General features: G+C 67.2%; 46 protein-coding genes and 3 tRNA genes (1 of these 49 running past the window's edge). 19 read left to right on the top strand and 30 right to left on the bottom strand.

Features of this window, described 5'->3' with window-relative positions:
* From J2W36_RS13510 to J2W36_RS13450, 13 genes are all read right to left on the bottom strand, one after another.
* On the bottom strand, positions 1–91 hold a 91-nt coding region (locus J2W36_RS13510), incomplete at its 3' end, for a GTP-binding protein (RefSeq protein ID WP_038111923.1).
* Positions 92–165: 74 nt separating this feature from the next.
* A tRNA-Thr gene (locus tag J2W36_RS13505) sits at positions 166–240 on the bottom strand.
* Positions 241–290: 50 nt separating this feature from the next.
* A tRNA-Gly gene (locus tag J2W36_RS13500) sits at positions 291–364 on the bottom strand.
* A gap of 76 nt (positions 365–440) precedes the next feature.
* Positions 441–526: transfer RNA gene (locus J2W36_RS13495), tRNA-Tyr, on the bottom strand.
* A gap of 101 nt (positions 527–627) precedes the next feature.
* On the bottom strand, positions 628–1,323 hold the full coding sequence (locus J2W36_RS13490) for a uracil-DNA glycosylase (protein ID WP_307690245.1): 696 nt from the start codon (positions 1,321–1,323) through the stop codon (positions 628–630).
* 15 nt (positions 1,324–1,338) lie between these two features.
* Positions 1,339–2,139: an indole-3-glycerol phosphate synthase TrpC gene (gene trpC / locus J2W36_RS13485; protein WP_307690243.1), complete on the bottom strand. Its 801-nt coding sequence runs from the start codon at positions 2,137–2,139 to the stop codon at positions 1,339–1,341.
* Positions 2,140–2,161: 22 nt separating this feature from the next.
* Positions 2,162–3,187, bottom strand: coding sequence for an anthranilate phosphoribosyltransferase (gene trpD / locus J2W36_RS13480; RefSeq protein ID WP_307690242.1), 1,026 nt, complete (start codon positions 3,185–3,187; stop codon positions 2,162–2,164).
* Between the two features lie 13 nt (positions 3,188–3,200).
* Positions 3,201–3,860 (bottom strand): LysE family translocator, encoded by a 660-nt coding sequence (locus tag J2W36_RS13475; RefSeq protein WP_307690241.1) that lies wholly within the window; start codon positions 3,858–3,860, stop codon positions 3,201–3,203.
* An 11-nt stretch (positions 3,861–3,871) separates the two neighbouring features.
* A complete protein-coding gene (ltaE, locus tag J2W36_RS13470; RefSeq protein WP_307690240.1) occupies positions 3,872–4,924 on the bottom strand; it encodes a low-specificity L-threonine aldolase in 1,053 nt (350 codons plus the stop codon).
* A gap of 4 nt (positions 4,925–4,928) precedes the next feature.
* Positions 4,929–5,513, bottom strand: a complete 585-nt coding sequence (locus tag J2W36_RS13465) for an aminodeoxychorismate/anthranilate synthase component II (protein WP_307690239.1) — start codon at positions 5,511–5,513, stop codon at positions 4,929–4,931.
* Positions 5,510–5,899 (bottom strand): GxxExxY protein, encoded by a 390-nt coding sequence (locus tag J2W36_RS13460; protein WP_307690238.1) that lies wholly within the window; start codon positions 5,897–5,899, stop codon positions 5,510–5,512. The genes J2W36_RS13465 and J2W36_RS13460 overlap by 4 nt, the downstream gene beginning before the upstream one ends.
* Complete coding sequence (gene trpE / locus J2W36_RS13455; protein ID WP_307690237.1) at positions 5,896–7,398, bottom strand: anthranilate synthase component I; 1,503 nt, start codon at positions 7,396–7,398, stop codon at positions 5,896–5,898. Before trpE ends, J2W36_RS13460 begins: the two co-directional genes overlap by 4 nt.
* Before the next feature lie 205 nt (positions 7,399–7,603).
* Complete coding sequence (locus tag J2W36_RS13450; protein WP_307690236.1) at positions 7,604–8,302, bottom strand: phosphoglycolate phosphatase; 699 nt, start codon at positions 8,300–8,302, stop codon at positions 7,604–7,606.
* Positions 8,303–8,444: 142 nt separating this feature from the next.
* Between J2W36_RS13450 and J2W36_RS13445 the strand changes: the two genes are divergently transcribed.
* Positions 8,445–8,729: a hypothetical protein gene (locus J2W36_RS13445; protein ID WP_307690235.1), complete on the top strand. Its 285-nt coding sequence runs from the start codon at positions 8,445–8,447 to the stop codon at positions 8,727–8,729.
* 26 nt (positions 8,730–8,755) lie between these two features.
* On the opposite strand, the gene J2W36_RS13440 is transcribed toward J2W36_RS13445, so the two are convergent.
* From J2W36_RS13440 to J2W36_RS13430, 3 genes are all read right to left on the bottom strand, one after another.
* Positions 8,756–10,546 (bottom strand): PAS-domain containing protein, encoded by a 1,791-nt coding sequence (locus J2W36_RS13440; RefSeq protein ID WP_307690234.1) that lies wholly within the window; start codon positions 10,544–10,546, stop codon positions 8,756–8,758.
* Positions 10,547–10,667: 121 nt separating this feature from the next.
* Positions 10,668–12,845 (bottom strand): catalase HPII, encoded by a 2,178-nt coding sequence (katE, locus tag J2W36_RS13435; RefSeq protein WP_307690233.1) that lies wholly within the window; start codon positions 12,843–12,845, stop codon positions 10,668–10,670.
* 81 nt (positions 12,846–12,926) lie between these two features.
* Complete coding sequence (locus J2W36_RS13430; protein ID WP_307690232.1) at positions 12,927–13,073, bottom strand: hypothetical protein; 147 nt, start codon at positions 13,071–13,073, stop codon at positions 12,927–12,929.
* A gap of 330 nt (positions 13,074–13,403) precedes the next feature.
* Between J2W36_RS13430 and J2W36_RS13425 the strand changes: the two genes are divergently transcribed.
* Complete coding sequence (locus J2W36_RS13425; RefSeq protein WP_307690231.1) at positions 13,404–14,222, top strand: transglutaminase-like domain-containing protein; 819 nt, start codon at positions 13,404–13,406, stop codon at positions 14,220–14,222.
* 28 nt (positions 14,223–14,250) lie between these two features.
* Here J2W36_RS13425 and J2W36_RS13420 read toward each other — a convergent pair whose 3' ends face one another.
* Positions 14,251–15,231 carry a succinylglutamate desuccinylase/aspartoacylase family protein gene (locus J2W36_RS13420; RefSeq protein ID WP_307690230.1) on the bottom strand — a complete coding sequence of 327 codons (981 nt, stop codon included), beginning with the start codon at positions 15,229–15,231 and terminating at the stop codon, positions 14,251–14,253.
* A gap of 104 nt (positions 15,232–15,335) precedes the next feature.
* On the opposite strand from J2W36_RS13420, the gene J2W36_RS13415 reads away from it, so the two are divergent.
* Positions 15,336–15,587: a hypothetical protein gene (locus J2W36_RS13415; protein WP_307690229.1), complete on the top strand. Its 252-nt coding sequence runs from the start codon at positions 15,336–15,338 to the stop codon at positions 15,585–15,587.
* Between the two features lie 3 nt (positions 15,588–15,590).
* Here J2W36_RS13415 and rpe read toward each other — a convergent pair whose 3' ends face one another.
* Positions 15,591–16,289, bottom strand: a complete 699-nt coding sequence (gene rpe / locus J2W36_RS13410; protein WP_307690228.1) for a ribulose-phosphate 3-epimerase — start codon at positions 16,287–16,289, stop codon at positions 15,591–15,593.
* A gap of 43 nt (positions 16,290–16,332) precedes the next feature.
* Between rpe and apaG the strand changes: the two genes are divergently transcribed.
* From apaG to J2W36_RS13360, 10 genes are read left to right on the top strand one after another with little or no spacing between them, the layout of a single operon-like run.
* On the top strand, positions 16,333–16,722 hold the full coding sequence (apaG, locus tag J2W36_RS13405) for a Co2+/Mg2+ efflux facilitator ApaG/CorD (protein ID WP_307690227.1): 390 nt from the start codon (positions 16,333–16,335) through the stop codon (positions 16,720–16,722).
* 24 nt (positions 16,723–16,746) lie between these two features.
* Positions 16,747–18,711 carry a transporter-like protein TlpB gene (tlpB, locus tag J2W36_RS13400; RefSeq protein WP_307690226.1) on the top strand — a complete coding sequence of 655 codons (1,965 nt, stop codon included), beginning with the start codon at positions 16,747–16,749 and terminating at the stop codon, positions 18,709–18,711.
* A gap of 16 nt (positions 18,712–18,727) precedes the next feature.
* On the top strand, positions 18,728–19,993 hold the full coding sequence (locus J2W36_RS13395; protein ID WP_307690225.1) for a cation:proton antiporter: 1,266 nt from the start codon (positions 18,728–18,730) through the stop codon (positions 19,991–19,993).
* Positions 19,994–20,052: 59 nt separating this feature from the next.
* Positions 20,053–21,174 (top strand): YbdK family carboxylate-amine ligase, encoded by a 1,122-nt coding sequence (locus tag J2W36_RS13390; protein ID WP_307690262.1) that lies wholly within the window; start codon positions 20,053–20,055, stop codon positions 21,172–21,174.
* 22 nt (positions 21,175–21,196) lie between these two features.
* The gene (gene thiL, locus J2W36_RS13385; protein WP_307690224.1) at positions 21,197–22,174 is read left to right on the top strand and encodes a thiamine-phosphate kinase; all 978 of its coding nucleotides are present in this window, start codon (positions 21,197–21,199) and stop codon (positions 22,172–22,174) included.
* A 58-nt stretch (positions 22,175–22,232) separates the two neighbouring features.
* Positions 22,233–22,727: a phosphatidylglycerophosphatase A family protein gene (locus tag J2W36_RS13380; protein WP_307690223.1), complete on the top strand. Its 495-nt coding sequence runs from the start codon at positions 22,233–22,235 to the stop codon at positions 22,725–22,727.
* A gap of 5 nt (positions 22,728–22,732) precedes the next feature.
* Positions 22,733–23,251: a CinA family protein gene (locus tag J2W36_RS13375; protein ID WP_370869316.1), complete on the top strand. Its 519-nt coding sequence runs from the start codon at positions 22,733–22,735 to the stop codon at positions 23,249–23,251.
* 28 nt (positions 23,252–23,279) lie between these two features.
* Positions 23,280–23,768, top strand: a complete 489-nt coding sequence (locus J2W36_RS13370) for a nuclear transport factor 2 family protein (protein WP_307690222.1) — start codon at positions 23,280–23,282, stop codon at positions 23,766–23,768.
* Between the two features lie 16 nt (positions 23,769–23,784).
* Positions 23,785–24,093: a GNAT family N-acetyltransferase gene (locus tag J2W36_RS13365; protein WP_307690221.1), complete on the top strand. Its 309-nt coding sequence runs from the start codon at positions 23,785–23,787 to the stop codon at positions 24,091–24,093.
* 37 nt (positions 24,094–24,130) lie between these two features.
* The gene (locus tag J2W36_RS13360; protein WP_307690220.1) at positions 24,131–24,808 is read left to right on the top strand and encodes a type 1 glutamine amidotransferase domain-containing protein; all 678 of its coding nucleotides are present in this window, start codon (positions 24,131–24,133) and stop codon (positions 24,806–24,808) included.
* Positions 24,809–24,835: 27 nt separating this feature from the next.
* Here J2W36_RS13360 and J2W36_RS13355 read toward each other — a convergent pair whose 3' ends face one another.
* Both J2W36_RS13355 and J2W36_RS13350 read right to left on the bottom strand, forming a co-directional pair.
* Positions 24,836–25,426, bottom strand: coding sequence for an NADPH-dependent FMN reductase (locus J2W36_RS13355; RefSeq protein ID WP_307690219.1), 591 nt, complete (start codon positions 25,424–25,426; stop codon positions 24,836–24,838).
* A gap of 2 nt (positions 25,427–25,428) precedes the next feature.
* Entirely contained in the window at positions 25,429–26,253 is an 825-nt protein-coding gene (locus J2W36_RS13350; RefSeq protein WP_307690218.1) for a UPF0149 family protein, read from the bottom strand.
* 24 nt (positions 26,254–26,277) lie between these two features.
* On the opposite strand from J2W36_RS13350, the gene J2W36_RS13345 reads away from it, so the two are divergent.
* Both J2W36_RS13345 and J2W36_RS13340 read left to right on the top strand, forming a co-directional pair.
* A complete protein-coding gene (locus J2W36_RS13345) occupies positions 26,278–27,969 on the top strand; it encodes an FMN-binding glutamate synthase family protein (protein WP_307690217.1) in 1,692 nt (563 codons plus the stop codon).
* Positions 27,966–28,847 carry a BUD32 family EKC/KEOPS complex subunit gene (locus J2W36_RS13340; RefSeq protein WP_307690216.1) on the top strand — a complete coding sequence of 294 codons (882 nt, stop codon included), beginning with the start codon at positions 27,966–27,968 and terminating at the stop codon, positions 28,845–28,847. Before J2W36_RS13345 ends, J2W36_RS13340 begins: the two co-directional genes overlap by 4 nt.
* Positions 28,848–28,891: 44 nt before the next feature.
* Here J2W36_RS13340 and J2W36_RS13335 read toward each other — a convergent pair whose 3' ends face one another.
* The 8 genes from J2W36_RS13335 to argS all read right to left on the bottom strand — a co-directional run bounded on the left by J2W36_RS13335 (position 28,892) and on the right by argS (position 36,997).
* The gene (locus J2W36_RS13335; protein WP_307690215.1) at positions 28,892–29,290 is read right to left on the bottom strand and encodes a putative toxin-antitoxin system toxin component, PIN family; all 399 of its coding nucleotides are present in this window, start codon (positions 29,288–29,290) and stop codon (positions 28,892–28,894) included.
* Positions 29,291–29,310: 20 nt separating this feature from the next.
* A complete protein-coding gene (locus J2W36_RS13330; RefSeq protein ID WP_307690214.1) occupies positions 29,311–30,561 on the bottom strand; it encodes a THUMP domain-containing class I SAM-dependent RNA methyltransferase in 1,251 nt (416 codons plus the stop codon).
* 38 nt (positions 30,562–30,599) lie between these two features.
* Positions 30,600–32,171, bottom strand: a complete 1,572-nt coding sequence (locus J2W36_RS13325) for an RNA polymerase factor sigma-54 (RefSeq protein WP_307690213.1) — start codon at positions 32,169–32,171, stop codon at positions 30,600–30,602.
* A gap of 91 nt (positions 32,172–32,262) precedes the next feature.
* Positions 32,263–33,069 (bottom strand): LPS export ABC transporter ATP-binding protein, encoded by an 807-nt coding sequence (gene lptB, locus J2W36_RS13320; protein WP_370869322.1) that lies wholly within the window; start codon positions 33,067–33,069, stop codon positions 32,263–32,265.
* 5 nt (positions 33,070–33,074) lie between these two features.
* Positions 33,075–33,764, bottom strand: a complete 690-nt coding sequence (lptA, locus tag J2W36_RS13315; RefSeq protein WP_307690212.1) for a lipopolysaccharide transport periplasmic protein LptA — start codon at positions 33,762–33,764, stop codon at positions 33,075–33,077.
* 120 nt (positions 33,765–33,884) lie between these two features.
* Positions 33,885–34,532, bottom strand: coding sequence for a thiol:disulfide interchange protein DsbA/DsbL (locus J2W36_RS13310; RefSeq protein ID WP_307690211.1), 648 nt, complete (start codon positions 34,530–34,532; stop codon positions 33,885–33,887).
* A 63-nt stretch (positions 34,533–34,595) separates the two neighbouring features.
* Positions 34,596–35,297, bottom strand: a complete 702-nt coding sequence (locus tag J2W36_RS13305) for an SPOR domain-containing protein (protein ID WP_307690210.1) — start codon at positions 35,295–35,297, stop codon at positions 34,596–34,598.
* A gap of 14 nt (positions 35,298–35,311) precedes the next feature.
* On the bottom strand, positions 35,312–36,997 hold the full coding sequence (gene argS, locus J2W36_RS13300; protein ID WP_307690209.1) for an arginine--tRNA ligase: 1,686 nt from the start codon (positions 36,995–36,997) through the stop codon (positions 35,312–35,314).
* Positions 36,998–37,141: 144 nt separating this feature from the next.
* On the opposite strand from argS, the gene J2W36_RS13295 reads away from it, so the two are divergent.
* Positions 37,142–37,456 (top strand): PsiF family protein, encoded by a 315-nt coding sequence (locus J2W36_RS13295; RefSeq protein ID WP_307690208.1) that lies wholly within the window; start codon positions 37,142–37,144, stop codon positions 37,454–37,456.
* Positions 37,457–37,477: 21 nt separating this feature from the next.
* Here J2W36_RS13295 and J2W36_RS13290 read toward each other — a convergent pair whose 3' ends face one another.
* Together J2W36_RS13290 and J2W36_RS13285 are read right to left on the bottom strand one after the other, a co-directional pair.
* On the bottom strand, positions 37,478–37,930 hold the full coding sequence (locus J2W36_RS13290) for a DUF2214 family protein (protein WP_307690207.1): 453 nt from the start codon (positions 37,928–37,930) through the stop codon (positions 37,478–37,480).
* The gene (locus tag J2W36_RS13285) at positions 37,927–38,892 is read right to left on the bottom strand and encodes a LysR family transcriptional regulator (RefSeq protein ID WP_307690206.1); all 966 of its coding nucleotides are present in this window, start codon (positions 38,890–38,892) and stop codon (positions 37,927–37,929) included. The genes J2W36_RS13290 and J2W36_RS13285 overlap by 4 nt, the downstream gene beginning before the upstream one ends.
* Positions 38,893–39,012: 120 nt before the next feature.
* On the opposite strand from J2W36_RS13285, the gene J2W36_RS13280 reads away from it, so the two are divergent.
* The 3 genes in view from J2W36_RS13280 to J2W36_RS13270 are tightly spaced (at most 31 nt apart) and all read left to right on the top strand, a layout consistent with a single transcriptional unit that may run on beyond the window.
* Complete coding sequence (locus J2W36_RS13280) at positions 39,013–39,624, top strand: TetR/AcrR family transcriptional regulator (protein ID WP_307690205.1); 612 nt, start codon at positions 39,013–39,015, stop codon at positions 39,622–39,624.
* Positions 39,621–41,309 (top strand): MFS transporter, encoded by a 1,689-nt coding sequence (locus J2W36_RS13275; protein ID WP_307690204.1) that lies wholly within the window; start codon positions 39,621–39,623, stop codon positions 41,307–41,309. Before J2W36_RS13280 ends, J2W36_RS13275 begins: the two co-directional genes overlap by 4 nt.
* Before the next feature lie 31 nt (positions 41,310–41,340).
* Positions 41,341–41,854, top strand: the beginning of a protein-coding gene (locus J2W36_RS13270; protein WP_307690203.1) for an HlyD family secretion protein. Its footprint extends 596 nt past the window's final position; only the first 514 of its 1,110 coding nucleotides appear in the window; the start codon lies at positions 41,341–41,343; its stop codon lies off the right edge, out of view.

Below are 41,854 nucleotides of genomic sequence, written 5' to 3'. Positions count from 1 at the left end.
CAGCGGTCAGCGTGGTCTTGCCATGGTCGACGTGACCGATCGTGCCCACGTTCACGTGGGGCTTGGTGCGGGTGAACTTACCTTTTGCCATTTTTTCGACTCCGAAAAATAACTAGATCAACATTCTCAAATGGGGTTGCACGCGAACGCGTGCAACCCCAAAACTGGTGCCCTTTGCGGGAATCGGACCCGCGACCTCTCCCTTACCAAGGGAGTGCTCTACCACTGAGCCAAAAGGGCGTTGTTCTCAACGTACCTGCATAACCTGCAACCAACACAAAACGAACAGCTGGAGCGGGAGACGGGAATCGAACCCGCGTCATTAGCTTGGAAGGCTAGGGTTCTACCATTGAACTACTCCCGCATCGTGACATTCCGCCACACGGCGAAACACCTCTAGCGTGCGCATTCAGGCGCTCTGCAACTCACTCGTTCTTCGCTGGTGGAGAGGGCTGGATTCGAACCAGCGTACTCGTAAGAGGGCAGATTTACAGTCTGCTGCCATTAACCACTCGGCCACCTCTCCGGCGAACCGCGGAATATAGCACGTTTCAAATCGTTCGTCGAACGCTTCATCTCGCACACATTTCAGCGGAGACTGCGAATATACCAGATTGCAAAGCCGTTTCAGGCGGATTCCTGCGTTTCCCGCCAACGTTTTGCTTCGCCGAAGTGCCCGCACCCGATGAACGGCAGCGGTGGACGCAACGCCGACAGAGGCGAAGGATGGTTGGCCACCAGCACCTTGTGACGGTTCATGTCGATGAGCGCGCGCTTGCTCTGCGCGTGCGCACCCCAGAGCATGAACAACACCGGCCGCTCGCCGTCGGCGACGTGGCGGATCACCGCGTCGGTGAGCACTTCCCAGCCGCGACCGGCGTGGCTGGCGGCCTGCCCCTCCTCCACGGTCAGGCAGGTGTTGAGCAGGAGCACGCCATGCGTCGCCCATTTCGCAAGACTGCCGCCCGGGTTGGGAAATGCGGGCGGCGGCACGCCCAGATCGCGCTGCAGTTCCTTGAAGATGTTGCGCAGCGATGGCGGCAAGGCCACGCCCGGCGCCACCGAAAACGCCAAACCCTCTGCCTGGCCGCGACCATGGTAGGGGTCCTGGCCCAGGATCACCACGCGCACCGACGCAGGCGGCGTGAGTTCGAGCGCGCGCAACGGCTGCGGCGGAAAGATCACCGCACCCGCTTCGAGCCGCTCGCGCAGAAAGGCCTGCAGCTTGCGGCCGGTCGGCCCCTCGAAGAACGCATCCACCAGCGGTTGCCATCCTGGCGCCACCGGCCAGTCGGCAGGATGGCTGCTCGTCAGTTGGGTCATGGCAGGCGCCCTCGCTCAGCGGAACAGGTCCGCCAGCGCCTCGCCGGGTTCGTCGGCACGCATGAAGGCTTCGCCCACCAGAAAGGCCTGCACGCCCGCCGCACGCAAACGCGCCACGTCGTCGCGCGTCGCGATGCCCGACTCGGTCACCAGCAAGCGGTCGGCCGGCAGGCCGGGCAACAGGTCGATGGTGGTCTGCACCGACACCTCGAAGGTACGCAGGTTGCGGTTGTTGACACCCACCAGCGGCGTCCTGAGCTTGAGTGCACGATCGAGTTCGCCAGCGTCATGCACTTCGACCAGCACAGCCATGCCCAGGTCCAGCGCAATCGCTTCGAAGTCCTTCATCTGTGCATCGTCGAGACAGGCCGCAATCAGCAGCACAGCGTCGGCACCCATCGCGCGCGCCTCGTAGACCTGGTAGGGATCGACCAGGAAGTCCTTGCGCAGCACCGGCAGGTCGCAGGAGGCGCGCGCCTGCTTGAGCGCATCGACGCTGCCCTGGAAGAACTGCCTGTCCGTGAGCACCGACAGGCAGGCGGCATTCACCGTGCCATCACCCTCGGCATAACTCTGCGCGATGTCCGCGGGAATGAAGTCGGCACGCAGCACGCCCTTGCTCGGGCTGGCCTTTTTGACCTCGGCGATCACCGCCGCCTGGCCTGCAGCGGCCTTGGCACGCAGTGCGCCCACGAAATCGCGGGTGAGCACACGGCTCTCGGCGTCGAAGCGCACCGATTCCAGTGAACTCTTTCGGCGCGCAGCTGCCACTTCTTCGTGCTTGACGGCAACGATCTTCTTGAGGATGTCTGACATGTCGGATCTCTGGGTCTGTGCTTCAGGCGGCTGCGGTGGCAGCGACGAATTCGTTGAGCTTGGCCTTGGCCGCGCCATCGACAATAGCCTGGCGTGCGCGCGCCACGCCCGTGGCGATCGAGTCGACCACATTGGCAGCATAAAGCGCCGCGGCGGCGTTGAGCACCACGATGTCGGTGGGCGCGCCGCCCTGGCCGTCCAGCACGCCCAGGAGCATTGCCTTCGACGCCTCGGGCGTCTCCACGCGCAGCGCGCGGTTGCTCGACATCGCGAAGCCGAAATCCTCTGGATGCAGTTCGTACTCGCGGATCTCGCCGTTTCGCAGTTCGCCCACCATGGTGGATGCGCCCAGCGAAATCTCGTCCATGCCGTCGCGGCCGTACACCACCACCGCATGTTCGGCGCCCAGACGCTGCAGCGCGCGCACCTGGATGCCCACGAGGTCGGGATGGAACACGCCCATCAGGATGTTCGGCGCCCCGGCCGGGTTCGTCAGCGGCCCGAGGATGTTGAAGATGGTCTTGATGCCCAGTTCCTTGCGCACCGGGGCGACGTTCTTCATCGCCGGATGGTGGTTGGGCGCGAACATGAAGCCGATGCCGACATCGGCGATGCACTTGGCGATCTGCTCGGGCGTCAGGTTGATGTTGACGCCCAGGGACTCCAACACGTCGGCGCTGCCCGACTTGCTGCTCACGCTGCGTCCGCCATGCTTGCTGACCTTGGCGCCGGCCGCGGCCGCGACGAACATCGAGCACGTCGAGATGTTGAAGGTGTGCGAGCCGTCTCCGCCGGTGCCCACGATGTCGACCAGGTGCGTGGTGTCGGCCACCTGCACCTTGGTGGACACCTCGCGCATCACCTGCGCGGCGGCGGTGATCTCGCCGATGGTCTCCTTCTTCACGCGCAGGCCGGTGATCAGCGCGGCCATCATCACCGGAGAGCACTCGCCGCTCATGATGAGCCGCACGATGTGCAGCATCTCGTCGTGGAACACTTCGCGGTGCTCGATGGTGCGCTGAAGCGCTTCCTGGGGGGTGATGGGCATGGTGTCTCCCGTGTCAGTGTGTGGGCGAAGAAAGCGGGTTGTCGGACAGCGCGAGCTTGATGCCGAAGCCGATGAACATGGCGCCGGCCACGCGGTCGAGCATGCGCATCCACTGGCGCACGGTCCCGCGGCGTGCCAGCCAGCCGGCCGCCACGGCCCAGCCGGTGTTGACCGGGATCGCGTTGAGGTTGAACAGCAGGCCCAGCAGCACGAAGGCCAGCGCCTTGTTGCCGGAGTCCGGCGCAATGAACTGCGGCACGAAGGCCAGGAAGAACAGCGCGACCTTGGGGTTGAGCACGTTCGTCCAGAAGCCGCCCATGAAGACCGCCTTCAGCCCGCGCGGTACGTGGGCCGCCGCGGCGGCATCGGTCGCCACCGCGGGCGTTGACTTGGCGAACAGCATGCGCGCGCCCAGGTACAGCAGGTAGCCCGCGCCGAGGTATTTGAGGACCGTGAAGGCTTGCGTCGAGGCGGCCAGCAAGGTGCCCACGCCCACCGCGGCCGCCACGATGTGCACGAAGCAGCCGGCGGTGATGCCCAAACCCGCCACGATGCCCGCGCGCACGCCCGAGCGCAGCGCGTTGCTCACGATGTAGAGCACGTCGGGGCCGGGCGTCAGGTTGAGCAGCCAGCCGGCGAGGATGAAGGCCAGGAGGTGCGCGGTGTCCGGCATGCGCGAGGCCCTCAGTGCGCGAAGAACTCGCGGATGGCAACCAGCGCGCGATCGATGCCGCCCGCGTCCACGTCGAGGTGCGTGACGAAGCGCAGCCGGTACAGGCCCGTCGCCAGGATGCCGCGTGCGTTCAGGTGCGCCAGCAGCTCGGTGGCGCGCGATGCCGCAGCGCCTTCGAGGTCGACGAAGACGATGTTGGTGTGCGGCGCCTCGACGCGCAGGCCCTCGATGCCGGACAGGCCGGCCGCGAGGCGCTGCGCCAGCGCATGATCGCTGGCGAGCCGGTCGATGTGGTGGTCGAGCGCATGCGACGCGGCCGCGGCCAACAGCCCGGCCTGGCGCATGCCGCCGCCCGCCATCTTGCGGATGCGGTGCGCCCGTGCGATCAGCTCGCGCGAGCCGCACAGCGCCGAGCCGACCGGCGCGCCCAGGCCCTTGCTGAAACACACCGATGCGCTGTCGAAGCACTGCGCGATGTGGCGCGCCTCGGTGCGCACGTCAGTGCCCAGCGCCGCGGCCTGGGCCGTGGCCGCGTTGAAGAGGCGCGCGCCGTCGAGATGCCGCTGCAGCCCGCGCGACTTGGCCAGGTCGGTGGCCGCCTGCACGTAACCGAAGGGCAGCAGCTTGCCACCCAGCGTGTTCTCCAGCGCCAGCAGCCGGGTGCGCGCGAAGTGCGCATCATCGGGCTTGATGGACGCTTCGATCTGGGCGAGCGGCAGCGTGCCGTCCGGCGCGTGGTCGAGCGGCTGCGGCTGCACGCTGCCGAAGACCGCGGCGCCGCCGCCTTCCCAGCGGTAGCAGTGCGCCTGCTGGCCGACGATGTACTCGTCGCCGCGACCGCAATGCGCGAGGATTGCGCAAAGGTTGCTCTGCGTGCCGGTAGGCATGAAGAGCGCGGCCTCGAAGCCGAGCATCGCGGCGATCTTCTCCTGCAGCGCGTTGACGCTCGGGTCGGTGCCGAACACGTCGTCACCCAGGGGCGCTTCGGCCATGGCGGCACGCATGGCGGGCGTGGGCTGGGTGACGGTATCACTGCGCAGGTCGACGGGGCGGGTGTGAGGCATGGCGTCAGTCCAGGAAGTTCTTGAGCATGGCGTGGCCGTGTTCGGTGAGGATCGACTCGGGGTGGAACTGCACGCCCTCGATGCGAACGTCGTGCGCGAAGCCGGTGTGGCGCACGCCCATGATCTCGCGGTCGTAGGTCCAGGCCGTCACGGCCAGTTCCTCGGGGCAACTCTCGCGCTCGATCGCCAGCGAGTGGTAGCGATTGACGTTGAACTTCTCGGGCAGGCCTGCGAACACGCCTTCGCGCGTCGTGGTGATCTCGCTCACCTTGCCATGCATGAGTTGCTGCGCACGAATGATCCTGCCGCCGAAGGCCGCACCGATCGCCTGGTGGCCCAGGCACACGCCCAGGATGGGCAGCCGGCCAGCGAACTCGCGGATCGCGTCGACCGAAACGCCCGCCTCGGCAGGCGAACACGGGCCCGGCGAGATCACCAGCCGCGCGGTGCCCGCCGCAATGCGCTCGCCGATCTGCGCAAGCGTGATCTCGTCGTTGCGCTGCACCTCGACCTCGGCACCCAGCTCGCCGAAGTACTGGACGATGTTGTAGGTGAAGCTGTCGTAGTTGTCGATCATCAGAAGTTTCATGGCTTGCTCACGATCCGGTGCACGCCCTTGACGACAGGGAACACGTTGAAGTTGATGAGGAGCCCCAGCTTGAGGCCCGACACGCGCAGCGCGGCCATCACCTGGGCGCGGTGCAGGTCGTTCAGCACGTCGACCGCACGCAGCTCGACGATGACCGACTGTTCCACGATGAAGCCGGCGCGGTAGACCTCGCCGAGGGGTCGGCTCTTGTAGCTCGCGCCCAACGACACGTCGCGCGCAAAGCCGATCTCGCGCTCGGCGAGCTCGATGGCCAGGGCCGATGCATAGGCGCCTTCCAGCAGCCCCGTGCCCAGCACGCGCTGCACCTCGACCGCCGCACCGATGATCTCGTGCGAGAAGTCGTTCACGCTTTCGTGGACGCTCATTCCAGCCCCTCCTCGACCAGTTCGGCCGCGCGCAGCAACGCACGCGCCTTGGCCTCGGTTTCCTTCCATTCCAGCTCGGGTACCGAATCGGCCACCACGCCGGCGGCGGCCTGCACATGCAGCATCTGGTCCTTGATGACACCGGTTCGAATGGTGATGGCCACGTCCATGTCGCCCGCGTAGCTGATGTAGCCGCAGGCGCCGCCGTACAGGCCGCGCTTGGTCGGCTCCAGCTGGTCGATGAGTTCCATGGCGTGCACCTTGGGCGCCCCGGTCAGCGTGCCGGCCGGGAAGGTGGCCTTGAGCACGTCGATGGCGGTCATGCCGTCCTTGAGCGTGCCCTCGACGTTGCTCACGATGTGCATCACGTGGCTGTAGCGCTCCACCGCAAAGGCCTCGGTCACCTTCACCGTGCCGGTCTTGGCGATGCGGCCGATGTCGTTGCGCGCCAGGTCGATCAGCATCACGTGCTCGGCTCGCTCCTTCGGATCGTTGATGAGCTCGACTTCGGCCGCCTTGTCGAGATCGGGCGATGCACCGCGCGGACGCGTGCCCGCCAGCGGGCGGATGGTCACCTTCTGCTCGCCATCGGCCATGCTTTCCTGGCGCACCAGGATCTCGGGCGAGGCCGCCACCACGTGGAAGTCGCCCAGGTGGTAATAGAACATGTAGGGTGACGGGTTGAGCGAGCGCAGCGCCCGGTACAGCGACAGCGGCGACTCGGTGTAGCGCTTGCTGATGCGCTGGCCAATCTGCACCTGCATGAAGTCGCCGCCGGCGATCAGCTCCTTGGCGCGCTCGACGGCCGCCAGGTAGTCGGCCTTGGCGAAGGACCGCTCGGCCGGATGCGGCTGCGAGGGCTTGACCTGCGGCGCGCTCACCGAGTACTTCAACTGGTCGCGCAGCTCACGCAGCCGGCGCTTGGCGTTCGTGTAAGCCTCGGGCTGCGCCTGATCGGCATAGACGATCAGGTACAGCTTGCCCGACAGGTTGTCAATGACCGCGAGTTCCTCGCACTGCAGCAGCATGATGTCGGGGCAGCCGAGCGTGTCGGGCGGGCAGCTGTTCTCCAGTTTCTTCTCGATGTAGCGGACTGCGTCGTAGCCGAAGTAGCCCGCCAGGCCGCCGCAAAAGCGCGGCAGGCCGGGCCGCAGCGCCACCTTGAAGCGCTTTTGGTAGGCCGCGATGAAGTCCAGCGGATTGCCCTCGGCCGTTTCCACCACGCGGCCGTCGGTCACCACCTCGGTGCGGGCGGCTGCGCCGAAGCCACTTGCACGTATCAACGTGCGTGCGGGCAGTCCGATGAAGCTGTAGCGGCCGAAGCGCTCGCCGCCAACGACGGATTCGAGCAGGAAGCTGTACTTGCCGCCGTCCTTGGTGTGCGCCAGCTTGAGGTACAGCGACAACGGGGTCTCGAGGTCGGCGAAGGCCTCGACCATCAGCGGAATGCGGTTGTAGCCCTGGGCGCTGAGGCTCTTGAATTCGAGTTCGGTGATCACGGGATTCTCTCCGTCTGCCGGCCGGCGCGGAGCGGCCGGGCGGCGGGTTCATTCAGGGTGGTCCGAGAGGACCGCGGGCGCACGGCGGCGCCGTGCTGTCAAACAGGCTGCGACGATGAGCGACGCCAGAGCCAGGCTCCCCGACGGCCTTGCCCTGTCTGAATGATGTAGTGAACGAACATGTGTCCGCGAGTGTAGCAGCGGCTCAGCGGGATGCTGCAATCTCGGCCAGCGAATCGACCACGCCATCGGCGTCCACACCGTGCACCGGCTCGCCGTGGTTGTAGCCATAGCTCACGAGCAGCACTGGGCAGCCGGCCGCCCGGGCAGCGCGCGCGTCGTTGCTGGAGTCGCCGATCATCAGCGTGCGTGCAGGCGCCGTCCCCAACGCCTCGCAGGTCTTGTGCAGCGGCAGCGGATCGGGCTTCTTGCGCTCGAATGAATCACCGCCGAAGACCTGGGTGAAAAAACCGTCCAACCCCTTGGACGCGAGCAACGGGCGGGCAAAGCCGATCGGCTTGTTCGTCAGGCAGGCCAGATGCAGGCCCGCGGCGCGCAGTGCCTGCAGTCCGTCGTGCACTCCCGGGTACACGGCGGCGTACTGGCCGTTCACCGCCAGGTAATGGTGCTGGTAGCGCGACCAGGCCCTTGCGTACAGCGCGTCGGCCTGCGTGAGCGGTGCCGCATCGACGGGCCGCACATGGTGCAGCACCGACAGGATCAGGTGCTCGGAGCCCTTGCCCACCATCGTCTCGATCTGCCGCGCATCGATGGCAGGCAGCGCGAGGTCGACCAGCATGCGGTTGAGCGCCACCGCGAAATCGCCGAGCGTGTCGACCAGGGTACCGTCGAGGTCGACGATCGCAGCGTCGAAGGAAGATGGGTTGAAAACGAAGGAGTTCACGGCGCGCGCGGAGGTCAATGAGGGCCTCGATTCTGCCGCGCGGCGAAAAAACCACGCTGCACGGCAGTCCGGCGCAAATGCTGGTGACCGGCGCGCGAAGGGCGCTAGAGTGGATTCATTCCCCAATGCGCCAAGGTGCAGCATGCCGAACGTCTTTCGCTGGTGGCTGGTTCCGAGTCTTGCAAGCGCGCTCGCCGCGCTCCTGCTCGTCAACGCGGTGCGGACGCCGCAGCACGAGGGGCCGCTGCTCGTGCTGGGCATCCTGGCGTCACTGCCGTGGTCGCTCGCGCTCATGGCGCTCGACCTGGCGCCCGGCTTTGCCGAACGTGCAGGTATCGTGGTCGGCGCCGGGCTGCTGATCAACACCGGCCTGCTCTGGGCCCTGTGCGCCCTGTGGCGCGCGCGCCGGCGCAAACGGGCTGGCTGACCAGCCTAGGGTGGAAACGGCTGGCGTCAGGTCGGAGAGACCCGCACGCGGTCACCGCCAGCGGCCTTCGCCACGTACATGGCAGCGTCCGCGCTGCGCAGCAACTGATCGGCCTCCTGGCCGGAGGTGGGGTACAGCGCAACGCCAATGGAGGCGCCCAGCTGCAGTCCATGGCCTTCGATCCGCATGGGCTCGCGCACGGCGGCGAGAAAGCGCTGTGCCAGCGCCACCGCCTGGGTGACGTCGGCCATGCCAGACTGGAGCACGGCGAATTCATCGCCGCCCATCCGCCCGATCACGTCGCGCGCGCCCGCGGCCTGGCGCATGCGCAGCGCAATCAGCGCCAGCACCTGGTCGCCGATGGCGTGGCCCAGGCGGTCGTTGATCGGCTTGAAGTTGTCGAGGTCGATGAAATGCACGGCAAAGGCGTCGCCAGAGCGCGCCTGGGTCGCCTGCGTCAGTTGCTCGACGAAGAACGACCGGTTGGCCAGACCGGTGAGCCCGTCGTGGCGCGCAAGATGGCGGATGCGTTCCTCGTTGCGGCGCCGCTCGCTGATGTCCTGGTACGTGCGCACCATGCCCCCGCCCTGAATGGGCACGCTCTGGATCTCGATGATCCGTCCATCGGCGCGGCGACGGTCGTAGAGCTGTGGCTCGCTCATGCTGCCGGTCCGCATCATCTGGAGCAGGTCCGGCGGCACCTCGTCGAACTCGCCCTGCGCGCACTGGTAGGCAAACACCTCGCTCACATGCGGCCGCGAGGCCATCAGGGCCTTGGGCAGTCCGAGCAACTCCATCGCGCGGCGGTTGCACACTTCGACGATGCCGTCGGCGTTGACCATCGCCAAGCCTTGCTCCATGCGGTCGAGCGTGGCTTCGAGCAGCGCCGACTTCTGCTGCAATTGCCTCTCGCTTTCGCGCGCGCGCTGCTCGGCTTCGCGCAGATGGTGCTGCTGGCGCTTGAGCATCGTGATGTCGACGTGCGCAAAGAAACCCTGGCCGTCGGGGCTGTGCTGGGCGATGACGCGCACCCAGCGGTCGTCGGGCAAGGGCAGCTCGAAGGGTGCTCCCGCAAAGCGCAGGTGTTCGGCAAAGAGGTCCAGGCCACGCTCGAAGAGCGCCTGCGCTTCGTTCTGTCCAGCGGTGTGGCTGGCTGTGGTCTGCGCCCACGCCTGCCGGTACACATCCTCGAAACGCAGGCCCGTAGCAGCCGCTTCGCTGTCGAAACCGTACATCGCGACGAAGGGCTGGTTGGCCCAGACGATGCGGTCACGCAGGTCCGTCATCATGATGCCATCGGCCACATGCTCGAACAGCCTCAGGCCGGACAGAGCGCCTTCACTGGAGCCGGGCAGCCGCAGGGTGTCCTCCTCCGAGCCCGCCAGCTGCACATCGCCGGACCGCCACAGCCGCACGCTCCCGATGCCAGGCAAGCGCGCAGCCGATACCCGAACCCGCATGCCGCGGTGATCGAAGCTGTAAGGATGCTGCTGCTCGGCATGCCGCCGCAAGCCTTCTTCGATGTAACGGTCGATCGAGCCCAGTTCTTCGGCATCGAGCCGCGCAAGATAGAAACGGCGCAGGTTGGCCGCGTAGGGCTCACCCACATGGATATGCCCTGCGTGCTCAGGAAAGAAATGCAGGAAGGTGCGGTTCCACAGCAGCGCCGCGGCATCGTCGTTGAAGACGCACACCCCCACGCCCAGTGAGTCCAGCGCCTGGGACATCGTGCGCATTGCGCACAGGTCGGGCGTTGCCATCAACGCTTTCACTGCCTGTGGCGGCGCCGTGGTCGGCAAAACGGGGTTGGATGTCATGGCGATGGCGTTCGTGCGCGCTCCTGTGCCGATTCTGCCGCGAGTCCCAGGCGTACGTAAAAATTTGTTCCCCCCTTTTCGGCCCGGTGTCCTGCCCGCGCTGCACGCGCAAGGCAAGTATTTAGGCCGCAACCGCGTCGACGTTGGGGCGCTCCCAATGCCGGTGCTTCGCGATGGCCCCGACGAACTGCTGCGCGATCTGTTGCGCCGCAGTCGCATCGCCCATGTTGGTCACCGGCGTGGGGGCCATCACCACACCCACCGGCGGGCTGCTCTCAGGATCGATTCCCAGACCCTTGAGCAATTGCACGCCCTCACCGACCACACAGATCGCCTTGCAGTGCTTGAACGCCTCGTGCACGAAATGCACCGCATCGCCCATTTGGAGCATCGCCTCCACCCCATCCTTGCCGGCAGGCACCAGCACGGCGTCGAACATCACCGACGGCGTGTTGTTGAAGGTAACGTCAACTTCGATCTGGCGCTTGGAGGCGCTTGCGACGGCACCCAGGCGCGGACCCACCACCTTGCACTGGGCGCCCGCCGCCTCGATGGCTTCGCGAATTGGCTTGAGCGACGCGGAGTCGACGCCATCGGCCACCAGGATCGCCACCTTGCGGGTCTTGACCGAGCCGTCACCGGAATCCACCATGCGCAGTGCGGGCGATTCTTCTACCTCCACCGCCATGCGGTGATCCCGAAAGCCAGGGCGTCCGGCCGCCGCCTTGGCGTCCGGCGCGCCGATGCCCAGCGGCTCGGCCACACGCCGCGCAAGCTTCTCGTCGACGTGCGCCAGGTTGTCGACCATGCGCTGGCGGATGGCCGGCACTTCGAGCTTGGACAGCTCAAAGCGGAAGGCGGCGATGATGTGCTCCTTTTCCGGCGCACTCTGGCTGTTGTAGAACAGACGGGCCTGCGTGAAATGATCATCGAACGACGGGCTGCGCCGGCGCACCTTGGGCGGTGACAGGTCTTCGGGATACGACTGAAAGCCGCCGCTTGCACCGTCGACCCGGTATTCGGTGCCGTTGCCCAGCGTGTTGGGCTCATAGGCCACTTGCCCGCGCGAGATGGTCTGGCGGTGCATGCCGTCGCGCTGGAAGTTGTGGAAGGGACACACCGCCTTGTTGATCGGCAGCTCATGAAAATTGGCGCCACCCAATCGTGAAATTTGCGTGTCCGTATAGGAAAACAGACGGCCCTGGAGCAGCGGATCGTTCGAGAAATCGATGCCCGGCACCACGTGGCCGGGGTGGAAGGCCACCTGCTCGGTTTCAGCAAAGAAATTATCGGGATTGCGGTCGAGCACCAGCTTGCCGATCTTCTGCACCGGCACCAGCTCCTCAGGAATCAATTTGGTCGGGTCGAGCAGGTCGAACCCGTAGGCATGTTCCTTGTCCTGCGGAATCATCTGGACGCCCAGCTCCCATTCAGGAAAGTCGCCGGCCTCAATGGCTTCCCACAGATCGCGACGGTGGAAATCAGGGTCCTTGCCCGCGATTTTCTGCGCCTCGTCCCACGCCAGGCCATGCACGCCCAGCTTGGGTTTCCAGTGGAACTTGACGAAATGGCTCTCGCCCCGACTGTTGACGAAACGGAACGTGTGGACGCCGAATCCTTCCATCATGCGCAGGCTGCGCGGAATGCCGCGGTCGCTCATGGCCCACATCAGCATGTGGGTAGTCTCGGGCATCAGCGAAGCGAAGTCCCAAAACGTGTCGTGCGCGCTCGCGGCCTGCGGCATTTCGTGGTGCGGCTCGGGTTTGACGGCATGGATGAGGTCGGGGAACTTCATCGCGTCCTGGATGAAGAACACCGGAATGTTGTTGCCGACAAGGTCATAGTTGCCCTCGCGCGTGTAGAACTTGACCGCGAAGCCGCGTGCATCGCGCACCGTATCGGCCGATCCGCGCGAACCAGCAACGGTCGAAAAGCGCACGAAAACGGGCGTCTTGACCGTCGGATCCTGAAGAAAGTCGGCGCAGGTGAACTGCGACATCGACTTGTACACCTGGAAGTAGCCATGGGCGGCCGAACCGCGGGCGTGCACCGCACGCTCCGGAATGCGCTCGTGGTCGAAATGGGTGATCTTCTCGCGAAGAATGAAGTCCTCGAGGAGCGTGGGTCCACGCACACCCGCCTTCAGCGAGTTGTGGTTGTCCGGTATCTGAAGGCCCTGGTTGGTGGTCAGCTGCGTGGACGCATCTTCGGCGTAGAGCGCCAATTGCGCCTGTTTGGGACTGGCACCATCGGCTGCCTTGGGGCGACGGCCTGCGGCGGCCTTGTTACGTGGCGTCATGACTGTCTTTCATTGGGAAGCGAGCGAAACGAAGCGAACGGCGCCACGCGACGCCAGGAAGGCACGATGGCCAGTGAGGCGTCAATGCATCTCGGCGTCGAGAAACATATCGAGCGCATTGACGAGTGCGACCAGCCCGATGGAGCCCGCTACCGCGGCCACCACCCAGATGAGCGCATCGTTCATCCACGCTCCATTGAGCGAGCCAAACAGAGAAGACAGTTCCATGAGAGTGATTGCGTCCTTGGCGCGACAGTTCGACTGAGAAACCCCATCGCTGCAGCACATGCAGCCTGATGGATTGCTGACCAGCGTAAACAGCAAAGGCCGGGCGCACCGTAGTGGCCGCTCGCTGCACGCCGTCGGCGCAGCGAGGGCACTTCGGTAGGACCGCGCCGACGCATCTGCCTTGACCTACGCGGATTTGCGCGCAACGGATGATCCGGGTGGGCAAGGACCTCGATAGGATGGGTCAACCCGAGCCGGCACTGAAACTGCTTTGCATTCTTTGCCTTCGTTTGCCCATCGTCTTCCATCTCTCTTCTGCAAAGCGCCCTCATGCTCATCAAAATCGGTTTCGACATCGAACTGGGCGTGACTGCGCCCACGGCCCTGGTGTACATGCTCCAGGTCCATCCTTCGCGTGCTGGCGACATCGTCCAGGGTGAGAACATCACCATCAGCCCGCCGCTCGTGACGCACCATTACCAGGACGCGTTCGACAATCACTGCGCGCGGGTGCAGGTACCTTACGGTGTGAGCAGCGTGCGCTTGCGCAATGAGGCGGTGGTCTACGACAGCGGCTGGCAGGACCCGATCGACTATGGCGCCATCGCCCACGCACCGGCCGACCTGCCGGTCGCCACGCTGCCCTTCTTGCTACCCAGCCGCTACTGCGAAGTCGACAGCGAATTGCTCGCCTTTGCCTGGAACCAGTTTGGCAACGTGGCGCCGGGCTGGCACCGTGTGCAGGCGATCTGCGACTGGGTCCACAACCATCTGCGCTTCGATTACCAGCGCGCGCGTGCCACCCGCACCGCGCTGGAAGGCTATCGCGAAGGCGTGGGCGTCTGCCGCGACTTCACCCACCTGGCCGTCACCCTGTGCCGGTGCATGAACATCCCGGCCCGGTATGTGACTGGCTATCTCGGCGACATTGGCATTCCGCCCGTGCCTTATCCGATGGATTTCAGCGCCTGGTTCGAGGTCTACCTGGGCGACCGCTGGCACACCTTTGATGCGCGCCACAACACGCCACGCATCGGCCGCATCGTCATCGCGCGCGGTCGCGATGCCGCTGACGTGCCGATCACCATGGTGTTCGGCCCCAACACGCTGCAGCGCTTCGAGGTGACGACCGACGAGGTCTTCGCCTGACCTTGCGTCGCTGCACCACGGGGTGCAGCTACAGGACGCGGTCGCTTTCCACGGCGAAATAAAACCATTCGGTGCCGACGAGCGCCTGCGCATTCGGGAACACGATGAAGCCGTCGCGCTCGGCGCGCAGCAGGGTCCCGTCGTTGCGCAGGCCGATGGGTTCGCCCTGCGCGACCGCATCGAAGGTGGCCCAGTCGCGCACGAACTGGTCGCCCTCGTCGAGCCGGTCCGTCACGCTCACCAGCCGCAACAGGGTGGGCTGAACCGGTGGCCGGGCTCCCACCGGCACCTCCACCAGGCCCAGCAGACGCAGTGCCGACAGGATGGCCTGCTCGGCCACGGCGGGTGCTGCCGGGTCCTGATGCTGGCCGCATTCGAGCGTGACGCCATAACCGCCGCAGCTGCGCATGTACTCGTTGGTCCCCCAGCCGAATGCCAGCGCCGCGTCGTCGGGCGGGGCACCACCCGCGCGTTGCGCAAGGCCGGCGGCGTAAATGTCAAGCCAGCCCTCGACCACGCGCGGTGTCCCGATGTGCAGCGCGAGCCGGCCCTCTTCGGCACCCCTTGAAAAAGGTTCGAGCAGGCCGCTGTTGTCACGCGGACCGATCATCGAAAAGGCCTCACCCGCACTCTGGAACGAATGCAGGTCGAGCAATACATCGTGCGCCGCGAGCAACGGGCACAGCAGGTTGGTCAGGCGTGCCTCGTAGTCGGCCGGGTGGTCCGAGGGCTGGAACAGCCGGTTGAGGTTGCGCTCTCCCTCCCGGCTGCCGCGCCGGCGGGCCAGCGGATTGGCCACGGGCACCAGTGTGAGGCGGCCGCGCAGCAATTGCAGCCCGCCGGTATCCAATTGCGCGCGCACGCGTTCGATGCCCTCGGTACCGCAAGTCTCGTCGCCATGCACTCCACCGAGGACAATCAGCCGCGGCCCAGGCACGGTGGAGGCGAACGCGTGGACACGCAGGGTTTCGTCGCAAGGCAGCGGGATCAGGTCAGGGAAAGTGGGCATCGCTGCGCATCCTACAGCCGTCGGCTGGCTGCGCCTACCGAGCCCGCGCCGTCGTGGTGGCACAAGGGTTGGACAAAACTCCAAGCCATTGAAGGATCACGCCCATGACCGCACCATCGACCCCCGCCACGCCCCAGAACGATGGCGACGACGGAAAAACCGCCGTGCAGCAAGGCCGCGACACGGCACCCCGCCTGCCCCATGAACACGACCAGTCCTCGGAGAGCCAGGACACGACCGACGGCAAGCCGACACGGGAAGGCAAGCAGGCGCTCAAGGACCTGCAAAGCGGTCAAGTCGACACCGACCGCGGCCCGGTGACCGACCGCGTCTACAACGACAAGGTGAAGAAGTAAGCCTCAGGCCGGCCCAACGCCTGCGATCTGGCTGCGCATCTGGCTGATCACACCGGCATAGTCCGGCGCGTTGAAGATCGCGCTGCCCGCCACGAACGTGTCGGCGCCAGCGGCGGCCACGCGTGCGATGTTGTCGATCTTGATTCCGCCGTCGACCTCCAGACGGATGTCGCGGCCAGACTGCTCGATGCGCTTGCGTGCCTGCTCGATCTTGCGCAGTGCGGAATCTATGAAGCTCTGGCCACCGAAGCCCGGGTTCACGCTCATGATCAGGATCAGGTCGATGTCGTCGATGGCCCAGTCCAGCGCCTCCAGGCCCAGGCCCGGATTGAACACCAGCCCAGCCTTGCAACCCGCGGCCTTGATGGCCTGAATGCTGCGGTTGACGTGCGGCGACGCGTCCGGATGGAAGCTGATGAAGTCGGCGCCCGCTTCGGCAAACGATGCCGCCAGCGCGTCGACCGGCTGCACCATCAGGTGCACGTCGATCGGCACCGCCACGCCCGCCGCCGTCTTGGCATGCGGCTTGAGGGCCTTGCAGATCATCGGACCGAAGGTCAGGTTGGGCACGTAATGGTTGTCCATCACGTCGAAATGGATCCAGTCGGCGCCGGCGGCGATCACGTCGGCCACTTCATCGCCGAGGCGCGCGAAGTCGGCGGAAAGAATCGAGGGCGCAATGCGGTAGGTGGGGCTCGTCATGGAAAGCAATTGTCGCAGCGCAGGGCGAGGTACCATCACGGCCATGTCCGTCAGCCCCATGAGCGTGCAGGTCGAACCGCGCTACCTCCCCGACCAGTCCTCACCCGAGGACCGGATATTCACCTTCGCCTACACCATCACGGTGACCAACACCGGTGCCACGAGCGCCCAGTTGATCGCGCGCCACTGGCTGATCAACGACGCCTCCGGTCACGCGCAGGAGGTCAAGGGCCTGGGCGTGATCGGCCAGCAGCCGCTGCTCGCCCCCGGTGAATCGTTCCGTTACACCAGCGGTTGCCGGCTCCAGGCGCCCAGTGGCACCATGCACGGCAGTTTTTTCGTGGTGGACGAGCACGGTGCGCGTTTTGACGTTCCCGTGCCCATGTTCGTGCTGGAAGCCGATGGTGACGGCGCCCGTCGCGTCCTTCACTGAGTCTTTTCTTTTTTTTCCCCTCTCATGGCCGCTGCGCGCGATCTGTCGAGTCTGCTCGCCCGCCTCGACCCGACGGCGGATGCGGCGCTGCGCCACATCTGGCTGATCGATCTGTTCGACTGGATTCGTGGCGACCGCAAGTCACCTCACGCAGCCGCCGGCCGCGTGGGGCTGCTGCTCGACGCCATCGAGGCGCGCCCGGAGCTGCGCGAACGTCTGCGCGTCTGGTGGATCGTCTCCACGCGCGAGGTCGACCTGACCACGTTGCTGGCGGACTACGGCTTCGCACCCGACAACGCCTTTCTGAGCGAACTGTCCGACCGCATCCGCAGGAAACTGCTGCCCGGCACGCCCGAGACCACCGACGCGTCCGAGTTGTTTCGCATGGCCCTGCCCAGCAGCTTCGACGCGCGCTGGATCACGCTGCTCGAGGCGCCCACGCTGGAGCGTATCGGCAGCCTGCTGGCCGACGAAACGGTGGCCGGCGTCCCGCGCTGGCGCCACACCGTGATGGACGCCGTGACCTATTGCAGCAGCCAGATCGTGGCCGCCGGTTTTTCCCCGGAGTTGCGCCTGCGCATGAGCGACCCGCTGCGCCAGACGCGCCCGTTCCACCCGCTGATGACCGAGCTGGACCAGTTGCGCGAAGAGGTGTTGCGCGTGCCGTGCGACGAAGCCGCGCTGCAGGCCGCCTTCGTGGTCTTCCGCGACCGGCTCGACGCCTGCCGGGTGGCGGCCTCGTCGGTGTATACCCATCTGGAAGACCACGGCATTTCGGTGGGCCTGGTGTTCCGGCTGCGCCAGCTGCGCGAGCGCGTGCTGCGCATCCGTGAACTGCTGGACTGCCTTCTGTCGCCCAGCCCGGCACCGAGCGTCGGGCGTTTGATCGGGCGCCTGGTGACGGCGGGCAGCGAGCGCGGCAGCATCCGCGCGCTGATCGCCTCCAACTCGTCGATGGTCGCGGCCAAGGTGACCGAACGCAGTGCCGAGGCAGGCGAGCACTACATCACGCGCGACCGACGCGCGTATGGCCGCATGGTCAAGAAGGCCGCAGGCGGTGGCGCGCTCACGGCCCTCACCGTGCTCAGCAAGTTCGCCATCCTGGCGATCGGGCTGTCGGCCTTCTGGAGTGGGCTGGCCGCCGGCCTCATGTATGCGGTGAGCTTCCTGGCGATCCAGCTGCTGCACCTCACACTGGCCACCAAGCAGCCGGCGATGACCGCGCCGGCCATGGCCGCCAAGCTGCGCGACCTGAAGGAAGACGACGCAATCGACGCCTTCGTCGACGAAGTCACGCACCTGGTGCGCTCGCAGGTGGCTGCGGTGATGGGCAACGTGCTGGTGGTGGTGCCGGTGGTGATCGCGCTGAGCCTGCTGATCGGGCGCGCCTTCGGCCACCCGGCCATCGACCGCATCCATGCCCTGGCGGTGCTCGATTCGCTCTCGCTGGCGGGGCCGACTGCCATCTACGCGGCCTTCACCGGGGTGCTGCTGTTCACCGCCAGCATCATCGCCGGCTGGACCGAAAATGCCTTCGTGCTGCACCGGCTCGATTCCGCCATGCGCTACAACCCGCGCATCGGCGCCGTGCTCGGCGCCGCGCGCGCACGGCGTTGGGCCGACTTCATGCGCACCCACATCTCGGGCTTTGCGAGCAACATCTCGCTGGGCCTGATGCTCGGGCTGGTGCCGGCGTTCGCCGCCTTCTTCGGCCTGGGCCTGGATGTGCGCCATGTCACGCTGTCGGCGGGCCAGGTCGCGGCGGCGATCGCCTCGCTCGGACTGCCGGTGCTCCAGCAACCTGCGTTATGGTGGGCGGCAGCGGCGATCCCGGTGATCGGCGTGTTCAACGTCGGCGTGAGCTTCTATTGCGCGTTCCGTGTGGCGCTGCGTGCGCACAGCGTCAATCGCACCGACCGTGCGCGCATCCGCGCGGCCATCTGGTTGCGCTGGCGCAGCCATCCGGTGCGGTTCTTCGTCCCTGCATGAACTTTCACATTCACTGATGTCCTTTCTTTCCTCCGATCTGTATGGCTTCTGGGCCGAGTGGCTGCGGCCCTCGGCAGGCCTGCCGACCGTGCTGTGGTCGCTGCTGCTGGCGGTGGCCGCCGCTGCCGGCCACCTGGTCCAGCGCTACCTGGGCATGCCGAAGGTGGTGGGCTATTCGCTGGTCGGCACCGTCGTCGGTTTCGCCGGGTTCGAGGGCGCGATCTGGCCGCTGCAGGGCATCAGCCTGTTCCTGCTGGAGCTGGGCGTGGCCATTGTGCTGTTCGAGGCGGGCGGTCGCCTGCCGTTGCGCTGGTTCCGCCACAACCCGCAGGTGCTGCTGCAAAGCCTGCTCGAAGCGGCGCTGACCTACTTCGGCGTGTTCTGGACGCTGCACTGGATGGGTGTGCCCGACCCGGTGTCCAACCCGATCGCGCTGATCGCCATCGTCGCCTCACCCGCCGTGCTCAGCCGCGTGATCCAGGACACCCGCGCCTCCGGCCCGGTGACCGAACGCGCGATGACGCTGGCCACGCTCAACACCTTCTACGCGCTGGCGCTGGGCTACGCGCAGGCCGGGCTGATCGAGCGCGCACCCGCCGGGCTCATGGACAAGCTCTATCCGATCGGCGTGGTGCTCGGCATGTCCTTCGTGGTGGGCGGCATCATGGCGCTGGCGCTGCGCTCGGCGTTGCGCGTGATGAGCCCGAGCAGCGAGAACACGTCCATCCTGCTGCTGGCGATCATCGCCGCCGGTGCCGCGCTCGCCGCGCATTTCGGTGGCTCGGCGCCGCTGGCCGCGCTCATCGGCGGCATCCTGCTCAAACAGCTCAACCCCAAGCCCTGGGCCTGGCCGCGGCAGCTGGGCACGGCCGCGTCACTGCTGACCATGCTGATGTTCGTGCTGGTGTCCATCGTCGCGGCGCAGGCCGACTGGAGCCTGCCGGTGGCCAGCGTGGTGGTGGCCGTGATCGCCGTGCGCACCGTCGCCAAGATGGCCGGTGTGGCCATCGCCAACCCAGGCAGCGGCGCGAGCTGGCGGCAGGCGTTCTGGGTCGGCTGCGCAATGTCGCCTCTGTCGAGCATCGCGCTGCTGATCGCATCGAATTTCGTGACGGCCTCGCCGCTGCTGGGTGCGATGATCACGCAGGTCGCGCTGCCCGCCATCCTGGTGATGGAGATGCTCGGCGCGGTGCTCGCCACCGTGGCCATCCATGCCAGCGGCGAAAGTTCCAAACCCTGGACGCCCGAGGCGTTCGGCCGCAAGGAGGACAGCACCCGATGAGCAGCATCCCCGCCGCCGGCCCCATGAGCGCCCTGCCGAAGTTGCCGCAGGACCGCACCGTGCAGCTCGAGCCGTTCAACCGCTCCGAGGCCCTGTCGCTCGGCGTAGAGCTCGAACTGCAGCTCGTCAACACGCACGACTACGACCTCGCCCCCTATGCCGAGGACATGCTGCGCCTGATGGCCCAGACGCCGCTGCCGGGGAGCGTGGTGCCCGAGATGACCTCGAGCATGATCGAGATCTCCACCGACATCTGCCATTCGGCGCAGGACGTCATCGACCAGCTCAGCCCGATCCGCGAGGCGCTCATCCGCAACGCCGACAAGCTCAATATCGCGGTGGTCGGCGGCGGCACGCACGCCTTCCAGCAGTGGCACGAGCGCCGCATCTACGACAAGCCGCGCTTTCGCGAACTCTCCGAGCTGTACGGCTACCTGAGCAAACAGTTCACCATCTTCGGCCAGCACGTGCACATCGGCTGCCCCGACGCCGACGCCGCGCTGCTGATGCTGCACCGCATGTCGCGCTACATCCCGCACTTCATTGCGCTGTCGGCGTCCTCGCCCTTCGTGCAGGGGCAGGACACGCAGTTCGACTCGGCCCGGCTGAATTCGGTGTTCGCCTTCCCCCTGTCGGGCCGCGCGCCCTTCACGCTGAGCTGGAAGGAGTTCGAGGCCTACTTCGCCAAGATGACGCGCACGGGCGTCGTGCGCAGCATGAAGGACTTCTACTGGGACATCCGGCCCAAGCCCGAGTTCGGCACCATCGAGATCCGCGTGTTCGACACGCCGCTGACGGTCGAGCGCGCCGCCGCGCTGGCCGGCTACGTGCAATCGCTGGGCGCCTGGTTCCTGCAGGAACAGCCCTTCATGCCGACCGAGGACGACTACCTGGTCTACACCTACAACCGCTTCCAGGCCTGCCGCTTCGGGCTGGACGCGGCGTACGTCGACCCGGCCACGGGCGAGCACATGCCGCTGCGCGAGCACATCCTCATGACCATGACGCGCATCGAGCTGCAGAGCGAGGCCATGAACGCATCGACCGCCATCGCGCAGTTGCGCACCGACGTCGAGGCCAGCCAGAACGACGCGCGCTGGCTGCGCGAGCGCCAGGGCAAGGAGCGGATGCTGGCCGAGGTGGTGCGCCAGGCGGCGCTGCGTTTCCGCGGCGCGGCCTGACAACAGTCCGGCACACACGGCCATGGGCGAATTCGACCTGATCGCGCACTATTTCAAGCGCCCGGCGCGCCGCTCGCCGCTGGGCGTGGGCGACGACTGCGCGCTGCTCGCGCCGGCCGCGGGCATGCAACTGGCCGTGTCCAGCGACATGCTGGTCGAGGGCCGGCATTTCCTGTCGACGGTGGACACGGCGCGGCTCGGCCACAAGGCGCTGGCCGTCAACCTGAGCGACCTGGCCGCCTGCGGCGCAAAACCGCTGGCCTTCACGCTGGCGCTGGCGCTGCCGGCGGTCGACGAGGCCTGGCTGGCGGGCTTCTCTCGCGGCATGTTCGCACTGGCCGAGGCGCACGACTGCGAGCTGGTCGGCGGCGACACCACGCGCGGGCCGCTCAATATCTGCATCACCGTGTTCGGCGAAGTGCCCGCGGGCGCGGCGCTGCTGCGCTCGGGCGCCCGGCCCGGCGACGAGCTCTGGGTGAGCGGCACGCTGGGCGACGCACGGCTCGCGCTCGAGGTGTTCCGCGGCACGCTCGACCTGCCGGCCGAGCTCTTCGCGATGGCGCGCATGCGCATGGAACAGCCGACGCCGCGCGTCGCGCTGGGCCTGGCGCTGCGTGGCATCGCGAGCGCGGCGGCCGACGTGAGCGACGGCCTGCTGGGCGACCTCGGTCACATCCTGCGCGCGAGCGGCGTGGGCGCGACGGTCGACGCCGACGCCGCCACCGGCTGCATCGATCTCCTGGCGCATCCCGTAGCCGCCAGCGCGGACTTGCCGCTGGCGCTGCTGCGCACCTGTGCCCTCTCGGGCGGCGACGACTACGAACTGGTCTTCACCGCGCCTGCGGCCGCGCATGCGTCGGTGCTGCAGGCCGGGCGCGACGCGCAGACCCGTGTACGCTGCATCGGCCGCATCGACGCCACGCCGGGGCTGCGCATCGTCGACGCGCAGGGCGCGCCGCTCGACCAGCATTTTTCTTCTTTCGATCATTTCAGCGCCTAGGCGCCCTCCTTCCGTGTCGCCACCCCTGCCCTCCGTCCTGCGCCCCAGCGCACGTTTCATGCTCTCCCATCCAGCCCACCTGATCGCGCTGGGCTTCGGTTCCGGCCTGCCCCGGTGGGCGCCAGGCACGGTGGGCACGCTGTGGGCCTGGGTCGCCTTCGTGGTGATGCAGCTGTGGCTGGCGCCGGCCACCATCGGCTGGGTGATCCTGGTCTCACTGCCCGTGGGCTGGTGGGCCTGCAGCGTGACCGCGCGGCACATGAACGTGGCCGACCCCGGTGCCGTCGTGTGGGACGAAGTGGTGGCGTTCTGGATCGTGCTGTGGCTCATTGCGCCTGCCGGCCTCTGGGGCCAGGCCATCGCCTTCGCGCTGTTCCGCTTCTTCGATGCCGCCAAGCCGGGGCCGGTGGCCTGGGCCGACGCGCTCTTCAAGCAACGCGACGCAACGCCGGCCACCATGCGCTGGAGCGCGGCCGGCTTTGGCATCATCTTCGACGACCTGGTCGCCGCTTTCTGTACCCTTCTGGTGATCGCGCTGTGGCGCGCATGGTGACAACGATGACATCCTTCGCTCAAGAGTCCGCCGCCGATCCCACCGCCGAGATCGCCGCGCTGACGGTGCGCCTGGCCGGCCTGCTGCTGCAGCGGCACTGGATGCTCGCCACGGCCGAGAGCTGCACCGGCGGCCTCATCGCCGGGGCATGCACCGACCTGTCGGGCTCCAGCGCCTGGTTCGAGCGCGGCTTCGTGACGTACTCCAACGAGGCCAAGACCGAACTGCTGGGCGTGAGCGCGGCGTGGATCGACACGCACGGCGCGGTCAGCGAACCGGTGGCGCGCGCCATGGCCGAAGGCGCCGTGGCGCGCTCGCATGCGCAGGTGTCGCTGGCGGTGACCGGCGTGGCGGGCCCCACGGGCGGCACACCGGACAAGCCCGTGGGCACGGTCTGGTTCGGCTGGTCGGTCGGCGGCGAGGTCCGCACCGAACGCCGGCGCTTCGAGGGCGACCGGGCCGCGGTGCGCGCCGCCACGGTGCTGCACGCGCTGCAAACCCTGGTGCTGCGCCTGCAGCATTGAACAAACGACCGACCGAGAAAGTGACGCCATGAGCACCAACGAGCAAACCATCCGGCGCTTCTACGAAGCCTTCGCCCGGCTCGACGCCGCCACCATGGCCACCTGCTACGCGCCCGACGCGGTGTTCGAGGACGAGGTCTTCCAGCTGCGCGGCGCGCGCGAGATCGGCGGCATGTGGACGATGTTGTGCGCCGGGACGCAGGCCAAGGGCGCGCACGTCTGGAAGCTCACGCACAGCGGCGTGCACGCCGACGGTGCCAACGGCCAGGCGCACTGGGACGCCCACTATCTGTTCAGCGCGACCGGCCGCATCGTGGACAACGCGGTCGACGCGCGCTTCACCTTCACGCGCGATGGTCTGATCGCCACGCACCGCGACCGTTTCAGCTTCTGGGGCTGGGCGCGCCAGGCACTGGGCCTGCCAGGCCTGCTGCTGGGCTGGTCACCGAGCCTGCGGCGAAAGGTCAAGCAAACCGCCGCCAGCAACCTGGCGGCTTTCCTGACAAAAAACCCCTGAACAGAAAGGCACCCTCATGGCCGACATCACGCTGACGCAAAACGTTGCCAGCCACCGCTACGAAGCCCACGTCGACGGTCAACTCGCAGGCTACTGCGAATACAACCTGCTGACCGACGCCATCATGTTCACGCACACCGAGGTGCTGGAAGCTTTCGAAGGCCAGGGCGTCGGCTCGGCCATCGCCCGGCATGTGCTGGACGCGGCGCGCAGCGAGGGCAAGCACGTGATTCCCGTCTGCCAGTTCATCGCCGGCTACATCCGCAAACACCGCGACTACGCGGACCTGGTGCGGCCGGACATTCAGAGGGCGTTCAAGATCTGAGCGCTCCCAACGCCACGCGCAATGAAGGAGTTTCCGCATGAAAGTTTTGATGGTCCTCACGTCCCACGACCAACTGGGCACCACCGGCAAGAAAACCGGTTTCTGGCTGGAGGAATTTGCGGCTCCCTATTTCGCGTTCGTCGATGCCGGCGCCGAGGTCACGCTCGCATCGCCACGTGGCGGCCAGCCGCCCCTGGACCCCAAGAGCGACGAGCCCGAGAGCCAGACCGACGACACGGCACGCGTTCGCGCCGACAAGGGCGCACAGGCCGCATTGGCCTCCACGCACGTGCTCTCGACCATGGAGCCGCTCGACCATGACGCGGTGTTCTACGTCGGTGGCCATGGCCCCCTCTGGGACCTGGCGGAAGACCCCGCCTCGATTGCGCTGATCGAAAAGATGCATGCGGCCGGCAAGGTGGTGGCCGCCGTCTGTCACGGTCCCGGCGTGTTGCGTCGTGCCAGGGGCAGCGACAGCCAGCCGCTGGTTGCGGGCAAGAAGGTCACGGGCTTTACCAACGGCGAAGAGGCCGCGGTGCAGCTCACGGACATCGTCCCGTTCCTGGTGGAAGACGAACTCCGGCGCCTGGGTGGCGACTACAGCAAGAAGGCCGACTGGCAGCCCTATGCCGTGGTCGACGGCAAGCTCGTCACCGGGCAGAACCCGGCCAGTTCGGTGCGCGTGGCCCAGGAAGTGCTCAAGCTCCTGGCTTGACGCCCTGCCGGGGCCTGCCTGGCTTGCCTAATACGGCGGCGCCTGGCGCGCGCGCTGCGCACGCGCCGCCTCCGTCCACCAGGCCAGATCGTCGGCAAAGCGGCCAAAGGCGCGGTCCAGCGACTCGCCCGCCTTGCCTGTCGGCTGGCCCTGTTCGTCCAATGTCTGCGAGATCGGACCGACCGCGAGGGCGCTGGAAATGACGACCATGCCCATCTCCGACAGAATCGAATGCCAGGCAGTACCGGCGCGCACGCCGGAGAAGCGGCCTGCCGAATAGCTGGCGATGGCCGCGGGCCGCCAGAACCACTCCTCCAGGAAATGGTCGGTCAGGTTCTTCAACCCCGGCTGCACGCCCCAGTTGTATTCGCCGGCCACGAAGACAAAGGCATCTGCCGTACGGATCTTCTCGGCCAACGCCTCCATGGCAGCGGGCGCCGTACCCTTCGGATATTCCTTGTACATGCGGTCGAGAAGGGGCAGGTCGACCGCCTTCGCGTCGATCAACTCGGCCTCGGCGCCCTTGGCCTTCAAGCCAGCGACCACGTAGTCGGCCAGCCGGATGCCCATGCGGTCGGAGCGGTAGGAGCCGTAGAACACCAGTACCTTGTCGGTCATCGTCAGGCTCCGTGGCACTTCTTGTACTTCTTGCCGCTGCCGCAGGGGCACGGGTCGTTGCGGCCCGGCGTGGCCTCCTTGCGGTAGGTTTCCACGCGTGGGCCCATGCTCTTCCAGAGCTGGCGCAGGTCGTAGACGGCCCAGATCGCTTCGCCGAAATCGTCCAGCCGCTGCTGGCTCAGGCTGGGCGGGCCGTCTTCGCTGAACATCGAGATTTCCGGCTTGCCGGTGTCGTCTTCCGTCAGTGCGACGATCGAGCTCAGGGCCTCATCGAGCATCTGCGCGGCTTCCTTGTCGCGTGGCGCAGCCCAGTCCTCGGGCCAGTTTTCCACCGCGTACATGAAGCCCAGCGCCCAGATCTGCGCAAAGGAAGGGATCGCCTCGCCGGCCACTTCCTGGCGCTCGTCCTCGGGCAGTGAGGCGATGGCGCCGCGCGTGTCGAGCACCTCGGGCTGGTAGCTGCGGTCGTCGTCGAGTGCCTTCACGTCGGCGTCGAGCGCCTGCTCGATTTCCTTCCAGCGGCGCTTCCAGTGCCACACGAACTCCATACGCTGGGCGGGCACGAAGCTGTCACCCAGCAGCACCGGCCAGTATTCGGCGGGCGGCACCGGACGGCGCGAGCAGATGACGGCGGCCATGAAGCCTTCGCAGAATTCCCACTGGGGAATTTCGTCGTCGTGCTCGCGCATGGCGTCGAGCTCGCTGTCGAGCAGGTCGAATTCTTCGGGGCCGAGCGGCGCATCGGCGGCGTCCGGGCGGGCCTCGGCGGCACCTTCGTGATTCTCGGGCGGCTCGGACGCGGGGGGGGTGTCGGGGAGGTTCGTCATGGGTGATCTTGAATCAAGCCCTCTATGATGCAGCACAGTCTCTGGAGACCGACTATTTCAGCACCGACGACCCCTTTTTTTCCTGTTCGCTTCACCGCGCTCGCGCTGTGCGTGCTTGCATTGGCGGTATGCCTGGGCGCCGTCTTTGCCGCACCGCAGAGCGGGCTCGCGTGGACCGGCCTGGCCATCTTCGCCGTGCTGTGCGCCATCGGCGCGCACGACCTGCAGCAGGAAAAGCACGCCATCCTGCGCAACTATCCGGTCATCGGGCACCTGCGTTTCCTGCTGGAGTACATCCGCCCGGAGCTGCGCCAATACTTCATCGAGAGCGACAGCGAGGCGGCGCCGTTCTCGCGCGCACAGCGTTCGCTGGTCTACCAGCGCGCCAAGGGCGAACCCGACAACCGCCCGTTCGGCACCCAACTGGACGTGAGCACGGCCGGCTACGAATGGATCAACCATTCGATGCAGCCGACCAAGCTGGTCGACCACGACTTCCGCATCACGATCGGCCAAGCCACCTGCGCCCAGCCTTATTCGGCGAGTGTGTTCAACATTTCGGCCATGAGCTTCGGTGCGTTGTCGGCCAACGCGATTCTGGCACTCAACCAGGGCGCCAAGCTCGGTGGCTTTGCCCACGATACCGGCGAAGGCTCGATCTCGCAGCACCATCGCGTGCACGGCGGCGACCTGATCTGGGAGATCGGTTCGGGCTACTTCGGCTGCCGCAACGACGATGGTTCGTTCAGCGAGGAACGCTTCATCGCCAACGCCGGTGACCCGCAGGTCCGCATGATCGAGCTCAAGCTTAGCCAGGGCGCCAAGCCGGGCCATGGGGGCGTGCTGCCCGGGCCCAAGGTCACGGCGGAGATTTCGGCGGCGCGCGGCGTGCCGGTGGGTGTCGACTGCATCTCACCGGCCTCGCACAGCGCGTTCTCGACGCCGGTGGGCATGATGCATTTCATCGCACGGCTGCGCGAACTTTCGGGCGGCAAGCCGACCGGTTTCAAGTTCTGCCTGGGGCACCCCTGGGAATGGTTCGCCATCGTCAAGGCGATGCAGGAGACCGGCATCACGCCCGACTTCATCGTGGTCGACGGCGCCGAGGGCGGCACGGGTGCCGCGCCGGTCGAGTTCATCGACCACGTGGGCGCGCCGCTGCAGGAAGGCCTGCTGCTGGTGCACAACACGCTCATCGGCGTCGGCCTGCGCGACCGCATCAAGATCGGCTGCGCGGGCAAGGTGATCACCGCCTTCGACCTGGCGCGCATGATGGCGCTGGGCGCCGACTGGTGCAACGCGGGACGCGGCTTCATGATGGCGCTGGGCTGCCTACAGGCGCAGACCTGCCACACCGGCCACTGCCCGACCGGCGTTGCGACGCAGGACCCGCGCCGCCAGCAGGCATTGGTGGTGCCGGACAAGGCCGAGCGCGTACGCAACTTCCACCGCAGCACGCTGCATGCGCTGCAGGAACTGGTGCAGGCCGCTGGGCTCGCCCATCCGCAGCAGATCACCGCGCACCACATCGTGCGGCGCATCTCCGACACCGAGGTGCGGCTCTTGAGCAACCTGGTGCTGCAGGTTGCGCCGGGTGCGCTGCTCGGCGCACTCGACGACCAGCACACGGTGTTCCGCAACTACTGGCCATTGGCAAGCGCGCAGAGCTTTCAACCAGTGGTGCCGGCGCTCGACGGAATGGCGCTGGCGGCATGAGTTCGGCCAAACGATCCCATCCCCGAGGAACCGCGGCGGCGATCGCCTCCCCAGAGGCGCAGGGCGCCACGGCCGACCGCTACGCCGACTTCCTTCGCACCCAGTTGCCACAGCAGGCCGACCCGATCGCGCGGCATCGCCTGGGTGACGAACGCGTGTGGCTCAAGAAAGCCGGCCCGCGGCACGGCAGGCTGCGCTACCACCTGCTCGCGGCCATTGCGGGCCTGCTGCGGCTCGACGTGCTCAAGCCCGTGCCCAATCCGGGTGGCGACGCCGCCATCGCCATCGAAGCGCGGCGGCTGCGCGCGCTCGGCGCACTCGGCCTGCGCGTGCCCGCCGTGCTGGCCGAGCAGGCCGACGGCCTGCTGATCTCCGACCTGGGCGAAAGCGGCAGCGGCGCCGTCGTGCTGCGCGAACGGCTCGACCAGGCCGCGGCCGACGAACCGACTGCGCTGCTGGCGGTCTGGCGCGAAGGCCTGGAGGCGATCGCGGTCGCCCACGCGCGCGGTGCCTACCTGAGCCAGGCCTTCGACCGCAACCTGATGCGCTGCCCCGACGGGGTGGTCGGCTACATCGACTTCGAAGACGATCCCGGCGAAACCCTGAGCGTGGCCGAATGCCAGGTGCGCGACTGGCTCAGCTACCTGCATTCGACGGCGGTGCTGGTCCGCGCCGCCTCCCCCCAGGCTGCGGGTGCACTGTGGCACGCAGCGCTGGCACACGCCGACCTCGAGGTGCGCGAGCGCATCGGTCTGGCGGCGCAGCGCATGCGCTGGCTGCGCCATTTGCCAGCGAGCAGGCGCTGGGGGCGCGACACGCAGCGCGTGCGGGCGGCTGCACTGCTGCTGGGGCGCTGGCATGGGAAACAAGGTCGGTAATCCGGTCGAATGTTCACTGCCGACGACCGTCAACCCACTCGCCCCTAGACCAGCTCGGCCCCCAACCCCGCCAGCCGCTTGCGCATCGCGCGCACGGCACCGTCCTTGCTGAACAGCCGCGCGCCGTGGGCCACCGCGAGGTCGATGTAGATCTGGTCGTCCGGGTCCTTGCAGCGGATGCTGGCACCGGGTGCAGGCGCGACGATGCGCACGTGGCGGTCGAAGGCGCCGAGCACGTCGGCATCCGCGAGTCGATAGAACGCCAGGCGCGGCGCGATCTTCGGATAGCCCAGCACCCGCGCGAGTTCAGCGCGCATCGCGTCGGTCGCGAGCCACTCGACGTCGCCCGCCTCGAGCGCGGCGCGCAGCGGCTTCGCGGCGGCATCGTCGAACACGAACAGGTCCAACACGATGTTCGTGTCGATGACGACGCGGCGGCTCATGGCTTCAACGGGTCAAGGCTTCACGGCTGCTTGGTGCGTGCCGAGCCCGCCACCATGTCGAAGCGGAACAGGCGGCACTCGATCGGGCCGTTCCACATCGGCACGCGGCGCGACTCCTTCAGGCGCATGCGCTTGGGCAGTTGCAGGTCGGGCGTCAGCACCCAGGCGGTCCAGCCGGCATAGTTTTTCTTCCAGTGGCTGGCCAGTTGAGGGAAAAACGCGTTGCCCTCCTCGCCCGAGCCGGCTTCCGTCTGGGCCGACTCGCGCGCGCCGAAACGCGCCGTGCCGGCCACACCGGCCACCTCGATACGCTCGCCGTAGGGCGGGTTCAACACGATCACGCCGCCAGCGGCCGGCGGCATGCGCTGCAGCGCATCGCCGCCGCGGAACTCGATGTGCGCAGCCACGCCGGCCCGCTCGGCATTGCGCTCGGCGAAATCGACCATGCGGTGCGCGACGTCGGAGCCGTAGATGACGGGCGCCGCAGCCGCTGCCGGCGCGGGCATTGCGTCGTTCTGCAGCGCCTCCCACACGTGCGGCTGGAAAGGCAGCAGCTTCTCGAAGCCGAAGCGGCGCAGCGCGCCGGCTGGAATGCGGGCGGCAATCTGTGCCGCTTCGATGGCGATGGTGCCGCTGCCACAGCACGGGTCGTACAGCGGCTGGTCGGAGACGGCGCCGGTTTCCGGGTTCCACCAGCCGCTGGCCGCCAGCATGGCGGCGGCCAGGGTTTCCTTGAGCGGCGCGTCGCCCTTGTCCTGGCGCCAGCCGCGCTTGAAGAGCGGCTCGCCCGAGGTGTCGATGTAGAGGGTGCAGCTGTCGGTCGTCAGGTGGGCGAACACGCGGCAGTCGGGCCACTGGGTCTCGATGCTCGGGCGCACGCCACCCGCCTTGGCGCGAAAGCGGTCGGCAATGGCGTCCTTGATGCGCAGCGTGGCGAAGTTCAGGCTCTGCAGCGGGCTGTGCTGCGCGGTCGTCTCGATCTTGAAGGTCTGCCTTGGCGTGAACCAGATTTCCCAGGCCACACCGCTGGCGATGGCGTAGAGGTCGTTTTCGCTGCGGTAGGGCGCATGCGCGAGTTCGACGAGCACGCGCTGGGCCAGCCGGCAATGCAGGTTGAGCTTCATGGCGTCGCGCCAGGAGCCGCGCACGAACACGCCGCCGCGGGACGCCATCAGGTCGTCGCCCGCCAGGCCGGTCAGGCCGTGCACTTCCTGGGCGAGGAAGTCCTCGACGCCGGCGGCACAGGGAAGAAAGAGTTTCAGTTGGTTCATGTTCAGTGGTCCGTCCGCCGCGCGTGCGTGCGCCCGGCTCAGAGCGCCTTGCGCAGATTGGCTGGTGCGATGCGCAGCGCCTCGCGGTACTTGGCCACGGTGCGGCGCGCGCACTCGATGCCCTGTTCCTTGAGCATGTCCGATATCTGGCTGTCCGACAGCGGCTTCTTGACGCTCTCGGAACTCACGAACTGCTTGATCAGCGCGCGCACCGCGGTGCTCGACGCGTTGCCGCCGGTCTCGGTGCCCAGCGCTGAACCGAAGAAGTACTTGAGCTCGACCGTGCCGTAGGGCGTGGCCATGTACTTGGCTGTGGTGACGCGGCTGATGGTGGACTCGTGCAGGCCGAGTTCGTCGGCGATCTCGCGCAGCACCAGTGGGCGCATGGCCAGTTCGCCATGCACGAAATAGCTTTTCTGGCGCTCCACGATCGCGTTGGACACGCGCAGGATGGTGTCGAAACGCTGCTGGATGTTCTTGATGAACCAGCGCGCCTCCTGCAGCCGCTGGCTCAGCGCCTGGCTGCCCTCCCCCTTGTGCGACTTGAGCGCGCCGGCATAGATGTCGTGCACGCGCAGACGCGGCATCACGTCGGGGTTGAGCATCACGCGGAACTTGACGTTCGTGCCGCGACCGGTGCGCGTGACGATCACGTCGGGCACGACGATGTTGCGCTCGACGTCGACGAAACGCCGCCCCGGCTTGGGCTCGAGCGTGGCGATGAGCTGCAGTGCGCTGCGCACGCCGTCCTCGTTGCTGCGCGTGAGGGTGGCCAGGCGCTTGAAGTCGCGCCGCGCGAGCAGCTCCATGGGCTGCTTGCAGATGGCGATGGCGGTCTTGCGGATCTGCACGGCCTCGTCGGATTCACCCGGTTCGGCCAGCGCGCGCAACTGAATGGTCAGGCACTCGCCCAGGTCGCGCGCGCCCACACCCACCGGCTCCAGGCTCTGCAGCAGGCCGAGCGCCACCTGGAAGTGGTGCATCAGGTCGTCGAACTGCTCGTTGTCGCCGCCCGCCAGTCCCGTGGCGAGTTCGGCCAGCGTGTCTTCCAGATAGCCGTCGTCGTTGAGCGACTCGATCAAAAAGCGCAGCGCCGCGCGGTCGTTTTCGTTGAGCCGCAGGCCCAGCGCCTGGCGATGCAGGAAGGACTGCAGTGTTTCCTGGCTGCGCGCGAGTTCGGTGGCGTCGGCACGTTCGTCGTCGCCCAGGTTGTTGGTGCGCGCGGGTGCATCGCTGCCCCATTCGCTGTCGTCAGGCGCCATGTCGACCGTGCCATCGCCTTCCCAGTCGGGCTGGGCCTCGGTGACCTCGGGCGTGGCGGCCTCCGACTCGCTCGTGCTGGTCGAAGAACTGCTCGAATCGGCCGGCGCCGACGCCGAAGCGGTGGCGAAGTCGTCGTCGCGCGGCGGCGCGGCGTCGGATGCGTCCAGGCCGAACTCCTCGCGCGCCGCCTCTTCGGCGGTGCGTTCGAGAAACGGGTTCTCGTCGAGCATCTGCTCGACTTCCTGGCTCAGCTCGAGCGTGGACAACTGCAGCAGACGGATCGACTGCTGCAGTTGCGGCGTGAGCGCGAGATGCTGCGAAACCCGCAGTGAGAGACCTTGCTTCACAGGCGTGCCTCCCCGGCAGAGCGCTGCGAGCGACGGCCTCCACGAAGACGCCGTCCTTCTGCTGCGGACAGGATCATCGAACGCAACGCCATCACATTCTGAAGTTTTCGCCGAGGTACACGCGTCGCACCTCGGCGTTGTCGACGATCTCCGAAGGCGTGCCTTGTGCCAGCACCTGCCCGTCGCTGATGATGAACGCGTGATCGCAGATGCCCAGCGTTTCACGCACGTTGTGGTCGGTGATCAGCACGCCAATACCCCGCCCTTTGAGAAAACTGATGATCCGCTGGATTTCGATCACCGCGATGGGGTCGATGCCTGCAAACGGCTCGTCCAGCAGGATGAAGCGCGGCTGTGTGGCCAGAGCGCGTGCAATCTCGACGCGGCGGCGTTCGCCGCCCGACAGTGCCAGCGCGGGCGAGGCGCGCAGGTGGTCGACGCGCAGGTCGCCCAGCAGCTCGGCCAGGCGTTCGTCGATGCGCTTGGCCGACAGCGTCGCGTTGCCGCCCTTGCCATCGGGCTCGGTCTGCAGCTCCAGCACGGCGCGCACGTTCTCCTCGACCGTGAGCTTGCGAAAGATCGACGCTTCCTGCGGCAGGTAGCTCAGGCCCATGCGGGCGCGGCGGTGGATCGGCATGTGGGCGATCGGCTCACCGTCGATGGTGATCTCGCCCGCGTCGGCACGCACCAGGCCGACGATCATGTAGAACGAGGTGGTCTTGCCCGCGCCATTGGGGCCGAGCAGTCCGACAACTTCGCCCTTCTGCACTTCGAGCGAGACGTTCTTGACCACCTTGCGGCTGCCATAGCTCTTCTGCAGGCCGCGCACGACAAGCCGGCTGCCGGTGCCTGCAGCATCGGGCGTGGCGCGCAAGGACGCGGCGGTGGGGGTGGCGATGTCGCTCACTGGCGAGACTCTCCGCTGCCGCCCAGGGTGGTGGTCGAACGCAGGCTGCGCCCAGCTGCGGATGCGGGCGCTGCAGGTGGCGTGGCCGCTGGCGCGTTGGACGTCGTGCCGGCCGCACGGGGCGTGAGTACGGCGCGCACCCGGCTGCCACGTTCGCCCGTCGCCACGCTGGCGCCGGGCGGCAGCGGCGCGCCGTTGACGGTGAAAGTGTCGTTGCTCTGGTCGTAGACGATCAGCGCACCAGTGGTTTCGTCGTTCGGCGTGGCGCCGATCAGGCGGCGCATCACCGCGCGCCGGATGAACTTCACGTTGTCGGCGCGGCTGTCGTATTCGATGACTTCCGATTCGCCTTCGGTCCATTCATCGGTACCGCTGTCACGCTTTTGCTTGTAATAGGCGAGCTTGCCCGGTGCGGCAGTGACCACGCCGTACTGATAGCCCTCGGGGTCCTGGCGCACGTCGATGCGCGCACCCCGGATGATGATCGTGCCCTTGGTCACGACCACGTTGCCCGTGAACACGCTGGTCTGCTTGAGGTCGTCGTAACGCAGCGCATCGGCCTCGATGTTCATGGGCTTGCTGCGGTCGGCCTTCTCGGCCTGCGCAGCCGGCACGACGCCAGCGAGCACCAGCGCGCACAGGGCGACGCGGGCAACGAGGGAGAAAGAGAAGGAGGAGCTTGTCATAAAGGCACGAAACTTGCTGATTCATTGTATGCGGATGCGCGTGCCCACAGACGCTACAGTGCCGCATGAACGAAAAAGCCCGCCAAGGCGGGCCTCACGGTCGGCTGGACCCCTGAAAGCTCAGGCCTTGCGCGCTTCGCCGATCAGGAAATCACACACCTGGAGGGCGCGGTCGAGTGTGCCGGCAGTGTCACCGTCCACATACCAGCGACCCGCCACGCCCAGCGCCGGCACACCGGCGACCTGGAAATCGGTGGTCAGCTGCGTGGCGCGCTTGGCCTTGCCGACCACGCTGAACGACTTGAACAGCTCGCCGAATTTCTTGGCATCCAGGCCAGGCTGCTTGCCGGCCCAGGCCAGCACCGCGTCGTCGCCGAACAGGCGCTGGCGCTCGCCATGGATAGCCTGGAAGATCTTGAGTTGGAACTCGTCGACCTTGCCCATGGCTTCGAGCGTGTAGTAGAGGCGCTGCTTGGTTTCCACGTCGTTGCCGACGAAGGGCACCGGAATGCGCTTGAACACCACGTTGGCAGGCAGTTGCTTGACCCAGGCTTCGAGGCGCGGCTCGAAGGCGGCGCAGTGCGGACAGTTGTATGAAAAGAACTCGACCACCTCGACCTTGTCGGCCGGCGAATCGACCGGCAGGCGCTTGCCGAGCGCGATGTAGTCGGTGCCTGCCTTGGGCACGCGAGCCTGGGCATGCAGCGAGCCAGCCAGGGGGAGCAGACCGAGCGAAGCGGCGGTCAGCGAAAAGTCACGACGGTTCATTGAAAAGTTTTCTCCTGTTGCGCTGAGAGCCGCGCAGGGGCTGTGGAGTTCCGCAGCACGGTGTCAGCGCTGCACGCGCACCAGCGCGGATTCGAGGCCGTTGCCGTCCATGCGGTCCTTCAGGCGGTCGGCGTCTTCCTTCTTGTTGAAAGGACCCGCACGCACGCGGTAGACGGTGCGCCCGGCCTGCTCGCGCTCGGTCACGCGCGCCTCGATGCCCATCAGCGACAGCTTGGCACGCTGCGCGTCGGCATCCTCGGTCGTGCGGAAGGCGCCCGCCTGCACGAAATACATGAAGGCGTCCGGCGAGGCTGCGGCCGTGCCGCCGTCGTTGGCGCGGGCACGGGCCAGGTCGCCGAGCGGATCGCTCGATGCACCCGCGTCCGGGGTGCGGGCGGTGCGCGGAGCGGCTGGCGTGGCGGGGGTTGCAGGGGTGGCGCTTGTGCTGGGTGCTACCACGACAGGTACCGGCCCGCTTTGAGTCGGCGGATTGCCTGCCACGGCAGGCGACGTCGGCGTGGGGGGTGCTGCCGGTACGGCGACCGCGGGCGCGCGGGGTTTGCCGGCCAGCGGGCCGTTCGGGTCCCAGTCGCGGTTCTTGCGTGCCTCTGCCTCGTCCTGCTCGGCACCGCCACGCTGGGTCTTGGTCATGAAGGGGATCGGCACCTTGGTCACATAGACCGCAATGCCGAGGGCCACGCCCAGGCCGAGCACGATGCCGATGATCAGGCCGATGGCCGTGTTGCCGCGTTGTCGTTGTTTCATGGTCAGAGAAGAAATCACATCTTGCTGGGCGCACTCACGCCGAGCATCGCGAGGCCATTGTGCAGCACCTGGGCCGTGGCGGCGACGAGCGCCAGACGCGCCAGTTTGACCGCTTCGTCCTCGACCAGGATGCGTTCGGCATCGTAGTAACTGTGGTAACTGGCAGCAAGCTCGCGCAGATAGAAGGTGACGTCGTGCGGCGCGAAGTCCTGCGCTGCGGCGGTGAGCATGGCCGGGAAACGGGCCAGCAGCAGCATGAGCGCCTGCGCGGGTCCGCTTTCCAGGGCCGTGAGGTCGACCGTCTTCAGCTGGCCGCGCTCGCCGCCCCAGGCCGCCAGCACCGAGCAGATGCGCGCATGCGCGTACTGCACGTAGTAGACCGGGTTGTCGTTGTTCTTCGCGACCGCCAGGTCGACGTCGAAGGTGTATTCGGTGTCGGGCTTGCGGCTGAGCAGGAAGAAACGGACCGCGTCGGTGCTGGTCCACTCGATCAGGTCGCGCAGCGTGACGTAGCTGCCGGCGCGCTTGCTGATCTTCACCTCTTCACCACCCTTGACCACCCGCACCATGGTGTGGAGCACGTAGTCGGGGTAGCCGGCGGGGATGCCGACGCCAGCGGCCTGCAGGCCGGCGCGCACGCGGGCGATGGTGCCGTGGTGGTCGGTGCCCTGGATGTTCACCACCTTGTGAAAGCCGCGCTCCCACTTGGCGATGTGGTACGCCACGTCAGGCACGAAATAGGTGTACGTGCCGTCCTGCTTGCGCATGACGCGGTCCTTGTCGTCGCCGTAGTCGGTCGACTTGAGCCACAGCGCGCCGTCCTGCTCGTAGGTCTTGCCGGCGTCGACCAGCTTCTGCACCGTCGCCGCCACACGGCCGCTGGTGTACAGGCTCGACTCCAGGTAGTAATTGTCGAACTTCACCTGGAACGCCTTCAGGTCCAGGTCCTGCTCGCGGCGCAGGTAGGCCACGGCGAACTGGCGGATCGAGTCGATGTCGTCCATGTCGCCGCTGGCGGTGAATTCGCGGTCGTCGGCGCTGACGGTCTTCTTCGCCTTGAAGTCTTCGGCGATGTCGGCGATGTAGTCGCCGTTGTACGCCGCCGCCTTCTCGCCGCTCGGCCACTCGGTATCGCCCGGCTTGAAGCCCTTCAGGCGCAGTTGCGTGCTGCTGGCCAGTGTCTGGATCTGCACGCCGGCGTCGTTGTAATAGAACTCGCGATAGACGTCCGCACCCTGGGCGGCCAGCAGGTTGCAGATGGCGTCGCCCAACGCCGCCTGCCGGCCGTGGCCGACGTGCAGTGGGCCGGTCGGGTTGGCCGAGACGAATTCGACCAGCACCCGCGCACCGTGGGGCGCCTGGCGGCCGAAAGCCTCGCCGGCTTCCAGCACCTCGCGCACGATCTGCTGCTTGGCTGCGGTCTTCAGGCGGATGTTCAGGAAGCCGGGGCCGGCGATTTCGATCGCCTCGACCCATTGTGTGAAAGCCGGCGTGGCGCGCAGCGCGGCACTGACGTCTTCGGCCAGTTCGCGCGGCTTGCGCCCGAGCGGCTTGGCCAACTGCATGGCGGCGGTGCTGGCGAAATCGCCATGGGCGGCCACCTTGGGGGATTCGAACGCGGCTTTGCCGCCGGCGCCGGGAGAGAAGGATTCGAGCGTGGTCGCGAGGGCCGCGAGCAACTCTTGTTTGACCAATAGCATCGCGGGATTTTACCGGCGGCAAACCCGAAGCGGCCGGAGGCGGTCATCCGCGCTGCGGGTTGGCCCGTTGTCAGAGGGGCCTCGCACAGGCGGGGCCGCCTTTCGCCACCACGTTCGCCCACCACGTTTTAAGGACACTCCACCATGAACAAGCTCCTGACCCTGCTCGCACTGGGTGCCTGCCTTTCCTTCGGCGCTGCCCAGGCCCAGGACAAGGCGCCAGTGCCCAAGGCGCCTACCGCCCAGCAGAACAAGATGGGTACCTGCAACAAGGATGCGGGCGCAAAAAAGGGCGACGACCGCAAGGCCTTCATGAAGGAATGCCTGTCGGCCGCGCCCGCCAAGCCGATCACTCAGCAGGAGAAGATGAAGAACTGCAACGCCGAAGCCAAGACGAAGGCGCTGTCGGGCGACCCGCGCAAGGCCTTCATGAAGGAATGCCTGAGCAGCAAGGCCTGACCCGCCGCCAGGCCTGCGGCTTCACCGGCCGAAGCCGCGGGCCAGGAACACCGCGACCAGAGGGATCACGGCGAGCAGGTGCGCCTGCACCATCACCAGCTTGCGGGTCTTGCGCACATCCGCCTCGGGGGGCAACGCGCCGGTCGCGCGCAGCGTCTTGCGCCAGCGCAGGTAGGTCAGGGTCGGGAAGATCGACATCACCCCGATGACGATGAACAGGGTGAGCTTCACGTGCAGCAGCGGGTTGGTCCAATACCACGCCGTGCCCTTGACGCCCCAGACCGTGCGCGCGATGCCGGTGGCCAGCACCATGAGCGCGGCAATGCCGTAGACCATGTCGACCTTGGCGAGCCGCTCGACCACGGCGGCGTTGAGCCATTCCACGCGGCACAGCGCGGCTTCGCTGGCGATGAACACGACCATCGTGAGGATGGCCAGCAGATGGAGATAGGCCAGGATCGCTTCGAGCGTCATCGGGAGGTTTCCTTTCGGTGGGGGCGCGCGACGATTGTGCCGCTCCAGAATTCCGGACGCCCGTACTCGGCCTTGAGGAAGTCCAGCCACAGGCGCACGCGCAGTGGCAGATGCTTCCTCTGCGGGAACACCGCGTAGATCCCGTTGGGCGGCGAGGCGAAGTCGTCGAGCACCGGCACCAGCAGGCCAGCCTCGATTTCCGCCTCCACCTCCCACATGCTGCGCCAGGCAATGCCATGGCCGGCCAGGCACCAATCGTGCAGCACCTGGCCGTCGGTGCAGTCGAGCGGGCCGTGCGGCTTCAGGTGAATGACCTCCGGCTCGCCGCCGCCCTGCGCCGGTGGTACGCGAAAGGCCCAGCCACGGGTCTGCGAGGCGTCGCTCGACAGCGTGAGACAGGCAAAACGCTGCAGATCGCCCGGGTGGCGCGGCGTGCCGTAGCGGCGCAGGAAGGCCGGCGTGGCCACACAGCGGCGACGATTGTCGGCCAGGCGCAGGCTCACCAGCGAAGAATCGGGCAGATCACCTACGCGCACCGCGCAGTCGAAGTTCTCGCCGGCCATGTCGACCACGCGGTCGCTCAGGTTGAGCGAGATCGTCACTTCCGGGTGCAGCGCGTGAAAGCGCGGCACCAGCGGCGCCACGTGGCGCCGACCGAAGCCGGCGGGTGCGGTCACACGCAGGTGCCCGCTGGCCTTGACGCCGCCCGCGCTCACGCTGGCCTCGGCGTTGGCGAACTCCACCAGCAGCCGTTGGCAGTCTTCCAGAAAGGCGCTGCCTTCGTGCGTGAGCGTGAGGCGCCGGGTGCTGCGCAGCAGCAGCTTGACGCCCAGGCGCTCTTCCAGCGCATCGATGCGCCGACCCATGACCGCCGGCGCCACCCCCTCGGCCTTGGCTGCCGCCGTGAGGCTGCCGCGCGCGGCGATCGAGACAAAGGATTCGAGCTGGGTGAGGCGGTCCATGACGGGAGATTACCCGCTGCGGGGCCCATCGTCCGCACGGACGCAGCCAGGGCACTCCCTGCAGCCGCCCGACAATTTCGATACACTATAGTTTCGAAACTACACGGTTCACTAAATCCGATGAACGCCCCTCCCGTCACACCCTCGCCCGGCCGCCCCCGCGATGCCACGCTGGATGCGAACATCCTGCGCGCAGCCATGGAGTTGCTCGGCGACAGCGGCCTGAACGCGGTCACGATGGATGCGGTGGCGCATCGCGCTGGTGCGGGCAAGGCTTCGCTGTACCGCCGCTGGCGCTCCAAGGACGAGCTGCTGGCCGACGCGCTCGCGCTGTACTCCCCGGTGGACGTCGAGATCGACACCGGCAGCCTGCGCGAAGACCTGGTAAAGGTGTACGAGGTGTACTACGGCATCGGCAACCACCTGATGCAGGCCGCCATCCAGGAAATGCTGGGCAACGTGCGAATGCACCACGCATGGACCGAAAAGGTCGCTCCACAGCGACTCGCGGTGCGGCGCGCAACGCTGGTCACCATGTTCGAACGCGCGGCTGCGCGCGGTGAGATCCGCATGCCGGCCGACCTGCACCTGATCCTCGACGTGGTGCCGGCACTGGTGCTTTACCGCTTCAACATGCGCAGCCAGAAGGTCACGCGCGCCTCGATCGCCAAGGTCATCGACACGCTGGTGCTGCCGCTCGTCGCCGCGCCTGACACCGGGGAACGGCCATGAGCGGCACCGCGAGCGAGCCCGCGCGCGCGGCCGCGACCGACGCCCCGATGCCACCGGCACCGACGCCTGCCCCGGCCACTGCCGCGCCACCGGCCGAGCCCTACGACCTGCGCGCGGGCCTGGCCTTCATGGCGATCTCGGTGCTGCTGGGCATCACGCAGGGCCTCGGCGTGAACCTGGTCAACTCGAACCTGAGCGGCATCCAGGGGGCGCTGGGCGCGACGCCCACAGAGATCAGCTGGCTCACCTCCGCCTACTACGCGACCAACATTTCGGCCACGCTGCTGCTGACCAAGGTGCGCTACCAGTACGGCCTGCGCTGGTTCGCGGACATCGCCATCGGCATTTACCTGCTGCTGGCGGTGGCGCATCTGTTCACCCAGAACCTCGGCTCGGCCGTGCTGGTGCGCGCTGCGCTAGGCCTGGCCGCAGCGCCCATCAGCAGCCTGACCGTGCTCTACATGATGCAGGCCTTTCCACCGGCCAAGACCGTGGTGGGCGTGCTGCTGGGCTTTGCGGCGCTGCAGATCGGCGCGCCGATGTCGCGCGTGATTTCCGAAGACCTGCTGCAGATCGGACAGTGGAGAGGTCTGAACGTAGTGGACGCCGCGCTGGCCATGTTGTGTTTTGCCGCCATCAACGTCGCGCGGCTGCGCCCGATGCCCACGCAGAAGATGTTCGCCAAGGGCGACAGCATCGTGTTCGGGCTCTATGCCTGCGCGCTCGCGCTGTTCAGCGTGGTGCTCACGCAAGGGCGCCTGCACTGGTGGACCGACACGCCCTGGCTGGGTGTGTGCCTGGCCGGGGGGGTGCTGTGCCTCGGGCTCTACGTGGCCATCGAACTGCAACGCGACAAGCCGCTGCTCGACCTGCACTGGCTCGTCAGCCCCTTCATGCTGCGCTTCATGGCCGCAACGCTGCTGTTCCGGGTGGTGCTGTCGGAGCAGACGGTGGGCGCCGTCGGACTCATGAACACGCTGGGCTTCACCAACGACCAGATGCACCTGCTGTTCACCTGTGCCACGCTCGGTACGCTGGCCGGCTTCGTGGCCGCCATGGCGGCATTGCCTTCGCGGCGCTTCGACGTGCTGGGCGACATCGCGCTGGTGCTGATCATGGTGGCCGCGTGGATGGACGGCGACGCGACGGTGCTCACCCGGCCGCACGATCTGTACCTGTCGCAGACACTGCTGGCCGCGGCCAGCGCGATGTTCCTGGCCTCCGCGCTGCTGCAGGGCTTCGGCCATGTGATCGCCGGCGGCATGAAGAACCTGGTGAGCTTCATTGCCGTGTTCAGCGGCGGCCAGGCGCTGGCCGGCCTGATCGGCCAGGCCTGGCTGGCCACGCTGGTGGTCGACCGCCAGAGGCTGCACTATGGCCAGCTGGTCGAGCACCTGCAGCTGTCGGACCCGCAGGTCGCACAGCGCCTGGCGCAGCTCGGCGGCGCGTACGCGTCGAGCCTGAACGACAACAGCGCGCGTGCGACCCAGGCGCTCACGCTGCTGGGCCAGCAGGTCACGCAGCAGTCGTATGTGATGGCCTACAACGACCTCTTCCACACCGTAGCGCTGGTGTCCACGCTCGGCTTCTTCGTGTTCGCAGGCGTCAAGACGCATCGCTGGCATCGCGCACGGCGCGCCACCACCGGCGTGGCCGACGCCGCGGCCCAGCCGTCCTCCCCCTGATTCCTCCATCGATTTCTCCCACGAGCTTCCCATGTCCTTCCTCTCCAAGACCCTTCGCGCCCGCAGCACATGGGTCGTGCTGATCGCCACCCTGCTCTGCGTGGGCCTGGTGCTCTATGCCTGGCGCCTGCCGCCGTTTCGCACCGGCACCGAAACCACCGAGAACGCCTACGTGCGTGGCATGGTGACCATCGTCGCGCCCAAGGTCGATGGCTACGTGGCCGAGGTGACCGTGCAGGACTACATGGCCGTCAAGGCGGGCGACGTGCTGGTCAAGCTCGACGACCGCATTTACCGCCAGCGTCTGGAGCAGGCGCGCAGCGCGCTTGCCGCTCAGGAGGCCAATCTGGCCAACACAGCCCAGGCGCGGGCCGCGCGCGAGGCCGCCATCGGCAGCTCGCAGGCCCAGATCGCCAGCGCCCAGGCCCAGTTGATGAACGCCCGCGCCCAGCTCGCGCGCGCCCAGGCCGACATGCGCCGCGCCACGCCACTGGCCCAGGACGGTTCGCTGTCGCAGCGTGAGCGCGACCAGACCGAAGCCGCGC

It is taken from the genome of Variovorax ginsengisoli (assembly GCF_030811835.1).
Taxonomy (GTDB): Bacteria; Pseudomonadota; Gammaproteobacteria; order Burkholderiales; family Burkholderiaceae_C; genus Variovorax; species Variovorax ginsengisoli_C.
This window is presented reverse-complemented; position numbering and strand designations above follow the sequence as displayed.

What these genes read in the sequence shown, in the direction of transcription:
- J2W36_RS13490 (WP_307690245.1), bottom strand. Translation starts at nt 1,323, where the DNA reads ATGACCCAACTGACGAGCAGCCATCCTGCCGACTGGCCGGTGGCGCCA.
- trpC (WP_307690243.1), bottom strand. Translation starts at nt 2,139, where the DNA reads ATGTCAGACATCCTCAAGAAGATCGTTGCCGTCAAGCACGAAGAAGTG.
- trpD (WP_307690242.1), bottom strand. Translation starts at nt 3,187, where the DNA reads ATGCCCATCACCCCCCAGGAAGCGCTTCAGCGCACCATCGAGCACCGC.
- J2W36_RS13475 (WP_307690241.1), bottom strand. Translation starts at nt 3,860, where the DNA reads ATGCCGGACACCGCGCACCTCCTGGCCTTCATCCTCGCCGGCTGGCTG.
- ltaE (WP_307690240.1), bottom strand. Translation starts at nt 4,924, where the DNA reads ATGCCTCACACCCGCCCCGTCGACCTGCGCAGTGATACCGTCACCCAG.
- J2W36_RS13465 (WP_307690239.1), bottom strand. Translation starts at nt 5,513, where the DNA reads ATGAAACTTCTGATGATCGACAACTACGACAGCTTCACCTACAACATC.
- J2W36_RS13460 (WP_307690238.1), bottom strand. Translation starts at nt 5,899, where the DNA reads ATGAGCGTCCACGAAAGCGTGAACGACTTCTCGCACGAGATCATCGGT.
- J2W36_RS13445 (WP_307690235.1), top strand. Translation starts at nt 8,445, where the DNA reads ATGCCGAACGTCTTTCGCTGGTGGCTGGTTCCGAGTCTTGCAAGCGCG.
- J2W36_RS13440 (WP_307690234.1), bottom strand. Translation starts at nt 10,546, where the DNA reads ATGACATCCAACCCCGTTTTGCCGACCACGGCGCCGCCACAGGCAGTG.
- katE (WP_307690233.1), bottom strand. Translation starts at nt 12,845, where the DNA reads ATGACGCCACGTAACAAGGCCGCCGCAGGCCGTCGCCCCAAGGCAGCC.
- J2W36_RS13430 (WP_307690232.1), bottom strand. Translation starts at nt 13,073, where the DNA reads ATGGAACTGTCTTCTCTGTTTGGCTCGCTCAATGGAGCGTGGATGAAC.
- J2W36_RS13425 (WP_307690231.1), top strand. Translation starts at nt 13,404, where the DNA reads ATGCTCATCAAAATCGGTTTCGACATCGAACTGGGCGTGACTGCGCCC.
- J2W36_RS13420 (WP_307690230.1), bottom strand. Translation starts at nt 15,231, where the DNA reads ATGCCCACTTTCCCTGACCTGATCCCGCTGCCTTGCGACGAAACCCTG.
- J2W36_RS13415 (WP_307690229.1), top strand. Translation starts at nt 15,336, where the DNA reads ATGACCGCACCATCGACCCCCGCCACGCCCCAGAACGATGGCGACGAC.
- rpe (WP_307690228.1), bottom strand. Translation starts at nt 16,289, where the DNA reads ATGACGAGCCCCACCTACCGCATTGCGCCCTCGATTCTTTCCGCCGAC.
- apaG (WP_307690227.1), top strand. Translation starts at nt 16,333, where the DNA reads ATGTCCGTCAGCCCCATGAGCGTGCAGGTCGAACCGCGCTACCTCCCC.
- tlpB (WP_307690226.1), top strand. Translation starts at nt 16,747, where the DNA reads ATGGCCGCTGCGCGCGATCTGTCGAGTCTGCTCGCCCGCCTCGACCCG.
- J2W36_RS13395 (WP_307690225.1), top strand. Translation starts at nt 18,728, where the DNA reads ATGTCCTTTCTTTCCTCCGATCTGTATGGCTTCTGGGCCGAGTGGCTG.
- thiL (WP_307690224.1), top strand. Translation starts at nt 21,197, where the DNA reads ATGGGCGAATTCGACCTGATCGCGCACTATTTCAAGCGCCCGGCGCGC.
- J2W36_RS13380 (WP_307690223.1), top strand. Translation starts at nt 22,233, where the DNA reads ATGCTCTCCCATCCAGCCCACCTGATCGCGCTGGGCTTCGGTTCCGGC.
- J2W36_RS13375 (WP_370869316.1), top strand. Translation starts at nt 22,733, where the DNA reads ATGACATCCTTCGCTCAAGAGTCCGCCGCCGATCCCACCGCCGAGATC.
- J2W36_RS13370 (WP_307690222.1), top strand. Translation starts at nt 23,280, where the DNA reads ATGAGCACCAACGAGCAAACCATCCGGCGCTTCTACGAAGCCTTCGCC.
- J2W36_RS13365 (WP_307690221.1), top strand. Translation starts at nt 23,785, where the DNA reads ATGGCCGACATCACGCTGACGCAAAACGTTGCCAGCCACCGCTACGAA.
- J2W36_RS13360 (WP_307690220.1), top strand. Translation starts at nt 24,131, where the DNA reads ATGAAAGTTTTGATGGTCCTCACGTCCCACGACCAACTGGGCACCACC.
- J2W36_RS13355 (WP_307690219.1), bottom strand. Translation starts at nt 25,426, where the DNA reads ATGACCGACAAGGTACTGGTGTTCTACGGCTCCTACCGCTCCGACCGC.
- J2W36_RS13350 (WP_307690218.1), bottom strand. Translation starts at nt 26,253, where the DNA reads ATGACGAACCTCCCCGACACCCCCCCCGCGTCCGAGCCGCCCGAGAAT.
- J2W36_RS13345 (WP_307690217.1), top strand. Translation starts at nt 26,278, where the DNA reads ATGATGCAGCACAGTCTCTGGAGACCGACTATTTCAGCACCGACGACC.
- J2W36_RS13340 (WP_307690216.1), top strand. Translation starts at nt 27,966, where the DNA reads ATGAGTTCGGCCAAACGATCCCATCCCCGAGGAACCGCGGCGGCGATC.
- J2W36_RS13335 (WP_307690215.1), bottom strand. Translation starts at nt 29,290, where the DNA reads ATGAGCCGCCGCGTCGTCATCGACACGAACATCGTGTTGGACCTGTTC.
- J2W36_RS13330 (WP_307690214.1), bottom strand. Translation starts at nt 30,561, where the DNA reads ATGAACCAACTGAAACTCTTTCTTCCCTGTGCCGCCGGCGTCGAGGAC.
- lptA (WP_307690212.1), bottom strand. Translation starts at nt 33,764, where the DNA reads ATGACAAGCTCCTCCTTCTCTTTCTCCCTCGTTGCCCGCGTCGCCCTG.
- J2W36_RS13310 (WP_307690211.1), bottom strand. Translation starts at nt 34,532, where the DNA reads ATGAACCGTCGTGACTTTTCGCTGACCGCCGCTTCGCTCGGTCTGCTC.
- J2W36_RS13305 (WP_307690210.1), bottom strand. Translation starts at nt 35,297, where the DNA reads ATGAAACAACGACAACGCGGCAACACGGCCATCGGCCTGATCATCGGC.
- argS (WP_307690209.1), bottom strand. Translation starts at nt 36,997, where the DNA reads ATGCTATTGGTCAAACAAGAGTTGCTCGCGGCCCTCGCGACCACGCTC.
- J2W36_RS13295 (WP_307690208.1), top strand. Translation starts at nt 37,142, where the DNA reads ATGAACAAGCTCCTGACCCTGCTCGCACTGGGTGCCTGCCTTTCCTTC.
- J2W36_RS13290 (WP_307690207.1), bottom strand. Translation starts at nt 37,930, where the DNA reads ATGACGCTCGAAGCGATCCTGGCCTATCTCCATCTGCTGGCCATCCTC.
- J2W36_RS13285 (WP_307690206.1), bottom strand. Translation starts at nt 38,892, where the DNA reads ATGGACCGCCTCACCCAGCTCGAATCCTTTGTCTCGATCGCCGCGCGC.
- J2W36_RS13280 (WP_307690205.1), top strand. Translation starts at nt 39,013, where the DNA reads ATGAACGCCCCTCCCGTCACACCCTCGCCCGGCCGCCCCCGCGATGCC.
- J2W36_RS13275 (WP_307690204.1), top strand. Translation starts at nt 39,621, where the DNA reads ATGAGCGGCACCGCGAGCGAGCCCGCGCGCGCGGCCGCGACCGACGCC.